Raw genomic sequence first — 41,772 nt, 5'->3', positions numbered from 1 at the left:
TCCCGGACCTGTCGATCAACGGCAAGCTCAACCTCGGCGAGAACATCGCCGACGTGGCCGGGCTGGCGACGGCGCTCGATGCGTATCGCCTGTCGCAGCAGGGCAAGCCGGCGCAGACGCTCGAGGGCTTCACGCCCGAGCAGCGCTTCTTCCTCGGCTTCGCGCAGGCCTGGCGCGGCAAGTACCGTGACGCAGCGATGCGCAACGCGGTGCTCACCGACGTGCATTCGCCGGGCCGCTATCGCGCGATGACGGTGCGCAACATCGACGCCTGGTACGACGCGTTCGCGGTGAAGCCCGAACAGGCGATGTACCTCGCGCCCGACAAGCGGGTGAAGGTGTGGTGATACGGAAAGCCCGGCGAATGCCGGGCTTTTTCGTTGCGGGCGCACATGAACAGCGGCTCACGCGACGACGACGTCGATGAGCCGTGCCTTTACGGTCGGCGCGCATCGAGCGTCCGGCCAATGGTTTTCACGGTGTGCGTCGCTGCGCGTCACTAACCTCGCGCCACCGTAAATGCCGCACCGAGGTCCGCCATGCATCGCATCCTGTTCACCGCCGCCCTGCTGGCCCTCGCGCCCGCATGCGTGCACGCGCAGGCCGTGACCGCGAAGGCCGACCCGGCGGCCGCGCCGGCCAGCCCGCGCAAGTCGCACAGCCCGTTCGGCGACGTGATCCGCGAGCTGACGCGCGCGGCGCAGGCCCAGGCGGCCGCCAGCAAGGCAACGACGAACGCCGCACCGGCATCGCACGATGCGGCCAAGCCGGCCGCACCGCCGCGCACGATCGCCGTGCCGGCGACGGCACCCGTGCTCGCGGACTCGCGTCTCCCGTAATGCCGGCGACCTCCTTCGCCGCCGTCACGATCCCGCACCGCGCCGCGCGGTATCACCCGTGGGCGGATCGTCCGCGATGGAGGCAGGCATGGAACAGAACGACGTAGCGAACGCCGTGGCACAGGCCGTGGGACAGGCTCTGGGCGAGATGTCGGTCGGGGTCGCGGTGGCGGTGCTGGCGACGACCAACGCGATCGCCAAGCAGTCGTCGATCGATCGCGTGCAGCTGTTCCGCGACGTGCTGGAGAACCTGCCCGAGGTCGACGGTGCGGCGAAGAACGTGATCGACGTGGTGCGCGAAGCGCTCGGCGCCGCGCTCGCGGACGCCGAAGCCGCCCGCTGAATCAGCCCGAGTGGCGGAACGCCGGCGCGCCGGCGGCCGGCGCGGGAGGCGGCGGATCGAACGCGTCGACCGTCCCGCCTTCCAGCAGCGCCTGCAATGCGCCGATGTCGACCGGCTTGCTGAGGTGGTGGTCGAAGCCCGCAGCACGCGTGCGCTCGCGATCCTGCGGCTGGCTCCAGCCGGTCAGCGCGATGAGCCGGATCGCATTGCTTCCGTCCGCATCGCGCAGCCGTCGCGCGACCTCGTAGCCGTCCATGCCCGGCATGCCGATGTCGAGGAGCACGACATCGGGCGTGAAGCTCCGCGTGAGGTCGAGCGCGGTGGGGCCGTCGAAGGCGACGCGATGCTCGAGACCGAGCAGCTCCAGCACCATGCCCATCGATTCGGCGGCGTCGGCGTTGTCGTCGACCACCAGCACGCGCACCGCCGCCGCGCCGCGCGGTTCCACGTCATCCAGGCGGGGCGCCTCGACCTGCGGCGCCTGCGAGGCGGCGAGCGGCAGCCGCACGACGAATTCCGAACCGAGGCCACGGCCGTCGCTGTGCGCCTCGACCTGGCCGCCGTGCATGTCGACGATGTTGCGCACCAGCGTGAGGCCGATGCCGAGGCCGTCGTGCGCGCGGTGCGCCTCGCGACGGCCCTGCGTGAACAGCTCGAAGACGTGCGGGAGCATCTCGGGCTCGATGCCGATGCCGCGGTCGCGCACCGTCACCCGCACGCTGCCGTCCTCGCGCGCGACCCCGACCGCGATTTCGCCGCCCGGCTCGGCGTACTTGGCCGCGTTGTTGAGCAGGTTGGCGAAGACCTGCGCCAGCCGCACCGGATCGGCTTCCACGTAGAGCGGCACGTCCGGCGCTTCGAAGCGCAGCCCGTGATGCCCGGCCTCGACCAGCGGCCGGCTCTGGTCGATGGCGTTGCGCAGCACCGTCGTGAGGTCGACGCGTTCGCGCCGCAGCACGATGGTGCCGCGCGAGATGCGGGAGACGTCGATGAGGTCGTCGACCAGGCGCACCATGTGGTCGACCTGGCGCTTCATCATGTCGCAGAGCGCGCGGTCGTCCTCCGGCAGGCGGTCGTCCGAACGCAGCAGGTGCAGCGCATTGCGCACCGGCGCCAGGGGATTGCGCAGCTCGTGGCCGAGCATCGCCAGGAACTGGTCCTTGCGGTGCGCCGCCTCCGCCAATGCATCGCGCGCGCGGGCCAGGTCCTGCAGGTGGCTGCGGATCTGGTACTGGCGCTCGCGCGCCCGCAGGGCGGTGCGGACGTTGCTGGTCAGCGCGGCGAGGCGCAGCGGACGCTCCAGCAACAGCACGTTGCCGAGCTGCGCGAGCGCCTCGGAAACCTGCCGCGAATCGCTGCCTTCGCGTGCGAGCACGAGCACGGGCAGGTCGGACCAGCGCGGCTGGCGGTCGATCGCCCGCGCGAGCACGGCATGCGCGCCCATCGCGAGGATCTCCTCGCACACGAACACCGCGCCGGCGCCCCGCTCGATCTCGGCCTCGAGATCCGCGGGCGAGCTGCAGGCATGCGTGCTGATGCCGTCGCGCGCGAGCACCTCGCCGGTGAGGTCGCAGTCGCGCTGCGTCGGCAGCAGGAGCAGCAGCCGGGCCTCGTCGGCCGGGCCGTCGGCGCGGGCGGCGGTCACCGGGAGACCGGCTTGGCCGGACCCTCGTCGCGGTCGTAGGGCACGCCGGTGAGCACGCCGCGGAACTCCCGCAGCGGCTCGCCGATGACCACGCCTTCGGGCGTGATGGAGAGCGGACGAATGGTGTGTTCGTGCCCGCCGGTGCGCTTCTTGAGGACGGAGATGGCCTGCCGCACTTCGCCGCCGTACTCGAAATAGCGCAGCAGCACCACCGAGTCGGCGAGGTAGCTGATGTCGAGCGGGTTCTGCATCTGCCCGATCAGGCCCTGCTGCGCGCTGATCAGGATCGTCACTACGCCGTGGTGGCCGAGGAAGGCGAGCAGCTCGTGCAGTTGCACCAGCACGAAGCGGTCTTCCTGCATCGCGCTCAGGTAGCCGTTGATGCTGTCGATGACCACCGTCGTGACGTTGCCCTCCTCCACCGCGTGGCGGAGGCGATGGGCGAACTCGCCGGGCGACAGCTCGGCCGGGTCGACCGACTCGACGACGATCGCGCCGCTGTCCAGGTGGCGGTCGATGGGCAGCCCGATGCCGCGCGAGCGCGTGATCAGCGACTTGACCGACTCGTCGAACGAGAAGATCGCGGCACGCTCGCCGCGCTCGGCGGCCGCGATGCAGCAGCTCGTCGCGATCGTCGACTTGCCGGTGCCGGCCGCGCCGATCAGCAGCGTGCTGGTGCCGCGGTGGAGGCCGTTGCCGAGCAGCAGGTCGAGTTCATGCGAGCCGGTCGACACGGGCTGCTGCGGGATATCGCGCCGGTAATTGGCGGCGATCAGGCGCGGGTAGACGCTGAGGCCGCCGGTCTCGATCTGGTAGTCGTGGTAGCCACTGGCGAAGCGGCGCCCGCGGAACTTGCTGATGCGCAGCCGGCGGCGGTCGCCGCCGTATTCGGGATGCAACTGCTGCAGCGAGACGGTGCCGTGCACCAGCGTGTGCACGTGCAGGCCGTGCTCGGTCGTGCCACAGTCGTCGAGCAGCAGCACGGTGCACTGCTGGCCCACGAAATACTGCTTGAGGGCGAGTACCTGGCGCCGGTAGCGCAGCGGCGAACCGGCCAGCAGGCGCAGTTCCGCGAGGGAGTCGAACACCATGCGCCTGGGACGCAGGTTTTCCACCTGGTCGAGGATGCGCTTGGTCGTGTCGCCGAGCTCGACCTCGGACGGATGGAACATCGTGTAGTGCGAGTCGGGGTCGAGGCTGTCGTGCGGCGGCGCGAGCTCGTGGATGTGCACGCCGTCGAGCGACCACCCGTGCGACGCGGCGATCTCGCGCAGCTCGTGCTCCGTTTCCGAGAGAGTCACGTACAGCACCGATTCGCCGTTGCGTACGCCTTCCAGCAGGAACTGCATGGCGAGCGTGGTCTTGCCCGCGCCGGGAACGCCTTCGATCAGGTACAGGCGCTCCGGCGTGAACCCGCCGCCCAGAATTGCATCGAGGCCGGCAATGCCCGTAGACATCTGCGCCGGTCCGACATAGTCACTGCGTGCCATCTAACGTCCGATCCCCCACAACGAAGGGGCCTCGCGAGGCCCCCGATCGCGTCATGGGAGCACGCCGGAGTTAAGACCGTGTCAAGGAATCCGGTCGTGCCCCGGGCTCCCGTTCAGTCGAGCGCGATGTTGCCGAGCCCGCTCGCGCGGGCGGCGTCGAGCGCGGTCGCGAACCCTTGGTATTCGCTGTCGGCGGCGGCGCTGACGTGCAGCACGGCATCGGGCGACCGCCGCGCCGTGTCGGCGAGCACGCCGCGCAGGGCGGTCGCATCGAAGGCGCGACCGTCGAGCACGAATCCGCCGTTCGCGTCGACGCGCAGGTGCATCTGCACGGGCGGCGCCGGCGGCGTCGCGGGATTCGCCTGCGGCAGGTTCATCGGCAACGTGCCGGTCAGGACCGGCGCGGTGATCATGAAGATCACCAGCATCACGAGCATCACGTCAACCAGCGGCGTGACGTTCATGTCGGCCATCGCGGCGGTCTGCAGGCGGGGAGCGTAGGTGGATGCGGCCATCGTCGATCCTCCAGCGGGCGGAATGCCCGACTCGACCGTACGCCTGCGTGCGGTGGGCGGCAAGCCCGGGCGCGGCGACCGTCCTGCGGTAGGCTTCCCGGCCCGCAGGGCACCCCGATGAACGACCCCTCCCCCTCGCCGTCCTCCCTCGCCGCCGCGTTCGAACGCGGCGATTGGCCGACGCTGTACCGGCTCGCGGGCGAGGCCGCGCGGCATGCGCCGGACGATCCGGCGCTGCATTACCTGGCGGGCCTGTCGGCCATCGAACTCGGGCATGCGCCGCTGGCCGTCGCGCACCTGCAGCGCACCCCACCGCTGTGGCCGCGCCGGCCCGACGTGGGCGCGCTGCTCGCGCGTGCGCTGGCCGAGTGCCACCGGATGGACGAGGCCGCGCGGACCGCCGACGCTCTGTTCGCGCGCGACGATCTCGACGCGGCCACGCTGTCCACGCTGGGCACCGTCTACAGCCGCGCCAACCTGCACGAGCCCGCGCTGCGCGCGTTCCAGCGCACGGTGGACATCGCGCCGCAGCGTGCGCAGGACCGCTTCAACCTCGCGACGTCGCTGCTGTTCTTCGGCCGCATCGACGAAGCGGAAGCGCAACTGCGCGCCTGCCTCGACGCCGACCCGGCGTACTGGCGTGCGTATCTCGCGCTCGCGCAATTGCGCCGCCAGTCGGACGGCGCATGGATCGAACGCATGCAGGCGATCGCCGATGCGCATCCGCGCGATCCCGATGCGCAGCTGCACCTGCACCTGGCGATCGCCAAATCGCTGGAGGATGCGGGCCGCTTCTCCGAGGCGTTCGGGCACTACGTGCGCGGCAAGGCGCCGTGGCATGCGCGGCTGGGTTCATCGCGCGCGGCGGATGCAGCGGTCTTCGACAGCGTGCGGCGCGCGTTCGAAGCGATCCCGCCGGACGCCCGCGGCGCTCGTGGCGACGCTCCGATCTTCGTGATCGGCCTGCCGCGCACCGGCACGACGCTGGTCGATCGCATCCTGTCGCGGCATCCGGACGTCGCCTCGGGCGGCGAGCTCGGCCATTTCGGCGCGGCGCTGCAACGCGCGGCGGGCGGCGCCCCGCGCTCGCTGGCGGAATTGATCGACGGCGCGGCGCGCATCGACGACTGGTCGCGCGTCGGCCAGGACTATCTCGATGCCACGCGCGCGCTCGCCGGCGGCCGACCCCGCCTCGTGGACAAATTGCCGCACAACTTCCTGTTCGCCGGCTTCATCGCGCGCGCGCTGCCCGACGCGCGGATCCTCTGCCTGCGGCGCCAGCCGATGGACGCGGCGCTGTCGAATTTCCGCCAGCTGTTCGCGCCGGAATCGCCGTATCACGGGTACTCGTTCGACCTGCTGGACACCGGCGCGCATGTGATCGGCTTCGAACGCCTGATGGCGTTCTGGCACGCCGCACTGCCCGGACGCGTGCTCGACGTGCCGTACGAGCATCTCGTCGCCGATCCGGAGGCGTGGGTGCGGCGCATGCTCGAGTTCTGCGGGCTCGCCTGGCACCCGGACTGCCTCGACTTTTCCTCCGCCGACGGCGCCGTGCCGACCGCGAGCGCCGCACAGGTGCGCGAGCCGCTGAACGACCGGTCGATCGGGCGCTGGCGACGCTATGGCGATGCGCTGCAGCCATTGCGCGACCAGCTCGCTGCCGCCGGCCTCGATACGGAGGCTGGAAATGGATGAGCTGCACACGCACGCCGGCGGCTGCCACTGCGGCCGGGTCCGCTTCGAGGTCGACGCACCGGCCGCGCCGGAGGTCCTCGACTGCAACTGCTCGATCTGCCGCATGACGGGCTTCCTGCACCTCATCGTGCCGGCCGCGCGTTTCCGCCTGCTGCAGGGCGCCGACGCGCTGACCGACTACCGCTTCAACACCGGCACCGCTCACCACCTGTTCTGCCGTCACTGCGGCATCAAGAGCTTCTACGTGCCGCGCAGCCACCCCGACGGCTACAGCGTCAATGCGCGTTGCCTCGACGCGCTGCCGCTCGCATCGCTGCGGGTCATGCCGTTCGACGACGGCGACCGTGAGCGCGCGATGGCATCGCTGGCGTCGCACGGTCTCTGAACGCGTCAGCGAACGCCGTTACGGTCGCCCGGGTTTTCGCGCGGGCGCCACGTGCCGCCGCGCAAGCTCTGCGCGTCGCCCGCCGGGGCGGAACCGATGCAGGAAATGGACGGAATCGAAGGTCTGAAACTTCTGCTGGTGGAGGACGAATACGTGCTCGCGCTGGGCCTGTCCGACGCACTCGCCGACCTCGGCGCCGTGGTCGTCGGCCCGGTGGCCACCGTGGAGGACGCGCTCGCGCTGGTCGAGCGCGTGCCGGAGATCGACGGCGCCGTGCTCGACGTCAACCTCGGTCGCGAAGTCGCCTATCCCGTCGCCGATGCGCTGCTCGCGCGCGGCATCCCGTTCTTCTTCGCGACCGCGAACGAGCGCGCCTGCCTGCCCGAGCGTTTCGCCGCGGTTCCGGTCTGCGGCAAGCCGTTCCGTGTCGATACGTTCCGCGAAGCGGTGGCGGCACTGCGGGGCAACGCGCCGGCGCGCCAGGTGGCCTGAGACCACGCTACTGACACCACGCTGTCAGCAGGGTCCCCCGAGACTGGCGTCGCCAACCCGGCGCCCCACACGGAGGACACCTGCATGTCGCGACGGATCACCTTCTACTACGCCCCGCATTCGCGGGCGTCCTGCGCACTGGCCGTGCTCGAGGCGCTCGGCGCCGAGTACGACATCCACATGCTCGACCTCCCGGCCGGCACGCAGCGCGCGCCGGAGTACCTCGCGGTCAACCCGATGGGCAAGGTGCCGGCGCTCCGCCACGGCGATGCCGTGGTGACCGAGCAGGTCGCGGTGATGCTCTACCTCGCCGACCTGTATCCCGAAGCCGGCCTGACGCCGGCGATCGAGGACCCGTTGCGCGGGCCCTACCTGCGCTGGTCGGTGTTCTACGCGGCGAGTTTCGAGCCGGCGGTGGTGGACCGCTCGCTCAAGCGCGATGCGGCGCCCGCGATGGGCTCGCCGTACGGCGACTACGACACCGTGATCCGCACGCTCGCCGACCAGCTGCGCGAAGGGCCGTACCTGTTCGGCGAACGCTTCACCATCGCCGACGTGCTCTGGGGCGTGGCGCTGCGCTGGACGCTCGCCTTCGGCCTGGTGCCCGACGAGCCGGTGTTCCGCGACTACGTCGAGCGCGTCTGCGCGCATCCGGCCGTACAGCGGGCATCCGCGCTCGATGCCGAGTACGCGGCGGCGCAGGCACGCGAGGCCGAGGCCGGCGTCGCGGCGTGAACCGGCCGCCACGCGGCGGAGCCATGCCGCCGCGTGGCTACAATCGGTGTATGCGCCGCGCCGACCGCCTGTTCCTGCTCGTCAACGCGCTGCGTGGCCGCCGCCGCGCCGTGCTCGCGCGCGACCTCGCCGCCACGCTCGGTGTGTCGCTGCGCACCGTCTACCGCGACGTCGCCGACTTGCAGCGATCGGGCGTGCCGATCGAAGGCGAGGCGGGCGTCGGCTACGTGCTGCGCCATGGCGCGGAGATCCCGCCGCTGATGTTCGATGCCGAGGAGATCGAGGCGGTCGTCGTCGGCATCCGCTTCGCGCGTGCGTTCGCGGGCAATCGCCTCAGCGAGAGCGCGGCGCGCGCGCTGGTGAAGATCGAGGCCGCGGTGCCGGAACGCATCCGCGCACTCGGCGACCGCACCGCGATCCTCGCGCCCGATTGCCGCGGCGAATCCACGCGCGAGTTCGGTGCGCTGCTGGACGCGCTCAACGAGGCGATCGGCGCGCGCCGCGTGCTGCGGCTCGATTACCGCGATGCGGCGGACACGGTGACGACCCGCGACGTCGAGCCGCTGTGCATCGTGTTCTGGGGCGGTTCGTGGACGCTCGGCGGCTGGTGCCGGCTGCGCGCCGCGTTCCGGCAGTTCCGGCTCAACCGCATCGAGGCGATGACGGCCACCGGCGAGGTGGCGGAGGACCGTGTCGAACGCAGTCTCGAAACCCTGCTTCGCGAGGTGCGCCGGCGGCCGGGCTCGGTCGCGCCGGAACCGCGCGCAGCCCCGCCCTTGGCGCTGGCCTGACTACCAGCCCACGCCGGGCGGATAGCTCGCGATCACCGGCGCCATGTCGACCAGCATCCAGTAGCCCTCGCGGGTCTCGAACGACGGCGGCAGCATTTCCGCGCGCAGCGGCTTGCTCAGTGGCGTCACGCAGCTCGCGAGGTGCACGGACACGGCCTGCTGCGCCGCATCGGTGATGCCGGCCAGGCTCGTGGCTTCGGTGACGCAGCCCGGAAAGTCCGGCAGCGTGATCGAGTATCGGCGGTGGGCGTCGCGCTCGACAAAGGCGAAATATTGCATGCGGACAGGCTGCCGCGACCCCTGCTAAGCGGCTGTGACGAAGCGCCCTGGCGCCCCAGCGGGCGACCCCGGAACCGGCTTCGCGGCGCCGCGACAACCGGCGCGCGAGGCTGCGGTTCCGCTGCCGGAGCCGCCGCGATGCGCCGTCGAGCCGTCCTGTCCCTGCTGATCGCCGCCGCCCTGGGCCTGGCGAGGGCGGACGCGTGGGAGGCGGGGGTGGGGCCGTCGCCGACACTGCCGCCGCCCGCGCATCGCCTGATTCCGCGCGTGGACATCGCGCCGGCGGTGCACTGGCCCGCGGGCGCCCAACCACAGCCGGCCGCCGGCCTCACGGTCCGTCCGTTCGCGACCGGGCTCGACCATCCGCGCTGGCTGCACGTACTGCCCAACGGCGACGTACTGGTCGCGGAGAGCAACGCGCCGCCTGGCAAGAGCGGCATCCGCGGGCTCAAGGGCTGGGCGATGAAGGCGGTGATGACGCGCGCCGGCGCCGGCGTACCGAGCCCGGACCGCATCGTGCTGCTGCGCGACGCCGACGGCGACGGGGTCGCCGAGACGCGCAGCGACTTCATGACCGGCCTGCACTCCCCGTTCGGCATGGCGCTCGTCGGCGACACGCTGTACATCGCCGATACCGACCGCCTGCTGCGCGTGCCGTACACCGCCGGTGCAATGCGGATCGACGCGGCGCCGGAGATCGTCGTCGACCTGCCCGGGGCGACCGGCCGGTTCAACCATCACTGGACCAAGAGCCTGCTCGCCTCGCCGGACGGCGGCAGGCTCTATGTCGGCGTGGGTTCCAACAGCAATGCGGGCGAGAACGGGCTCGCCGTCGAGGCCTCGCGCGCGGCGATCCTCGAGATCGACCCCGCGCGCCGCACCATCGCGATCTACGCGGACGGGCTGCGCAATCCGGTCGGCTTGGCCTGGCAGCCCGGCACGTCCACGCTCTGGGCGGTGGTCAACGAGCGCGACGAGCTCGGCGACGACCTGGTGCCCGACTACCTCACCCACGTCGAGCGCGGCGCGTTCTACGGCTGGCCCTTCAGCTACTGGGGCGCGCACGTCGACCCGCGCGTGAAGCCGCAGGATCCTGCGCGCGTGGCGGCCGCGCGGGTGCCCGACTACGGGCTGGGCAACCACGTCGCGCCGCTCGGCCTCGCGTTCAATACGTCGCCGCGGCTGCGCGCGGCGCTCGGCGATGGCGCGTTCGTCGCGCTGCACGGTTCGTGGAACCGCAAGCCGCTCGCGGGCTACCGCGTCGTGCTGGTGCCGTTCGCGGACGGCCGGCCTTCGGCGCCGCCGCGCGAGGTGCTGGCGGGCTTCCTCGATGCGGCAGGAAACGCACGCGGCCGTCCGGTCGGCGTCGAAATCGCGCGCGACGGTGCGCTGCTCGTCGCCGACGACGTCGGCAATACCGTCTGGCGCGTGGCGGCCGCCGCGCCCTGATCGCAGGCCTTCGCTGCACCCGCAGCATCCGACGCGCGCGTCGGCGGGTCGTACCGCCGCCGATCGGGCGAGAGCGGCCGTTGATGCCCGCAAGCGGCCGTCAGGGCGCAATCGGCTCGACGGCGCGCCGACGCGTGGCATACATCCACGCCGTTCGATTCACGCGATGGCAACGGCATCTGCACGACGTTGTCACGGCTTTCGTGCGCCTGGAGCCCCCATGCTGATCTATGACCGTCGACGCTGCCGCCCGCTTCCCGACGCCGAGTTGCGACGACGGCTCACGCTCACGCAGCGCGCCAAGCTCGCCTGGCTCGAGAGCACCGGTTGGCGGCTGCTGTTCCTACGGGGCGAGCCGGCGAGCGCATTCGTGCAGCACGACGACACCGGCTATGCGGCGATCACGCGCGAAGGCCGCGTGCTGAGCCTGCGCAACCTGACGCAGCGGCCCGACGAGGCGACGCTGCCGCCGCTGGGTCCGATCGCCGGCAGCGCCCGCGCCGCCTGACCGCAGCCGGCATCCACGCGTCGACGCACGGCGTCGCGCGTTCCTCTTACGTTTACTTAGACCAGCGTCGCGCCTACTCGGCCGATGCGAAGGCGGGATGGTCGCGCAGGTAGGCGGCGACCTCGCTCCGCCGACGCGCCGCCAGCGCCGCCTGTTCTTCGACGCGACGACGCGCCGCCGATTCCGATCGGTCGGCGGCGGCGCGCGTGGCCCGCGACCGTGTCTCGGGCGCGGCGCGGTGGAACCAGCCGCGCACCACCGCGATCCGCGCATGCATCCAGCCCCGGTGGCCGTGGTGGCCGTGGTGGCCGTGCCCGTGGCGCTTGGCCTCGCCGCTCGCGGGCGACAGCGCGAGCGCGACGGCGAGCAGCAGCGGAGCGGGACGCGGGAAGGCGGGCATGCGCGCAGTGTCGCCCCGCGCGCGAGAAGGCGCCGTCGAGCCGGCCCCCGCGCATCGGGCCACGCGGCCGCGTGACCTGGCCGCGTGCGATTCCGCGATTTCCCCGGGTCGCACCGCCATCGCCGGCCTTCGTCGCATCGCCATGGACGGGCGCGGACGCGTCACTATCGTCGGCGCATCGCCCCGATGGACCCGCCCCGTGTTCAAGAGCCTCGTTTTCCTGCTGCGCATCGCCCTCGCCTGGTTCCTGCTGCTCCTGCTGCTGACCGGGCTGTATTCGGGCATTCCTGTGATCGGGCAGTGGGAAGCGCCCGCCGTCCTGTTCGATCTCACGGTCGCCGCGCTGGTGGTGGCCGGTGCGCTGTCGCACCTGCGGCGCGTGCGCCTGATCGCCGGCCACGTCGACCGCGGCGCGCTCGGCAACCGCCATCGCCGCCAGATCGAGATCCCGTTCGAGGCCGGCGAGGCCTTCGACCTGCTCGACGCCGCGATCCGCGAGTTGCCCGACATCGAATCGGTGCGCAGCGCGCGCGACAGCCTGCAGATCCGCGCGCGGCTGCGCCGGCCGGCCACCTACGGCGAGAACCCGCTGGGCCGCTGGAATCCGCTGTCGGGCTTCGGGCTGCAGCACAACCGGATCCTCGCCACCGTCACGCCGACGCAGGACAGCGGCAGCGTCACGCTGATCTGCGAGCCGGAAGTCGGCGCGTGGAGCGACTGGTTCCTCGTCGACGACGGCACCAACCTCGAGAACGCCGAAGCCGTGGGCCGCGCGATCACCCGTCGCGTCGCGGAGAAGCGTCGCGGCGAGACGCAGGCGGCGGCGCAGACGGCGACCGAGAAGGAGCTCACCGTCGCGCGCCTCAACCTGCTGCACGCGCAGGTGGAGCCGCACTTCCTCTACAACACGCTGGCCAGCGCGCAGTTGCTCACGCGCAGCGATCCGCCGCGCGCCGAGGAGATGCTCGGCCACCTCATCCAGTACCTTCGCCACTCGCTGCCGCGCACGGAGGACGAGTTATCGACGCTCGGCGCCGAACTCGAACGCGCGCTGGCCTACCTCGAGATCATGAAGGTGCGCATGGGCAGCCGCCTCGACGTGCAGGTCGACGTGCCCGAACCGCTGCGCACCACGCCGATGCCGCCGATGATGCTGCAGACGCTGGTCGAGAACGCGATCAAGCACGGGCTGGAGCCGCGCACCGGCGGCGGCACCGTGTGGATCCGCGCACGGCGCAGCGACGACCAGGTCGCGATCACCGTGGCCGACGACGGCGACGGCTTCAACGCCAAGAACAGCGGTACCGGCATCGGGCTGAAGAATGTGCGCGAACGCCTGCGGCTGGTGTACGACGGCGCCGCGGCGCTGGCGGTGGTGGCGAACTTCCCGGCCGGCGTCGCCGCGACCATCAGCGTGCCGGCCGCGATGGAGACTGCCCGCCATGGCTGAGACCGTCGCTACCTGCGTCGTCGCCGAGGACGAGCCGCTGCTGCGCGAGGCCCTAGTCGCCGAGCTCACGCGCGCATGGCCGACGCTGCGGATCGTCGCCGAATGCGAGGATGGCGCCGACGCGCTGGAGGCGCTCGCCGAGCATCGCCCGGACGTCGCCTTCCTCGACATCCGCATGCCGGGCCTGACCGGCCTGGAGGTCGCGCAGGCCGCGGCCGAATCCAGCCCGCGCACGCAGATCGTGTTCGTCACCGCCTACGACCAGTACGCGATCGACGCCTTCGAACGCGGCGCGATCGACTACCTGCTCAAGCCGGTCGCCGGCGACCGCCTGGCGGCCACCGTGCGGCGCGTGCAGTCGCGCCTGGGCGACGGCCGCGACGAGGCGCTGTCGGCGCTGCTCGCGCAGCTCGGCACCGCGCTGCCGCGCGCGGCGTCGGCGCCCGAGCCGCTGACCTGGCTCACCGCCGGCACCGGCCGCGAGACGCGGCTGATCCTCGTCGACGAGGTCGCGTACTTCCGCGCCGACCACAAGTACACGACGGTGGTCACCGCCGACGGCGAGGCGCTGCTGCGCACATCGATCCGCGACCTGCTCGCGCGGCTCGATCCGCAGGCGTTCAAGCAGATCCACCGCTCGACCATCGTCAACCTGCGCGCGATCGCGGGCATCACCCGCGACGACACCGGACGCGGCACGGTGCGCCTGCGCGGTCGCCCCGAAACCCTCACCGTGAGCGCGCCCTTCATGGCGCTGTTCCGGCACATGTGACCGAAGGAGCTTCGCCATGGACAAGCTGATCGTGATCCTTTCCCTGCTCGGCGCGCTTTTCGGCTGCGACGGCGGTCGCGACGAGGTGGTGCATCGCATCGTCGTGTCGGGCCAGGACGTGCTGCTCAGCCGCGCTTCGATGCGCGACGGGCAGGCGCGGCTGGACTGCCTGCGCAGCGACAGCGGCGCCTGCCACTCCAGCCTGCTGCCACGCGGCTGCGAGGTGGACACCGCCTGTGCGGGCCGCGTCGCGCGCTACGACGTCGCGGCCGGCGCGTCGCAGCACATCCGCGGGGCGCGCGGGTTCCGGCTCTGCGTGGTCGCACGCGCGGGCGACGAGCCGCAGTGCTCGACCACCGACCGGCTCGGCGGCTGAGCCAAAAAAAGAAGCCCCGCGATGCGGGGCTCCGATTCGGAACGGTGTGGGATCAGCGGCCGAAGATCTGCGAGATCAGGCCGGTCGCCACCTGCACCAGGTAGAACGTGCGGTCCTGCTCGTACGGGCGGACCCAGACCAGGCCCGGCGGCGGCGCGCCAAGGCCGTAGTCGCGATAGTCCTGCACGTAGTAGCGCTGCACGACGTAGGTCCGCGGCAGGCGCTCACCACGCGCCCAGTGCTTGTACTGGCCCCGGTGCAGGCCATTGTCGTGGCGGCCCTCGGCCTTCCAGTCGCGACGCTCGTAGCGGTCGTAACGGTCGTCATCGCGATCGTGGCGCATCACCACGCGGTCGTGGTCGCCGTGCGACTTGCCGTGGCCCTTGCCGTGCCCATGGCCGTCGGCGAAGGCCGGGCCGGCGAGCATGAGGGCGGCGATGGCGGCGGCGAGATGGATACGCTTCATGGTCGTGTCTCCTCGTGGATGTGGACAACGCTAGCCCGCGCTGGCTGAACAAGCGGTGGAGCGCGCCGGACGGGCCGGCGCGCGAGTCAGCGTGGTGAAGCGATCGTCACGCGGCGGCGTCGGTTAACGGGCCGACCACCCCGCGCTCGCGGGCCTCTTACGCCGCAGGCGCGAGCGTGGAGCCACGTCCACCGCGAGACCGACCATGAACCGCGACCCCCTGTCCTCGAGCTCCGATACCGGCCGCGCCAGCGCGCGCCGCGAACCGCTGTCCGGCCCCGGCGAAGCCCGGTCGATCGACAACGCGCTGCACGACGTCGACCTGCAGTCCGGCGGTGAATTCGTCGGCGACCACCAGCGCGACCGCGACAGCAAGGGCGTCGCGGGCGGCTACGACGATTCGATCGCACGCCGCAAGCACGACGAGGATCGCGACCGCCGCGGCACCTCGCGCGGCGACTGACGCGGATCACTCGCCGCCGCGCACCAGCCGGCCCTGCTTCATCACCAGCACCGGGCGCTCGGTGGCGCGGATGTCGGTGAGCACGTTGCCGGGCACGGCCACCACGTCGGCGGCCTTGCCGGCCTCGAGCGTCCCGGTGTCCTTCTCCACGCCCAGCAGCGTGGCGGCGCCGATGCTGCTGGTCATGAGTGCGGCCGCGGGCGACATGCCGACGTCGACGTAGTCGCCGAACTCGCGGCCGTTGAGGCCGTGCGGGAACACGGCGGCGTCGGTGCCGAGCGCGATCGGCGTGCCGATGCGGATCGCGTTGCGCAGCATCGCCTCGTGCGAGGTGTACGCCGCATGCGCCTTGCCGGCGATCTTGGGCGGGTAGCCCGCAAGCTTGGACTCCGTCCACAGCAGCGTGGTGCGCGTCGGCACGAGGTACACGCCCTTCTTCTTCATCAGCTGCAGCGTTTCCGCGGTGAGAAAGCTGCCGTGCTCGATCGAGTCGACGCCGGCGTCGATCGCCAGCCGCGCGGCGCGGTCGCCATGCGCATGCGCGGCCACCTTGCGGCCCCAGGTATGCGCTTCCGACACGATCGCCTTCAGCTCGTCGGGCGTGAGCTGCGGCACGTCCACGGGATCGGACTCGCTGAGCACGCCGCCGGAGGCGCAGATCTTGATCACGTCCGCGCCGTACTTCATCTGCAGGCGGGTGGCCTCGCGGCATTGCTCGGCCCCGTTGCAGACGCCTTCCATCGGCGTCGACGGGACCACACGCGTGACCGGGTACGGCGCGCTGTCGCAGTGCCCGCCGGTGGAGCCGATCGCGTGCCCGGCGACGATCATGCGCGGCCCCGTCGCGTAGCCGGCATCGATCGCGTTGCGCAGCGCGACGTCGATGAAGTCGCCGGCGCCCAGCACGCGGATCGTGGTGAAGCCGGCGTCCAGCGTCACCTTCGCATTGCGCTGCGCATGGAAGGCCTGCTCGGCGGGAAAGCGCAGCATCGCGTTGTAGATGCCGGCGGCCCAGTCGTCGTCGTGGTCGTCGGCGATGTGCGTATGCGCGTCGATGAAGCCGGGCAGCAGCGTGGCGTCGCCGAGGTCGATCATCCGTGCGCCGTCGGGCACGCGCGCGTTTGCGCCCACCGCCACGATGCGCTCGCCCTGCACCACGACCGTGCCTGGCTCGACCATGCGGCCGCTTCGACCGTCGAACAGGTGCGCGGCCTTGAGGACCACCGGTTGGACCGGGGCTGGCGCCTGCGCATGGCCGGCGAACGTGGCGGCGAGGCCGGTCACCAGCAGGCCGGCGCCGAGCAGCGCGGCGGACAGGGGCGCGAGACAGGGCTTCATGCGGATCACCGGCGGCCGTGGACGGCCGAGTCTAGGGCGCGGCGCAAGCGGCGGTACAGGCCGCAGGTCGGAACGGCCCCTGACCTCGGGCACATCCTGCGTTAATGCGCCCGGCCTATCCTGCGCGCCATGTCGCGCCGCCTCCTGCCCGTGCTGTTGCTCGCCTGCCTGCTGCCCGCCGGGGCGGCCGAGGCGCGCACGGTGTACCGCTGCGTGCGCGACGGGACGGTCAGCCTGTCCACCGCGCCGGAGCCCGGCTCGCGCTGCGAGAAGAAGACGTTCAAGGACGACCCCGGCAAGGTACCCAACCTCTGGGGCGCGCTCGGCGTGGTGAAGGGCAACCTCTACGAGCGCCAGCAGGACGGCGTCACGGTCTACGGCACGCGCAAGCTGCCGGGTGCGACGAAGGTGCTGTCGTTCACGGTGGAGACGCCGCCCGGCGAGCCCGCGCATGTCGGGCTCGGCCAGGTCGGCAAGCCGCGCATCGACCGTTTCGCGAAGCAGTTCAAGGCGGCGTCCAAGAAGACCGGCGTGGACGATGCCTACCTGCGCGCGATCGCGCATGCCGAGAGCGGCTTCGACGCGACCGCGGTGTCGCCCAAGGGCGCGGTCGGCGTGATGCAGCTGATGCCGGCGACCGCGCGCGACATCGGTGTCGGCGATCCGACCTCGCCCGACCAGTCCATCGATGGCGCGGCGCGGCTGATCCGCCAGCTCGCCAAACGCTACCGCGGCGACCTGCGCCTCGTCGCGGCCGCGTACAACGCCGGCGCGGGCGTGGTGGCCCGTTACGGCGGCGTACCGCCCTATCGCGAAACGCAGCAGTACATCGCCAAGGTGGAGGCGCTGTACGCGCGCTACCGCTCGGCGCTCGGGCTGTCGCCCAAATCGCTCGACGGCCGCGAACCGCTGCGCGCGGCCGAATAGCGCCGGGCGTGCGACGCATCGCCGCCTGCGCATACTGGCGGCATGCCCGACTGGATCGATCGCCTGCACACCGCACTCGTCGCCGTGCCGACGCGCGCCTGGCTTGCCGTGCTGGCGGCGCTGGTGCTGCAGCGCCTCGCGCGGCGCCTGGGCATGTGGGCGTACGCGATGCTCGCGCTGCCCGGCACGCTCGCGCACGAACTCGCGCACTACGGTGTCGCGTGGGTCCTGCGCGGCGATCCGCGGCTGCCGACGCTGTGGCCGGAACGCAACGCGCAGGGCTGGCGCCTGGGCTCGGTGGCGTTCCGCGCGCCGTGGTGGCGTGCCGGGCCCATCGCGCTGGCGCCGCTGATGCTGCTGCCCGCGTCGCTCGCCTGGATCGCATGGCTCGTGGCCGATGCGCGCGGCGCGTGGCTCGCGCTGCACGCCTGGATCGCCGGGACGCTGCTGTCGGCGGCGCTGCCGTCGCGGACCGACCTGCGCATCGCGGCGCCCTCGCTGCTGGTCCTCGGCGTGGCGCTCGTCGCGTACGCACTGTGGCGCGTGCACGCGGCCTGAAGCCCGCTTCACGCCGCGTGGCGAGAATGCGTCGATGCCACCGCCTTCCCGCCCCGCGCTCCCGCTGCGCGAACGCCTCGATGCCCTGCGCAACCTGCGCCCGTTCCTGCGCCAGGTGTGGCAGACCAGCCCCAAGCTGGCGATCGCGAGCCTGGTGTTGCGCCTCGTGCAGGCGCTCACGCCGGTCGCGCTGCTCTACGTCGGCAAGCTGATCATCGACGAGGCGGTTCGCCTGATGGGCGGCGCCGGCGCGCAGACCGACCTCGCCGCGCTGTGGGACAGCGGCGCGCTGCATCCGCTGATGCTCCTGGTGCTGATCGAGTTCGGGCTCGCCGTGTTGTCGGACCTGCTGGCGCGCGCGGCGAGTTACGCCGATTCGCTGCTGTCGGAACTGTTCACCAACGCCACCAGCATCCGGCTGATGGAGCATGCGGCGACGCTGGACCTCGAGGACTTCGAGGATCCCGACCTGCAGGACCGCCTCGACCGCGCGCGTCGCCAGACCATGGGCCGCATGAACCTGCTCGGCCAGCTGTTCGGGCAGGCGCAGGACGCGATCACCGTGGTGAGCTTCGCGATCGGCCTCGTCGCATACGCGCCGTGGCTGATGCTGCTGCTCGCGATCGCGCTGGTGCCCGCGTTCATCGGCGAATCTCACTTCAACGCGGTGGGCTACGCGATCAATTTCCAGTGGACGCCCGAGCGCCGCCAGCTCGAATACCTGCGCCAGACCGGCGCCAGCGTGGAGACGGCGAAGGAGATCAAGATCTTCGGGCTGCACCGCTTCCTGATCGACCGGTTCCGCACGCTGGCCGACAGGTTCTATGCGGCCAACCGCGCGCTGGCGCGGCGTCGCGCGGTGTGGGGCACGGTGCTCGCCGCGCTCGGCACGCTCGGCTACTACGTCGCCTACGCCTACATCATCTGGCGCACGGTGAAGGGCGATTTCAGCATCGGCGACCTCACCTTCCTCGCCGGCAGTTTCCGGCGCCTGCGCCAGCTGCTCGAAGGCCTGCTGATCGGGTTCTCGCAGGTGGCCGGCCAGGCGCTCTACCTCGACGACCTGTTCTCGTTCTTCGAGATCGAGCCGGAGATCACTTCGAGGCCGGACGCATCGCCGGTGCCGCGGCCGATCGAGCGCGGCTTCGTGTTCGAGAACGTGGGCTTCCGCTATCCCGATGCCGAGCGCTGGGCGCTGCGCGGCCTCGAGTTCGAACTGCGTGCCGGCGAAGTGCTGGCGCTGGTCGGCGAGAACGGCGCGGGCAAGACCACGCTGGTCAAGCTGCTCGCGCGCCTCTACGACCCCGACGAGGGGCGCATCCTGCTCGACGGCCGCGACCTGCGCGACTACGACCTCGACGACCTGCGCGGGAACGTCGGCGTGATCTTCCAGGACTTCGTGCGCTACCACCTCACCGCGCGCGAGAACATCGGCGTCGGCCGGCTCGAGGCGATGAATGACGAGGCGCGCATCCACGAGGCCGCGCGCCGCGCGCTCGCCGACGAGGTGATCGAGGCGCTGCCGCTGAAGTACGACCAGATGATCGGGCGCCGCTTCAACACCGGCGTCGACCTGTCCGGCGGGCAGTGGCAGAAGATCGCGATCGCGCGTGCCTACATGCGCGACGCGCAAGTGATGATCCTCGACGAGCCCACCGCCGCGCTCGACGCACGCGCGGAGTTCGAGGTGTTCCAGCGCTTCAAGGAGCTGAGCGAGGGCCGCACCGCGGTGCTGATCTCGCATCGCTTCTCCAGCGTGCGCATGGCCGACCGCATCCTGGTGTTGGGAGGCGGCAAGGTGGAGGCCTCGGGGACGCACGACCAGCTGATGGCGCAGCGCGGGCGCTACGCCGAGCTGTTCGAACTGCAGGCCGCCGGTTATCGCTGACGCCCGTATCGCGGGCGCTCACGTCGGCCTGCGTACGATGCCGGCTCTTCCGCTCCACGGCCTTCCGATGCGCCTTTCGTTCCTGCTTGCCTCCGTCCTGTTCGCGGCGTTCGCCGTGCCCGTGGCCGACGCCGCGCCGCCGGCGAAGCCCAAGGCCGCCGCGCCCGGCGTGATGCCCGCGGCGCAGCGCCAGGCCGTCGCGCTGATGGTCGCCGGCCGCGTGGAGAAGCGCCTCAACGCGCTGCCGCAGAACTCGCCGCAGCAGGCGGTCGCCAGCCTGCGCACGGTGGCCAAGGCCTACCAGGGCCTGGCACGCGTCTGCCGCGAGGCCGCGTGGGAGCCCATGGCCGGCTACTACACCGAGACCGCCGCGGTGTTCTCGAAGATGGCCGACGGCAGGCTCAGCCGCGCGCAGGTCGACCAGCAGACCAAGGCGCTGGAGCAGCGCCGCCGCCAGCTGACGAAGGCCGCGATCGCGCGCTTCGGCCCGGCGCACGTCAGCCCGCGCGATCCGCAGCTCAACGCGATCGCCGACCGCCTCGCCACCCGCATCCTGCGCGACGCCGGCGCCTGACGCCGCGCGGCGCTGCATCCGGCGCGCGCGAACGCCCGTAAGAGGAGAGCACGGCCACCCGGCCGACCCTCCACCCCTGCGGAGAACCGCCATGAAGCACACCCTGCTCGCGCTCGCCCTGATGTCCGCCGTCTCGCTCGCGGCCTGCAGCAAGCCCGCCACCGACACCACCGCCGAGACGCCGGCGCCCGCGGCCGAGGCCCCCGCCGATGCGATGCCGCCCGCCGAGCCTGCCGCGGCCGACACCTCGGCCGACGCCGCGATGGCCCCGTCCAACCCGATGGTCGGCGGCGCGCCGATGTACGCGGACAAGGACATCATCGACAACGCGGTCAATTCGAAGGACCACACCACGCTGGTCGCGGCGGTCAAGGCCGCCGGCCTGGTCGACACGCTCAAGGGCGCCGGCCCGTTCACCGTGTTCGCGCCCACCAATGCCGCGTTCGAGAAGCTGCCCAAGGGCACCGTCGACTCGCTGCTCAAGCCCGACATGAAGGCCGACCTGACCAAGGTGCTGACCTACCACGTGGTGCCCGGCAAGGTCGACGGCGCCGCGCTCAAGCAGCAGATCGCCGCCGGCAACGGCAGCGCCACGCTCAAGACGGTGCAGGGCGGGACGCTCACCGCGAAGGACGACGGCAAGGGCGGCATCGTGCTCACCGATGCCAAGGGCGGCATGTCGCACGTCACTACCGCCGACGTCATGCAGAAGAACGGCGTGATCCACGTCGTCGACACCGTGCTGATGCCGTAACGGCATCGCGTTTCGGGTGGCCGGGCTTCGTCGACCGGCGACCGGGGGAAGGGACGGAAGCCTGCTTCCGTCCCTTTTTTTCGAGCTTCATCGGTGGATGCGCGGGCCTGTCGCAGAGGGGGCAGCCGTCGTTGCTTCGCCCTGACATGCTGGCGTTCCCGTCCCGCCGGCCATCGCCATGCGACGCCCCCTCCGGTTCGCCCTGAAATCGCTCGCCGGCCTGGCGGTGGTCGCCGCCGTCGCGGCGGCCCTGCTGCTCGGTCCGTACGTCGCGCGCGTGCGCCACGTTGCCGCCGACCCCGTCGCGGGATTCCACTCCGGCTATTTCCTGTACGTGCCGCCACGGATCGCGCTCGACGCGAAGGGCGTCGGCATGCTGCTCGTGCAGCCCAACAATTCGGGCCGCACGTCGGATGACGTGGCGGTCCACGAACGCGACGCATGGTGGACGGGCTTCGAGCGCCGGCGCATCGCCGACACGCTGGGCACGCCCCTGCTCGTGCCGGCATTTCCGCGCATGGCCAGCCAATGGCGCGTCTACACGCACGCGCTGGACCGGGACAGCCTGACGACGCGCGAGCCCGTGCTCGCCAGGCCGGACCTTCAGATCGTCGCGATGATCGACGATGCGCGCCGCCGCCTGGCGTCGGACGGCATCCGACTCGATGCGCGCGTGCTCGTGCAGGGCTTCTCCGCGAGCGGCATGTTCGCCAACCGCTTCGCCGTGCTGCATCCCGGCCGCGTGCGCGCCGCGACCGTCGGCTCGCCCGGCGGCTGGCCGATCGCGCCGATCGCGCGTGCGGGCGGCGACGTGCTCGCGTATCCGGCCGGCATCGCCGACCTGCCGGCGCTCACCGGCCACCCGTTCGACGCCGCGTCCTTCCGACGGATCCCGCAGCTGATCTACATGGGCGATGCGGACGACAACGACTCGCTCGATTTCGAGGACGGCTGGGACCCGGCGATGGCCGCACGGGTCTCCCGTCGCTATGGCGGGACGCCGCTCGCACGCTGGCCCGCGGCCGAACAGCTGTACCGCAGCGCCGGAAGCCGGGCCCGTTTCGAACGGGTGCCGGGCGTCGGCCACGACCGCCGCGCCCTGCAGGACCGTTCCACGGCGTTCTTCCGGACCGTCATGGCGGCGGACGGCCGCACGAAGCGCCGCTGACGGCCTCGGGTCCGGCGGGGCGCGAGCGCAGCGGCCGATCGCGCGTCCGCGTCGCCGAGCGCAGCAGGCCGCGCCCGCGCGCCCGGCCGCGGGGTGAATCCCGCGTCCACCGCGGCGGCCCCGGGCGGCGAACTGCGGGATAATGACGGGCTCTGCCGACGCGTCGCGCCGGCCCTGGTTCCGATGGGCGGCCTGCGCTTCGCGGCCGCCGGAACGCCCGCTCCGACGGATCCGAACGCCGATGAACACCGCCCACCGCAAGCCCCTGCCCGGCACCCCGCTGCACTGGTTCGACGCCCGCGAGGCCGTCGACGCGCTGAAGCCGGGCGCCTGGGCGACGCTGCCCTACACCTCGCGCGTGCATGCCGAGAACCTCGTGCGCCGCGCCGATCCGTCGATGCTGTCGGCCTATCTCGAGCAGCTGATCGAGCGCCGCCGCGACCTCGACTTCCCGTGGTTCCCGGTGCGCGTGGTCTGCCACGACATCCTCGGCCAGACCGCGCTGGTCGACCTCGCCGGCCTGCGCGATGCGATCGCCGAGCGCGGTGGCGACCCGGCGCAGATCAATCCGGTGGTGCCGACGCAGCTGATCGTCGACCACTCGCTCGCCGTCGAATGCGGCGGCTTCGATCCCGATGCGTTCACCAAGAACCGCGCGATCGAGGAACGCCGCAACGAGGACCGCTTCCACTTCATCGAGTGGACCAAGCACGCGTTCAAGAACGTCGACGTGATCCCGCCGGGCAACGGGATCATGCACCAGATCAACCTGGAGAAGATGTCGCCGGTGGTCTACGTGCAGGACGGCGTCGCGTTCCCGGACACCTGCGTGGGCACCGACTCGCACACGCCGCATGTCGACGCGCTCGGCGTCATCGCGGTGGGCGTGGGCGGCCTCGAAGCCGAGAGCGTGATGCTCGGCCGTGCCTCGTGGATGCGCCTGCCGGAGATCGTCGGCGTCGAGCTGACCGGTCGTCCGCAACCGGGCATCACGGCCACCGACATCGTGCTCGCGCTCACCGAGTTCCTGCGCCAGGCCAAGGTCGTCGGTGCGTATCTCGAGTTCCGCGGCGAAGGCGCGCGTGCGCTGACGCTCGGCGACCGCGCCACGATCTCCAACATGGCGCCGGAATACGGCGCGACCGCCGCGATGTTCTTCATCGACGAGAACACGCTCGACTACCTGCGCCTGACCGGCCGCGAGGAGCAGCAGGTCGCGCTGGTCGAGAACTACGCGAAGACCGCCGGCCTGTGGGCCGATGCGCTGGTCGATGCGCAGTACGAGCGCACGCTCACGTTCGACCTGTCGACGGTGACGCGCAACATGGCCGGCCCGTCGAACCCGCATCGCCGCCTGCCGACGAGCGATCTCGCGGAGCGCGGGATCGCGCAGAACCTCGACGCGGCTCGCGCGCAGGAAGCCGCGGGCCTGATGCCGGACGGCGCGGTGATCATCGCCGCGATCACGAGCTGCACGAACACGTCGAACCCGCGCAACGTGATAGCCGCGGGCCTGCTCGCGAAGAAGGCGCACGAGCTCGGACTGGTGCGCAAGCCGTGGGTCAAGACCTCGCTCGCGCCCGGCTCGAAGGCGGTCGAGCTGTATCTCGAGGAGTCCGGACTGCTGCCGCATCTGGAAGCGCTCGGCTTCGGCATCGTCGGCTTCGCCTGCACCACCTGCAACGGCATGAGCGGCGCGCTCGATCCGACGATCCAGCAGGAAATCATCGAGCGCGACCTCTACGCCGTCGCCGTGCTCAGCGGCAACCGCAACTTCGACGGCCGCATCCATCCCTACGCGAAGCAGGCGTTCCTCGCCTCGCCGCCGCTGGTGGTCGCCTATGCGCTGGCCGGCACGATCCGCTTCGACATCGAGAAGGATGTGCTCGGCACCGATGCGCAGGGCAATGCGATCACGCTGAAGGACCTGTGGCCGTCGGACGCCGAGATCGACGGGATCGTGCGCGAGCACGTGAAGCCCGAGCAGTTCCGCCGCGTCTACGGCCCGATGTTCAACGTGCGCGTCGAGCACGGCGGTGCGGTGAGCCCGCTGTACGACTGGCGCCCGATGTCGACCTACATTCGCCGCCCGCCGTACTGGGAAGGCGCGCTGGCCGGCGAGCGCACGCTCACGGGCATGCGCCCGCTCGCGGTGCTCGGCGACAACATCACCACCGACCACCTGTCGCCGTCGAACGCGATCATGCGCAACAGCGCCGCCGGCGAGTACCTCGCGAAGATGGGCGTGCCGGAAGAGGACTTCAATTCCTACGCGACCCACCGCGGCGACCACCTCACCGCGCAGCGCGCCACATTCGCCAATCCGAAGCTGCTCAACGAGATGGTGCGCAACGAGGACGGCACGGTGCGACAGGGCTCGCTGGCACGGATAGAGCCCGAGGGCACGGTCACGCGCATGTGGGAAGCGATCGAGACCTACATGCAGCGCCGCCAGCCGCTGATCATCATCGCCGGCGCCGACTACGGCCAGGGCAGCTCGCGCGACTGGGCGGCCAAGGGCGTGCGGCTCGCGGGCGTGGAGGCGATCGTCGCCGAGGGCTTCGAGCGCATCCATCGCACCAACCTGATCGGCATGGGCGTGCTGCCGCTGGAATTCCAGGCCGGCACCACGCGCACCACGCTCGGCATCGACGGCACCGAGACGTTCGACGTCACCGGCGAGCGCACGCCCGGCGCGACGCTCACGCTGGCGATCCATCGTCGCGACGGCAACGTCATCGAGGTGCCGGTGACCTGCCGCCTCGATACCGCCGAAGAGGTCTCGATCTACGAGGCCGGCGGCGTGCTGCAGCGGTTCGCCAACGACTTCCTCGAATCCAACCGCGACGCCGCCTGATTCCGTTCCCGCCCCGCACGTGGAGCCCGCCATGACCGATACCGGAACCGTCCGACTCCACCGCGTGCTGCGCGCGCCCGTATCGAAGGTCTACCGCGCGTTCCTCGAGCCCGGCGCGATGGCGAAGTGGCTGCCGCCGCACGGGTTCACCGCGCACGTCGAGCACATGGACGCGCGCGTCGGCGGCACGTTCCGCATGGCGTTCACCAACTTCGGCACCGGCAAGGCGCAGTCGTTCGGCGGCGAATACCTCGAGCTCGAGACCGACCGGCTGATCCGCTACACCGACCGCTTCGACGACCCCGCGCTGCCCGGCACCATCGAGGTCAGCGTCACGCTGCGCGAGGTGATGTGCGGCACCGACCTGACGATCGTGCAGACCGGCATTCCGGCCGCGATCCCGGTCGAGTTCTGCTACCTCGGCTGGCAGGAATCGCTCGAGCAGCTCGCGATGCTGGTCGAGCCGAACATTCCCGACGCCTGAATCGACCTCGACGCCCATGACCGCCAAGCCCCAGCTCCGCATCCCCGCCACCTACATGCGCGGCGGCACGTCGAAGGGCGTGTTCTTCCGCCTCGACGACCTGCCCGATGCCGCGCGCGCGCCGGGCCCCGTGCGCGATGCGCTGCTGATGCGCGTGATCGGCTCGCCCGACCCGTACGGCAAGCACACCGACGGCATGGGCGGCGCGACGTCCAGCACCAGCAAGTGCGTGATCCTCGCGCGCTCGTCGGTGCCGGACCACGACGTCGACTACCTCTACGGCCAGGTGTCCATCGACACGGCCTTCGTCGACTGGAGCGGCAACTGCGGCAACCTGTCGTCGGCGGTCGGCCCGTTCGCGATCGCCAACGGGCTGGTCGACCCGTCCCGCGTGCCGCGCGACGGCCACTGCGTCGTGCGCATCTGGCAGGCGAACATCGGCAAGACCATCGTCGCGCACGTGCCGATGGCCGATGGCGAGGTGCAGGAAACCGGCGACTTCGAACTCGACGGCGTGACCTTCCCGGCGGCGGAGATTCCGCTGGAATTCGTCGACCCCTCCGACGACGGCGACGCGGGCGCGATGTTCCCGACCGGGAACCTCGTCGACACGCTCGACGTGCCCGGCATCGGCACGTTCGAGGTCACGCTGATCACCGCCGGCATCCCGACCATCTTCCTGCGCGCAGCCGACCTCGGCTTCGACGGCAGCGAGCTGCAGCCGGCGGTCAACGACGACCGCGCACTGCTCGCGAAGCTCGAGGCGATCCGCGCGCACGGCGCGGTACGCATGGGCCTGATCGGCGACGTGGCGCAGGCGGCCACGCGGCAGCACACGCCGAAGGTCGCCTGGGTGGCGCCGCCGAAGGACTACGTCGCATCGAGCGGGCGGACGGTCGCCGCGGGCGACGTCGACCTGCTCGCGCGTGCGATGTCGATGGGCAAGCTGCACCACGCGATGATGGGCACGGCGTCGGTCGCGATCGCGACGGCCGCCGCGATCCCCGGCACGCTGGTGAACCAGGCGGCCGGCGGCGGCGAGCGCGGCACGGTGCGCTTCGGCCATCCGTCCGGCACGCTGCGCGCCGGCGCCGAGGTGCGATGCATCGACGGGACCTGGACCGTCACCAAGGCCGTGATGAGCCGCAGCGCGCGCGTGCTGATGGAAGGCCACGTGCGCGTGCCGGCCGACACGCTGGGCTGACGTCCGCGACTACGGCCGCTTGCCCTGCGCCGCCGGCGTGAACGCGGGCGTGACATCGCGACCCGGATGATCGGTCGTCTTCGACCGATCGGATGCCGATGGACGGGCTGACCTCGTCGGGTGCGACGCTCCTGTCCGCCAGCGCGAAGCTCGCGGCGATGGTCGGGGTCGTGTCGGGAATCGGCGGTCGCGCGCGGCGGGTGCGCCTGCTGCTGCGGCGCCTCGCCGGGATGCGCGCCCGCATCGCGCGCCTGCAGAAGGTCGAGCGCATCGCGGGGATCGGCGAATACGTCTGGAGCCCGGACACCGACGCGCTGTGGTGGTCGCCCTGCAGCTACCGCATCTTCGGGCTCGATCCGACGCGCGGCATCGACGTCACGCGGGTGATGGCCGCGATCCATCCGGACGATGCGCCCACCGCGCTGGCGGGTGTCGAGGCGCTGCTGGAGGGCAAGCGCCCGCCCGAGATCGCGCTGCGCGTGCGGCGGCATGACGGTTCGCTGCGACGCATCCTCACCACCGGCGAGCTGATCACCGAGAACGGCGAGCGGCGCGTGCTCGGCTTCATGAAGGACGTCACCGAGCTGGAGTCGATCCGGCTGCAGCTGCGCGCGGTCGAGGCGCAGTACCGTGCGCTGTTCGACGACAACCCGGTGCCGATGTGGATCTTCGACCTCGAGCACTGCCGCGTGATGGCCGCCACCGCGGCCACCGCGCGCCTGTTCGGCTACGAGGTGGGGACGCTGGTCGGGCAGGCGCTCGACTGCTTCCTGCCGGTCGACGAGGCACCGCACGGCGATGCGTCGTGCTGGAGCGGCACGTGGCGCGACGGGGCGGTGGTCACCTGCCACACCCACGACGGCCGCCGCATGCGGCTCTCGCTGGCGGTGCGCGACACCATGTTCCACGGGCAGATCGCGCGCCTGGTCGCCGCGCAGGACGTCACCGAACGCGAGCGCAACGAGGACCGCTTCGCGATGATCGCCCGCGCCACCAGCGACGCCGTCTACGACTTCGACCTCGAGACCGGCACGCTGTGGTGGAGCGATTCGTTCTATGCGATGTTCGGCTATGCACCGGGCAGCATCGAGCTCTCGCACGCCGGCTGGGCGGCGCTGGTGCATCCCGACGACGTCGAGCGCGTGATCGCCTCGCTCGAAGGCGCCCTCGCCGGCGCCGCCGACGAATGGGAGGAGACCTACCGCCTGCTGCGCCGTGACGGCGGTTACGCGCAGGTCGCCGAGCGCGGGCGCATCGCACGCGGCGCGAAAGGCCAGGCGCTGCGCATGGTGGGTGGCCTGGTCGACGAGACCGAGCGGAGACGCCACGAGGCGGGCCTGCGCCTGCTGCGGCGCGCGGTGGAATCCACCGACAACGGCGTGCTGATCGCCGATGCGCGCAGCGCCGACCAGCCGGTGGTGTACGCCAACCCAGCGTTCCTGCGCATGACCGGCTACGACCTCGCCGAGGTACGCGGCCGCAACTGCAGGTTCCTGCAGCGCGACGACCGCGACCAGCCCGGCATCGACATCATCCGCAACGCGCTTCGCGAGTCGCACGAGGTGCGCACGTTGCTGCGCAACTACCGCAAGGACGGCACGCTGTTCTGGAACGAGGTGTACATCGCGCCGGTGCGCGACGACCGCGGCGCGCTGACCCATTTCGTGGGCATCCTCAACGACGTCAGCGAGCGCCACCAGTTCGAGGAGCAGCTCGCGCACCGCGCCACGCACGACGAGCTGACCGGCCTGCCCAACCGCCTGCTGCTCGAGGATCGCCTCGAGCAGGCGCTGCACCAGTCCAACCGCTACGGCACCGGCACCGCGGTGGTGTTCGTGGACCTCGACGACTTCAAGCTCGTCAACGACAGCCTCGGACACGGCATGGGCGACGTGCTGCTGCGCGAGGTCGCGCGGCGACTGCAGGAAGCGGTGCGGGAGACCGATACGGTGAGCCGGTTCGGCGGCGACGAGTTCGTCGCGATCCTGTCGTCGCCGCAGCGCGACGACAAGCCGTCGGAGATCGTCGACCGCATGCGGGCGTCGCTAACCGAGCCGATCATGTTGGGCGACGTGCGGCACACGGTCAGCGCGAGCATCGGCTACTGCTGTTATCCCGCGCACGGCGAGGACACGCAGACGCTGCTGCGGCACGCGGACCTCGCCATGTACCAGGCCAAGCTCGGCGGTCGCAATCGCGCGGTGGAATACCGCAACGAGTTCGACGCCGACGTGGCGCAGCGCCTGCAACTGGTGCGCCGGCTGCGCGAAGCCCTGGCGAAGGACGAGTTCACCGTGCTGTTCCAGCCGCAGTACGGCTGCGACGGGCAGGCGCACGGGCTGGAGGCGCTGGTGCGCTGGCGCGATCCGCAGCGCGGCCTGCTGCCGCCGGCGGACTTCATCGGCGCCTGCGAGGACAGCGGGCTGATCATGGAGCTCGGGCGCCGCGTGCTGGCCGAGGCCGCGCGCCACCACGTGCGCCTTGTCGAGGCGGGCCTGCCGGGCGTGCGCATCTCGGTGAACGTCTCGGCCGCGCAGTTCACCGAGGAGCTGTACGACGACGTCGAGGCCCTCGTGCGCGACCTCCACCTGCCCGACGGCGCACTCGAACTCGAACTCACCGAGAGCGTGGTGATGCAGTCGCCCGAGCGCGCGATCGACCTGATGAAGCGCCTGGCCGACCTCGGCGTGTGCTTCTCGATCGACGATTTCGGCACCGGCTATTCCAGCCTCGCCTACCTCAAGCGGTTCCCGATCCACCGCCTGAAGATCGACCGCTCGTTCGTGCAGGACCTCGACCACAACGCGCTGGACGCGGCGATCTGCCGGTCGATCATCGAGCTGGCGAAGTCGCTCGACATCGGGACCGTGGCGGAAGGCGTGGAAACCGAGCAGCAGGAGCGCTGGCTGCTCGACCACGGCTGCGTCGCGCTGCAGGGTTTCCTGCGTGGGCGGCCGCAGCCCTTCGACACGCTGCTGCCCTCGCTGCTGGCGCGCCAGCGCGCGGCGATGGTCGACTGAGCCCCGGCGCTCGCGTCGCGGGTCGCGACCGGCAGCCGCACTTTCCCCGGGTTTCGGCTTGATCGGGATCAAGGCACCCACGTCCGCCGTCGCGATGATGGCCGCATCCAGGCAGCAGGAGCGAGCGATGGTCCGCGTTACCGCGCGTTATCCGGCGCCCATGCGCGCCCTCCATTGGCTCAGCGCCGCCCTGGTGGTGGTGGCCTACATCACCGCCGAGGGCATGGAGGACGGCGGCGACTGGCACGTGGCATCCGGTCTGCTGCTCCCCGCGCTGTTCCTGCCGCGCCTGCTCGGCCACCTGCTGCGATGCGTCCCGCCGGCGGCGCCGTCGTCGCGCCCGCAGGCGGCGTCCGCCGCGCTCGTGCACGTGGCGCTGCTGCTGTTCGTGGTCGTGCAGCCGCTGCTCGGCATGGCGGCGATCTGGGCCGAGGGCCATGCGGTGCCGGTGCCATTCACCGCCTGGGCGCTCCCCGCGCCGTTTCCGGTGACGGGCTGGGGCGAAGCGGCCGAGGACGCGCACGAGGTCGTCGGCAATGTCTTCTACGCGGTGATCGGCCTGCACGTACTGGCCGCGCTCTGGCACCGCTGGGTGCGCCGCGACGACGTGCTGCAGCGGATGCTGTGACGCACGGGCACGACACCGGTGCGACGTCGCGCGGCCGACAATCCGGCGAGGAGGCTTCCATGACCGACCGCATCCGCAACGCGGCGCTTGCCGCCCGCACCTGCAGCGCCGACGAGGCTGCGGCGTTCATCAATCCCGGCGACACCGTCGCGATGAGCGGCTTCACCGGCGCCGGGTACCCGAAGGCCGTACCCGCCGCGCTCGCCGCGCGCATGGAGGCCGCGCATGCCGCGAACGAGGCCTTCCGCGTGCGCGTGCTCACCGGCGCCTCCACCGCGCCCGAGCTCGACGGCGCGCTGGCGAAGGTCAAGGGCATGGAGCTGCGCCTGCCCTACCAGTCCGATCCGACGGTGCGCGAACGCATCAACGCCGGCGAGCTCGAGTACATCGACATCCACCTCAGCCACGTCGCGCAGTACGCGTGGTTCGGCTATTTCGGACCGATCGACGTCGCGCTGGTCGAGGTCAGCGCGATCCGCGAGGACGGTCTGCTCGTGCCGTCGTCGTCGGTGGGCAACAACAAGACCTGGCTCGACCTCGCCGACAAGGTGATCCTCGAGGTCAACCACTGGCAGCCCGAGTCGCTCGAGGGCATGCACGACATCTATTACGGCACCGCGCTGCCGCCGAACCGGCGCCCGATTCCGCTCACGCGGCCCGACGACCGCATCGGCGAGACCACCCTTCGCGTGGATCCGGCGAAGGTGGTCGCGGTGGTGGAGACGGATGCGCCCGATCGCAACTCGCCGTTCGCCGCGCCGGATGCCGATTCGCAGGCGATCGCCGGCCACCTGCTCGACTTCCTGCGACGGGAGATCGCGCGGGGCCGGCTCACCGAGCGGCTGCTGCCGCTGCAGTCGGGCGTGGGCAACATCGCCAATGCGGTCCTCGCGGGCCTCGGGGCCGGTGGCTTCCGCGATCTCACCGCGTACACGGAGGTGATCCAGGACGGCATGCTGCAACTGCTGCGCGACGGCGTACTGCGCATGGCGTCGGCGACATCGTTCTCGCTGAGCCCCGACGGCATCGCCGAGTTCAACCGGCACGTGGACTTCTACCGCGAGCGCATCGTGCTGCGTCCGCAGGAAATCTCGAACCACCCCGAGCTGATCCGTCGCCTGGGCTGCATCGCCATGAACGGGATGATCGAGGCCGACCTCTACGGCAACGTCAATTCCACGCACATCGCCGGCAGCCGCATCATGAACGGCATCGGCGGCAGCGGCGACTTCGCCCGCAACGGCTACCTGTCGGTGTTCATGTCGCCCAGCAGCGCGAAGAACGGCAACGTGTCGACGATCGTGCCGATGGCCAGCCACGTCGACCACACCGAACACGACGCGATGGTGCTGGTGACCGAGCAGGGCCTCGCTGACCTGCGCGGTCTGTCGCCCAAGCAGCGCGCGCGGCGGATCATCGATTCGTGCGCGCATCCGGACTTCCGCCCGATGCTCGAGGACTACTTCGAGCGCGCCTGCCGCGATTCGTTCGGGCGGCACACGCCGCACCTGCTGGGCGAGGCGCTGTCCTGGCACCAGCGCTTCATCGAGACAGGATCGATGAAGCGCTGAACACGTCAGGCGATCGACGCCACTGCCTGCATAGCGAGTTCGTACGAGCGCAGCCGTGCGGCCGGGTCGTGGATGTTCGCGGTGACGATCAGCTCGTCGGGGCGGTGCCGCGCGACGAAATCGCGGATCCACGCCGCCACGGTCGACGGCGAGCCCACCGCGGCGCATGACAGCGCCTGGTCGATGCCGGCCTTTTCCATGGGGCTGCAGAAGGCGTCGATCGCATCGCCGGATTCCAGCGGCGGCGGCACCAGCCCCGGCCGGCCGCGGCGCAGGTTGACGAAGGCCTGCTGCTGCGTGGTGAACAGGCGACGCGCCTCGTCATCGGTGTCGGCGCAGACGATGTTCACCGCCAGCATCGCGTGCGGCGCCGCCTGTCGCGGCGACGGCTCGAAGCGCGCGCGGTAGAGCGCCAGCGCCTCCTCCATCGCCGCCGGGGCGAAGTGCGAGGCGAACGCGTAGCGCAGGCCGAGCTTCGCGGCGAGCTGCGCGCCGAACAGGCTCGAGCCGAGGATCCACGGCTCGATCTCGACGCCCGCGCCGGGCACCGCCTGCACGGGCTGGCCGGGCCGCACCGGCTCGAAGTAGGCCAGCAGCTCGACGACGTCGGCGGGGAATTCGTCGGCGCCGGCGTAGTAGCGCCGCAGCGCGCGCGTGGCGGGCGCATCGGTGCCCGGCGCACGGCCGAGGCCCAGGTCGATGCGGCCGGGATACAGCGTGCCGAGCGTGCCGAACTGCTCGGCCACCTGCAGCGGCGCGTGGTTGGGCAGCATCACGCCGCCGGCGCCGACGCGGATCGTCGAGGTGGCCCCGGCCACGTGGCCGATCAGCACCGCGGTCGCCGCGCTCGCGATGCCCGGCATGTTGTGGTGTTCGGCCAGCCAGTAGCGGCGATAGCCGAGCCGCTCGGCATGCTGCGCCAGCGCGCGCATGTTGGCGAACGCGGTGCGCGCGTCGCTGCCTTCGGCGATCGGGGCGAGGTCGAGGACGGACAGCGGAATCATGGCGAAGCCCCGGGACGGTAGGCCTGCAGTGTCCGCGTCGCGGCGCGTCGGTGCGGTCAACGCGGCGGAACGGTGCGTCGCCGGCGGCCGCGCGTCCGTCACGCGCGATGGTTACAGTCGCTGGCGACCCGCCACCGGAGCCCTGCCATGCGCCCTGCCCTCGCCTGCGTCCTCGCCCTCGGCCTGCTCGGCGGCTGCGCCGTCACACCCGCCGGCGGCGGCTTCACCGCCGGTCAGCAGGTGGCCTTCGACGGCCGCGTCGCCAGTGTCGATACCGCGCCCTGGGCCTACGACGGCAACGCGGTGGTGGTGGTACGCAGCGATGCCGGTCGCGACATCCGCGTGCAGCTGCCGGCGCGCTGGAACCTGTGCAAGGCGCCGTCGGTGGACGCGCAGGCACTCAAGGCCGGCGACCGCGTGCACGTGGTCGCCAGCGCGGGCGAGCCCGACAGCGTGACCGTCTGCGAACGCGCGGAACACCGGCTGGTCCGCACCGGCGCCTGACTCCGCGTCAGCGCGGCGTGGCGGCCTTGCGCACGCGCGGGCGCAACGCGACGCTGCGCTCGGCGTCCATCAGCTGCAGCTCGCCGTCCTGGATCATCGCCGTCAGGCGCGCGCCGCGCGTGAGCAGCGGCAGCGCGGCGTCGAGCTCGTCGGCATCGAACTCGAGCACGCCGAGGTTCGACAGCCGCCCCAGCGCGGCCGCGTTGCGGTTCCACCAGCTCTCCGCCGCGTTGCCGCCGTATCCGACCACGACGACCTCGTCGGCGCGCCCGGCGGCCTTGCGCAGGCGTGATTCGTCGGGCTGGCCGAGTTCGATCCACTGCTGGATGTCGCCGGTGTAGTCGCGCCGCCAGAGCGCCGGCTCGTCCTCGTCGCTCAGGCCGCGGCCGAATTCCAGGCGCTCGTCGGCGTGAAGCGCGAACGCGAGCAGGCGCACCAGCAGCCGGGTGTCGGTCTCCGACGGATGCTGCGCGAGCGTGAGCGCATGCGAGGCGTAGTAGTGGCGGTCCATGTCGCTGACCTGCAGCTCCACCTTCACCACCGTGGCTTTCGGGGACATCGCGACGCCTGCTGGAAACGGAGCCGCATTCTAGGCGCTGGCGGCGTCGCGTCCCGCGAACCACGCTAGTCGACGACCTGCGCGGCCGCCTTCGCCGCCTCGGCGGCCGCCGCTGCGGCATCGGCCGCGCGGCCGCCGGCCGTGCGCGCGAAGCAGTGGCGACCGGCCGGATGGCGCCAGTCCGGATCGACCCAGCGCCCGCTGCGCGTCGGCGTGGGGCGGGCGAACGCGGCGCAGAGCACGTAATGACGCGCGTCGACGACGCGGTACCCGAACGGCGCACCCGTTTCCGGATCGCGCGCGATCGATGGCGACGCGTTACGCACGCGCGGCACGGCGTCGAGGCGCGCCGGCAGGCGGCCTTCGTCGAGACGGTAGCGGTCGATCGCCGCCTCCAGCTGGCCGAGTGCCGCCACGCGCGCCTCGTCCAGCCGCAGCCGGCGCTGTTCGGCGGGCGTGCCGATCACCGCGATCGCCGCCGCCAGGCTCGCCAGCACCGCGACACCGGCCGCGGCGAGCAGCCAGGTCCCCATCGGGCGCGCGCTCATGCGGCGTCCTCCTCGCGGCGCAGGTCGTGCAGGTAGTAGCCGAAGATGCCACCGGCGATCAGCGCGGCCACCGCCACCTTCAGCAGGAAGCGCGTGGTCGTCTCGCCGCCCAGCACCTTGTAGACCAGCGTGGTCATGTCGCCGATCAGCACCGTGGCGGCGAGGAAGAGCGTGACGTAGGTGAGCCAGCGCCGCACCGGCGAGAGGCGCTTGATCGGATACCGCGCGACGTCGAGCGACACGCGGCGCGCCACGAACGCGAATACCGGGAACGCGATCAGGATCGCCGCGGCCGCCCATCGGATCGAGCTGTCGCTGGACGCGAAGACGTAGTCGTTCGACGCGACGTCGGGCCAGGTGCGGTCGATCAGGTCGAACAGCAGGCTGCCGAGGTTCCACGAGGCGAAGTACAGCGTGGCGAACAGCACGAGGTAGGCGAACGCCTCGCGCGCCGAGGTGGACGCGCGCGGCACCGGCACGGGCACCGGGAACGGCACGTCGGCGTAGCGATCCAGCACGCCGCGCGTCTGCTCGGGCGTCCAGCCGGCGGCGGCGAGCGCTTCGCCGATGGCCTGGCGGCTCTGGCCGCGCGTCAGCGATTCGCGCACGAAGAGGTCGAGGTCCTGCGATCCGGATGCCATGCATGCGCTCCCTGGGCAACGCGCCAAGCCTAGCGCGGCCGGGGCCCCCGATGCCGCTACCCTGCCCGGGTACGCCGCGGCGCGGCCGCCGGAGCTCCCATGCGCATCGCCCTCTTCGTCGCCCTGCTCGCCTTCGCGCTGCCCGTCGCCGCCGCACCCGCCACGCTGCGCGTCGACCTCCAGCATGCGGGCGACGCCACGTCCGAGCGGTTCGCGCTCGACCGCGTCGTGGTCGAGCCGCTGCCCTGGGCCGGCAATCCCGATCGTCCGATCGACGCCAGCGGTCGCGGCGCGCACCGCTTCGACGTGGTCGACGAGGCCAGCGGCCGCGTGCTGTATTCGCGCGGCTACAGCACGGTGTTCGGCGAATGGCGCACCACCGGCGAGGCGCGCGCGCTGCAGCGCAGCTTCCAGGAATCGCTGCGCTTCCCGATGCCCGCAAAGCCCGTCGTGCTGAAGGTGTACTCGCGCGATGCCGCCAACCGCTTCGTCGAGGCCTGGTCGCTGCGCGTCGATCCCGCGTCACCGGACATCGAGCGCGCCGCGCGTCCGGCGCCGGCGGCGCCCATCGCGATCCGCCGCACTGGCGACCCGGCGCACAAGGTCGACCTGCTGATCCTCGGCGACGGCTACGCGGCGAACGAACTCGGCAAGTTCGAAGCCGACGCGCGCCGCTTCGCCGACCACCTGTTCACCGTGTCGCCGTTCCGGGAGCGCGCAGCGGACTTCAACGTCTGGGCGCTCACCGTGCCGGTGCCGCAGTCGGGCGTGAGCCGGCCGTCGACGGGGACGTACCGCGCCGGCGCCACCGGCCTGCGCTACGACATCTTCGGCAGCGAACGCTACGCATTGACGCTCGACAATCGCGCCTTCCGCGAGCTCGCGCAGTACGCGCCCTACGACGTGGTCGAGATCGTGTTCAATGGCGCGACCTACGGCGGCGGCGGCATCTTCGGCCAGTTCAGCACCGTGGCCGCCGACAACGACTGGTCGAACTACGTCTTCGTGCACGAGTTCGGCCACCACTTCGCGGGCCTGGCGGACGAGTACTACACCTCGCCGGTCGCGTACGCGCCGGCGTCGGGCCCGCGCGTGGAGCCGTGGGAGCCGAACGTCACCGCCGATTCCGCGCATCCGAAGTGGGCGACCTCGCACGTGCCGCTGCCCACGCCATGGCCGAAGGCCGAGTTCGAGGCCTACGAGCGCGACGTGCAGGCGCGCCGCGCGAAGCTGCGCGCCGAGCGGCGACCCGAGGCCGAGATGAGCGCGCTGTTCCGCGAGGAGCAGGCGCATGTCGAGGCGATGCTGGCACGCTCGCCCTACCGGCGTGCGACCGGCGCGTTCGAGGGCGCGAACTACGAAGCGACCGGCTATTACCGCCCGCAGATGCAGTGCCTGATGTTCACTCGCGCCGATGCGTTCTGCGATGTCTGCCGCGCGGCGATCGGGTCGGTAATCGACCTGTACACGGCCGCCGCGCCACGGCGCTGAAACTGCGGCGATGAACTGGCTGGCGCACCTCTACCTCGCACGGCACAGCGACGCAGCGCTGCTGGGCGCGCTGCTGGGCGACTTCGCCGCCGGTTCGAACGGGCTAGAACGCTTCGGCCGCGTCGAGCACGCGGAGATCCTGCTGCACCGTCGCATCGATCGCTTCACCGACACGCATCCCGACGTCACCGCACTGCGGGCGCAATTTCCCGAGGGACACCGGCGCTTCGCGGGCGTGGTGCTCGACGTCTACTTCGACCACCTGCTCTCGCGCGACTGGCCCACGCGCGCGCCCGCCGCACCGCCGCTGGACGCGTTCACCGCGCGCGTCTACGACGTGCTGCGCGAACGCCACGCCGACCTGCCGCCGCGGCTGCAGGCGATCGCGCCGCGCATGGCGGCATCGGACTGGCTCGGGAGTTATCGCGAACGCGACAGCGTCGATCGCGCGGTCACGCGCATGGCGGGACGACTGTCGCGCCAGGGCGAGCGCCTCGTCGCCACACTCGATGATCTCCGGCGCGTGGAGCCGCTCGCCGAAGCGACGTTCGACGCGTTCTTCCCGGACCTCGAGCGCTTCGTGACGCGGACGCGCGAAGGCTGATCAGCGCCGCGGCGCGCGCATGCGCCGACGCAGCAGCGCGCCGGCCGCGAGCATCGCCGCGCCGCCCAGCAGCGCCACTCCGAGCAGCAGCGGCGCATTGCGGCGCACCAGACCGTCGCCCAGCAGCACCGTGCCGGCGGCGAAGGGCAGTTCGGCCACCGCGAGTGCCAGCGCGTACGTGCGCAGCGGCACGCCGAGCAGCCCGCACAGGTAGCCCGGCACTTCCGATGGCAGCGCGAGCTGCAGCAGCAGCACCAGCCCGAAGCCCGGGCGCCCCTGCAGGCGCGCGCGATAGGTGTCGACGACCTGCGCGATGCGCCGCCCACGCAGCAGCGGCCGACCGAACAGGTGGCCGATCCCGTAGGCGAGCGTGCCGCCGATCCACCAGCCGGCCCAGAGCAGCAGCGCGCTGACCGCCGGCCCCCACGCGACGATCGCCACCGGCACCAGCGCCGCGCTCGAGAAGAACGCCAGCACCGCCGACAGCGCGGACAGCAGCACGAACACCGCCACGCCCGCCACGGGATGCGCGCGGATCACGGGCCCGGCGCGGTCGAGCAGCGACTGCAGCGCGCCGTACACCGGGTCGGCATACAGCAGCGCCGCCGCAGCGAGCGCCACCAGCGCCAGCCAGGCGTAGCGGTGGCGCGCGGAGGTGGCGACGGGCTCGGGCGCGGAGGCGGTCATCGACGACTCGGTGGCGCACGCGGCGCGAAGGGTCATGCCCCCAGTATCGCAGCGGCGCGCCGGCCGCCCGCCGCCGAACGCCCGGTGCATGCAGACACGGCGCACACGAGCGCCGACCGACGCTCGCGTTTCCCCACTGCCGGTCGCCGCCATGAGCCCCTCCGCCCGCGCCTTCGCCCTCGGCGTCGCCACCACGGTCGCCGTCGCGGCCATCGGCGCCTTCGCCTTCGTCAATGCCGGCGCCTATCCGATGGGCGCGGACGTGCCGCATGCGCCGTTGACGCTCCGACTGGTCGACCGCCTGCGCGATGCGTCCACCGAACGTGCCGCGCGCAGCGTGCAGGTGCCGGGCAACCTCGCCGACCCCGCGCTGATCGCCGAGGGCGCGCGCGAGTACGCGGAGGAATGCACCGGTTGCCACCTCGCGCCGGGACGCGCGTCCAGCGAACTGCGCGCCGGCCTGTATCCGCAGCCGCCGAACCTCGTCGAGGAAGGCATCGACGACGATGCCGAAGCGTTCTGGGTCATCAAGCACGGGATCAAGATGAGCGCGATGCCCGCCTGGGGCCGCACGCACGACGACCGCCGCATCTGGTCGCTGGTGGCCTTCGCCCGCACCCTGCCGAAGCTGTCGCCGGCGCAGTACCGCGCGCTCGTCGGCACGGCTTCGCGCGACGACGACTGATCGCGCCGCCGGGAAGCGTCGCCGCGCAGGCGAAAAAAAGGGGACAGCCGGAGCTGTCCCCCCTCCCGATCATTCGTATCCGAAAAGTCAGCGGTTCTGCTGACGACCTTGGCTGTCGCGCGATGCCTGCGTGCCTGCATTCTCCCGGCCCGCGCCCTGCTGCGATGCGCTACGCGAGCCCTGCTGACCCTGCGTGTCGCCAGCGCTGCGGCCCGATGCCTGCTGCGCCTGCGACTGCGAATCCATGCCCATCCGATGCTGCGGGTGCTTGTCGCCCTGGGGGTTCCGGTTCATCACGTGCTCCTTGGAAGCGGTGGAACGGTCCGATCAGCGGACGATGCCAGGTTAGCCAGGCACGCCATCCGGGCGCGTGACCTCGACATTGGAATTGCGTTACGCGACGCGCGGCGTTCATCGAGTTGACGCCGCGGCTTCACGTCGTGCCCGGCGCGCTGCGTTCACACCGGCGCGTGCCGCCTTCGCTCGGCACGCATCGCCCCTGCGCTAGAACCGCGACACGTCCCGACCGGCCCCGCCGATGGCACAACGTCCCGGCCTGTTCCCCACATTCTTTCTCTCCGGCTTCGAATGCTCGACGTTCGAATGGCGCGGCCGCGGGCGTCGCGACCTCGTCGACGAGACGCAGCACCGCGAACACGCGCACGAGGACTACCAGCACCTGCGCAGGCTCGGCATCGCCGTCGCACGCGAAGGCATTCCCTGGCCCCTCGTCGACCGCGGCGGCGATTACGACTTCCGCCATGTCGACCCGATGATCGAGGCGATGAATGCGGCGCAGGTGCTGCCGGTGTGGGATCTCTGCCACTACGGTTATCCCGACGACGTCGATCCGTTCAAGCCCGGCTTCGTCCAGCGCTTCGCCGACTACTGCCGTGCGGCGGCCGCCTACGTGGTGCCGCGCGTGCGCGGGCCGCATTACTTCACGCCGATCAACGAAATCACCTTCTGGGGCTTCTGCGGCGGCGAGTGGGGCTGGGTCGCGCCGTTCGGCGGGGATCGCGCCACGCGCCTGCGCTTCCGCCACGTGCTCTGCGAAGCGGCGATCGCCGGGGTGCGCGCGGTGCGCGAAGTCGATCCCGATGCCCGCATGATCCATGTCGAACCGGTCATCCAGGTCGTGCCGCCACGCGACCGGCCCGACCTCGCCGACGAGGCGGAGCGCGAGATGGTCGACGACGCGTGCTACGCCTGGGACGTGCTGTCCGGGCGGCTGCATCCCGAACTCGGCGGCTCGCCCGACGTGCTCGATATCGTCGGCGCCAACTGCTACTCGTTCGGGCAGATGGAGTACCGCGAGCACGGCCCGCACATGGCGCTCGGCCCCTGCGACGAACGCATCCAGCCGCTGTGCACGCTCATCGCCCGCGTGTGGGAGCGCTACCGTCGCCCGATGCTGATCTCCGAGACCAGCGGCATGCGCGACGGACGCCCCGCCTGGCTCAAGGACGTGATGGAGGAATCGATGGCCGCCGTGAACCGCGGCATCGACCTGCACGGCATCTGCCTGTTCCCCGCCGTCGACATGCCCGACTGGCACACGGGCGAATGGCTGCACAACGGCATCTGCGACGTCGAGGACGACGGCGGCCGCCTGCGCCGCGTGCCGTACGCGCCTTACGTCGACGAGCTGCGCCGGTGGCAACGCGAACTCAACCGCGTCACCGAGCTCGACGAAGACCCCTTCAGCGACCCCGTCGAACTGCAGGACGTCATCGACGCCGCCAAGCGGTATCGCACGCAGCCGGACCGGAATTGGAGTTGACGGCGATCGTCGGGCGGCACGGCCAGGCACCGTTGTGTCGCGATGCCGGCGGCGTCTCCCTGAAGCCCTGCTCGCAGGACGTCACACGGCTCGCTACAGGATTGTCGAACGCGTCGGACGCGGCGTGGAGGCGGTGCACCTCCACGACGCCCGGTTCGGGACACGCCCGTTCTGCCGTCGACCCCGGGCCTCCGCGCGCGCCGGGCAGGTACGGCGCACGGAAACGCGCGGCTCGGCCCCGGTGCGACACGCCGCGAGGCTCACCAGATCAGATCGTCCGGCACGTCGAAGCGCGCGTAGTACGCGTCGTCGTCGCTCATCGCGGGCGGCGGCGACGGCGCGGCCTCGGCATGGTCGAGCACGATCATCGACGCGTCGCGGGCGCGCACCTTGTCGGCGGCGGCGCGCGGCAGCAGCGCGTAGCCGTCGTCGAGGCGCGCGATGACCAGCGCACCGGTGGCGAGCTGCGCCCGCTGCGCCGCGCCGACCGGCAGCGCACGGATCGCCTTGCCGTCGACGAAGCGGTACTCGATCTCGCCGTCGCCCCGCACGCGCTGCGTGTCGACGATCTGCCGCGCCTGCGCGCGCCGTTCGCGCGCGTGTGCCTGCGCGTTGCGCTCGGCGGCCAGCGCACGGTCGCGCTCCGCGCGCTCCGCACGCGCGCGTTCGGCCTCGCGCTGCTCCTCGCTCGGCGCCGGCGGCGCCTTGCCCTGCCGCTGCTTGGCCTGCTCGCGCGCGACCTGCGCGACCTGGGACTTCTTGACCAGCCCGGCCTTGAGCAGCTGGTCCTGTAGGGGATTTCGCATGCCCGCAGTTTAGCGGGCGGCCGTGCACGGCCGCGCAGGACGGGAAGCTGACCTGCATCAACGTCGCGGCGCGCGCCCGGCGCAAGCTGGACGCCCGCCCTTGGAGACAGGCTCATGCCCACCTTCATCACCCAAGGCCGCTACACGCCCGACGCCGTGCGCGGCATGCTGCAGAACCCCGAAGACCGCGCGCAGGCCATCGCGGAGCTGTTCGAGCAGTCCGGCGGCAAGCTGATCGGCTACTACATGACGTTCGGCGACCACGACTTCGTGGTCATTTCCGAAGGCCCGCTCGAAGGCGTCGCGGTCTCCACGGTCGTCGTGGAGGCGATGGGCGAAGTGACCGACCTGCAGACCTCGCTCGCGATCAGTTCCACCGAAATGAAGGATGCC

Annotated in this window: 46 protein-coding genes; 32 read left to right on the top strand and 14 right to left on the bottom strand. The window is 71.6% G+C overall.

The window, feature by feature from the left end; translation table 11 throughout:
* The 3 genes from E4F61_RS06830 to E4F61_RS06820 all read left to right on the top strand — a co-directional run.
* Positions 1–347, top strand: a 347-nt coding sequence (locus tag E4F61_RS06830; RefSeq protein WP_162301430.1) for a M13-type metalloendopeptidase, incomplete at its 5' end; no start/stop codon positions are given.
* A gap of 192 nt (positions 348–539) precedes the next feature.
* Positions 540–839, top strand: coding sequence for a hypothetical protein (locus tag E4F61_RS06825; RefSeq protein WP_133478925.1), 300 nt, complete (start codon positions 540–542; stop codon positions 837–839).
* An 88-nt stretch (positions 840–927) separates the two neighbouring features.
* A complete protein-coding gene (locus E4F61_RS06820; RefSeq protein WP_133478924.1) occupies positions 928–1,182 on the top strand; it encodes a hypothetical protein in 255 nt (84 codons plus the stop codon).
* A 1-nt stretch (position 1,183) separates the two neighbouring features.
* Here the strand turns inward: E4F61_RS06820 and E4F61_RS06815 are convergent, their stop codons facing one another.
* The 3 genes from E4F61_RS06815 to E4F61_RS14665 form a co-directional block, all read right to left on the bottom strand.
* On the bottom strand, positions 1,184–2,827 hold the full coding sequence (locus E4F61_RS06815; RefSeq protein WP_133478923.1) for a hybrid sensor histidine kinase/response regulator: 1,644 nt from the start codon (positions 2,825–2,827) through the stop codon (positions 1,184–1,186).
* Positions 2,824–4,284: an ATPase domain-containing protein gene (locus tag E4F61_RS06810; protein WP_238382834.1), complete on the bottom strand. Its 1,461-nt coding sequence runs from the start codon at positions 4,282–4,284 to the stop codon at positions 2,824–2,826. The genes E4F61_RS06815 and E4F61_RS06810 overlap by 4 nt, the downstream gene beginning before the upstream one ends.
* Positions 4,285–4,430: 146 nt before the next feature.
* On the bottom strand, positions 4,431–4,832 hold the full coding sequence (locus E4F61_RS14665) for an ExbD/TolR family protein (RefSeq protein WP_162301429.1): 402 nt from the start codon (positions 4,830–4,832) through the stop codon (positions 4,431–4,433).
* A 117-nt stretch (positions 4,833–4,949) separates the two neighbouring features.
* On the opposite strand from E4F61_RS14665, the gene E4F61_RS06800 reads away from it, so the two are divergent.
* The 5 genes from E4F61_RS06800 (at position 4,950) to E4F61_RS06780 (ending at position 8,933) form a co-directional block, all read left to right on the top strand.
* Positions 4,950–6,530, top strand: coding sequence for a tetratricopeptide repeat-containing sulfotransferase family protein (locus E4F61_RS06800; RefSeq protein WP_162301428.1), 1,581 nt, complete (start codon positions 4,950–4,952; stop codon positions 6,528–6,530).
* Positions 6,523–6,915, top strand: a complete 393-nt coding sequence (locus tag E4F61_RS06795; RefSeq protein ID WP_133478919.1) for a GFA family protein — start codon at positions 6,523–6,525, stop codon at positions 6,913–6,915. Before E4F61_RS06800 ends, E4F61_RS06795 begins: the two co-directional genes overlap by 8 nt.
* 105 nt (positions 6,916–7,020) lie before the next feature.
* Complete coding sequence (locus E4F61_RS06790; RefSeq protein ID WP_133478918.1) at positions 7,021–7,407, top strand: response regulator; 387 nt, start codon at positions 7,021–7,023, stop codon at positions 7,405–7,407.
* Between the two features lie 84 nt (positions 7,408–7,491).
* Entirely contained in the window at positions 7,492–8,142 is a 651-nt protein-coding gene (locus E4F61_RS06785) for a glutathione S-transferase family protein (RefSeq protein WP_133478917.1), read from the top strand.
* Positions 8,143–8,192: 50 nt separating this feature from the next.
* Complete coding sequence (locus tag E4F61_RS06780) at positions 8,193–8,933, top strand: helix-turn-helix transcriptional regulator (protein WP_133478916.1); 741 nt, start codon at positions 8,193–8,195, stop codon at positions 8,931–8,933.
* Here the strand turns inward: E4F61_RS06780 and E4F61_RS06775 are convergent, their stop codons facing one another.
* Complete coding sequence (locus tag E4F61_RS06775) at positions 8,934–9,212, bottom strand: type II toxin-antitoxin system HicB family antitoxin (RefSeq protein ID WP_133478915.1); 279 nt, start codon at positions 9,210–9,212, stop codon at positions 8,934–8,936.
* A 138-nt stretch (positions 9,213–9,350) separates the two neighbouring features.
* Between E4F61_RS06775 and E4F61_RS06770 the strand changes: the two genes are divergently transcribed.
* Positions 9,351–10,661 carry a PQQ-dependent sugar dehydrogenase gene (locus E4F61_RS06770; RefSeq protein WP_133478914.1) on the top strand — a complete coding sequence of 437 codons (1,311 nt, stop codon included), beginning with the start codon at positions 9,351–9,353 and terminating at the stop codon, positions 10,659–10,661.
* 220 nt (positions 10,662–10,881) lie between these two features.
* The gene (locus tag E4F61_RS06765; RefSeq protein ID WP_133478913.1) at positions 10,882–11,169 is read left to right on the top strand and encodes a hypothetical protein; all 288 of its coding nucleotides are present in this window, start codon (positions 10,882–10,884) and stop codon (positions 11,167–11,169) included.
* A 73-nt stretch (positions 11,170–11,242) separates the two neighbouring features.
* Here the strand turns inward: E4F61_RS06765 and E4F61_RS06760 are convergent, their stop codons facing one another.
* Positions 11,243–11,569, bottom strand: a complete 327-nt coding sequence (locus E4F61_RS06760; RefSeq protein WP_133478912.1) for a hypothetical protein — start codon at positions 11,567–11,569, stop codon at positions 11,243–11,245.
* 199 nt (positions 11,570–11,768) lie between these two features.
* Here E4F61_RS06760 and E4F61_RS06755 point away from each other — a divergent pair, with 199 nt between their 5' ends.
* The 3 genes from E4F61_RS06755 to E4F61_RS06745 are packed head-to-tail and all read left to right on the top strand — an operon-like array spanning position 11,769 to position 14,167.
* Complete coding sequence (locus E4F61_RS06755; RefSeq protein WP_238382832.1) at positions 11,769–13,019, top strand: histidine kinase; 1,251 nt, start codon at positions 11,769–11,771, stop codon at positions 13,017–13,019.
* A complete protein-coding gene (locus tag E4F61_RS06750) occupies positions 13,012–13,791 on the top strand; it encodes a LytR/AlgR family response regulator transcription factor (protein WP_133478910.1) in 780 nt (259 codons plus the stop codon). The genes E4F61_RS06755 and E4F61_RS06750 overlap by 8 nt, the downstream gene beginning before the upstream one ends.
* Positions 13,792–13,807: 16 nt before the next feature.
* Positions 13,808–14,167, top strand: coding sequence for a hypothetical protein (locus tag E4F61_RS06745; protein ID WP_133478909.1), 360 nt, complete (start codon positions 13,808–13,810; stop codon positions 14,165–14,167).
* Positions 14,168–14,219: 52 nt separating this feature from the next.
* Here the strand turns inward: E4F61_RS06745 and E4F61_RS06740 are convergent, their stop codons facing one another.
* Positions 14,220–14,633 (bottom strand): RcnB family protein, encoded by a 414-nt coding sequence (locus tag E4F61_RS06740; RefSeq protein ID WP_133478908.1) that lies wholly within the window; start codon positions 14,631–14,633, stop codon positions 14,220–14,222.
* Positions 14,634–14,838: 205 nt separating this feature from the next.
* Here E4F61_RS06740 and E4F61_RS06735 point away from each other — a divergent pair, with 205 nt between their 5' ends.
* Positions 14,839–15,096, top strand: a complete 258-nt coding sequence (locus E4F61_RS06735) for a hypothetical protein (RefSeq protein WP_133478907.1) — start codon at positions 14,839–14,841, stop codon at positions 15,094–15,096.
* Between the two features lie 6 nt (positions 15,097–15,102).
* On the opposite strand, the gene E4F61_RS06730 is transcribed toward E4F61_RS06735, so the two are convergent.
* Positions 15,103–16,434 carry a metal-dependent hydrolase family protein gene (locus E4F61_RS06730; protein ID WP_202908965.1) on the bottom strand — a complete coding sequence of 444 codons (1,332 nt, stop codon included), beginning with the start codon at positions 16,432–16,434 and terminating at the stop codon, positions 15,103–15,105.
* 129 nt (positions 16,435–16,563) lie between these two features.
* Here E4F61_RS06730 and E4F61_RS06725 point away from each other — a divergent pair, with 129 nt between their 5' ends.
* From E4F61_RS06725 to scpC, 12 genes are all read left to right on the top strand, one after another.
* Positions 16,564–17,361: a lytic transglycosylase domain-containing protein gene (locus tag E4F61_RS06725; RefSeq protein WP_133478906.1), complete on the top strand. Its 798-nt coding sequence runs from the start codon at positions 16,564–16,566 to the stop codon at positions 17,359–17,361.
* A 42-nt stretch (positions 17,362–17,403) separates the two neighbouring features.
* Positions 17,404–17,919 (top strand): hypothetical protein, encoded by a 516-nt coding sequence (locus tag E4F61_RS06720; RefSeq protein ID WP_133478905.1) that lies wholly within the window; start codon positions 17,404–17,406, stop codon positions 17,917–17,919.
* A gap of 34 nt (positions 17,920–17,953) precedes the next feature.
* Entirely contained in the window at positions 17,954–19,807 is a 1,854-nt protein-coding gene (locus E4F61_RS06715; RefSeq protein ID WP_133478904.1) for an ABC transporter ATP-binding protein, read from the top strand.
* Positions 19,808–19,874: 67 nt separating this feature from the next.
* Positions 19,875–20,381 (top strand): hypothetical protein, encoded by a 507-nt coding sequence (locus tag E4F61_RS06710; RefSeq protein ID WP_133478903.1) that lies wholly within the window; start codon positions 19,875–19,877, stop codon positions 20,379–20,381.
* A 214-nt stretch (positions 20,382–20,595) separates the two neighbouring features.
* Complete coding sequence (locus tag E4F61_RS06705; RefSeq protein ID WP_133478926.1) at positions 20,596–21,135, top strand: fasciclin domain-containing protein; 540 nt, start codon at positions 20,596–20,598, stop codon at positions 21,133–21,135.
* Between the two features lie 178 nt (positions 21,136–21,313).
* Positions 21,314–22,303: an alpha/beta hydrolase family protein gene (locus E4F61_RS06700; RefSeq protein ID WP_133478902.1), complete on the top strand. Its 990-nt coding sequence runs from the start codon at positions 21,314–21,316 to the stop codon at positions 22,301–22,303.
* Positions 22,304–22,544: 241 nt separating this feature from the next.
* Complete coding sequence (acnD, locus tag E4F61_RS06695; protein WP_133478901.1) at positions 22,545–25,160, top strand: Fe/S-dependent 2-methylisocitrate dehydratase AcnD; 2,616 nt, start codon at positions 22,545–22,547, stop codon at positions 25,158–25,160.
* Between the two features lie 31 nt (positions 25,161–25,191).
* Positions 25,192–25,644: an SRPBCC family protein gene (locus E4F61_RS06690; RefSeq protein ID WP_133478900.1), complete on the top strand. Its 453-nt coding sequence runs from the start codon at positions 25,192–25,194 to the stop codon at positions 25,642–25,644.
* A gap of 16 nt (positions 25,645–25,660) precedes the next feature.
* Positions 25,661–26,848 carry a 2-methylaconitate cis-trans isomerase PrpF gene (gene prpF, locus E4F61_RS06685; RefSeq protein ID WP_133478899.1) on the top strand — a complete coding sequence of 396 codons (1,188 nt, stop codon included), beginning with the start codon at positions 25,661–25,663 and terminating at the stop codon, positions 26,846–26,848.
* A gap of 98 nt (positions 26,849–26,946) precedes the next feature.
* A complete protein-coding gene (locus tag E4F61_RS06680) occupies positions 26,947–29,868 on the top strand; it encodes a sensor domain-containing protein (RefSeq protein ID WP_162301427.1) in 2,922 nt (973 codons plus the stop codon).
* 94 nt (positions 29,869–29,962) lie between these two features.
* Positions 29,963–30,496, top strand: coding sequence for a cytochrome b (locus E4F61_RS06675; protein ID WP_338016004.1), 534 nt, complete (start codon positions 29,963–29,965; stop codon positions 30,494–30,496).
* A gap of 59 nt (positions 30,497–30,555) precedes the next feature.
* A complete protein-coding gene (scpC, locus tag E4F61_RS06670; protein WP_133478896.1) occupies positions 30,556–32,067 on the top strand; it encodes a succinyl-CoA:acetate CoA-transferase ScpC in 1,512 nt (503 codons plus the stop codon).
* A gap of 5 nt (positions 32,068–32,072) precedes the next feature.
* On the opposite strand, the gene E4F61_RS06665 is transcribed toward scpC, so the two are convergent.
* Positions 32,073–33,071 carry an LLM class flavin-dependent oxidoreductase gene (locus E4F61_RS06665; protein WP_133478895.1) on the bottom strand — a complete coding sequence of 333 codons (999 nt, stop codon included), beginning with the start codon at positions 33,069–33,071 and terminating at the stop codon, positions 32,073–32,075.
* A 147-nt stretch (positions 33,072–33,218) separates the two neighbouring features.
* On the opposite strand from E4F61_RS06665, the gene E4F61_RS06660 reads away from it, so the two are divergent.
* Positions 33,219–33,575, top strand: a complete 357-nt coding sequence (locus E4F61_RS06660; protein WP_133478894.1) for a hypothetical protein — start codon at positions 33,219–33,221, stop codon at positions 33,573–33,575.
* Between the two features lie 7 nt (positions 33,576–33,582).
* On the opposite strand, the gene E4F61_RS06655 is transcribed toward E4F61_RS06660, so the two are convergent.
* The 3 genes from E4F61_RS06655 to E4F61_RS06645 form a co-directional block, all read right to left on the bottom strand.
* Positions 33,583–34,134, bottom strand: coding sequence for a YaeQ family protein (locus E4F61_RS06655; RefSeq protein WP_133478893.1), 552 nt, complete (start codon positions 34,132–34,134; stop codon positions 33,583–33,585).
* A 65-nt stretch (positions 34,135–34,199) separates the two neighbouring features.
* Positions 34,200–34,682 carry a hypothetical protein gene (locus tag E4F61_RS06650; protein ID WP_133478892.1) on the bottom strand — a complete coding sequence of 161 codons (483 nt, stop codon included), beginning with the start codon at positions 34,680–34,682 and terminating at the stop codon, positions 34,200–34,202.
* Positions 34,679–35,323 (bottom strand): DUF5671 domain-containing protein, encoded by a 645-nt coding sequence (locus E4F61_RS06645; protein WP_133478891.1) that lies wholly within the window; start codon positions 35,321–35,323, stop codon positions 34,679–34,681. Before E4F61_RS06645 ends, E4F61_RS06650 begins: the two co-directional genes overlap by 4 nt.
* A 99-nt stretch (positions 35,324–35,422) precedes the next feature.
* On the opposite strand from E4F61_RS06645, the gene E4F61_RS06640 reads away from it, so the two are divergent.
* Positions 35,423–36,814, top strand: a complete 1,392-nt coding sequence (locus E4F61_RS06640) for a M64 family metallopeptidase (protein ID WP_133478890.1) — start codon at positions 35,423–35,425, stop codon at positions 36,812–36,814.
* Positions 36,815–36,824: 10 nt separating this feature from the next.
* Positions 36,825–37,418, top strand: a complete 594-nt coding sequence (locus E4F61_RS06635; protein WP_133478889.1) for an acyl carrier protein phosphodiesterase — start codon at positions 36,825–36,827, stop codon at positions 37,416–37,418.
* Here E4F61_RS06635 and E4F61_RS06630 read toward each other — a convergent pair whose 3' ends face one another.
* A complete protein-coding gene (locus tag E4F61_RS06630; protein ID WP_162301426.1) occupies positions 37,419–38,141 on the bottom strand; it encodes a TVP38/TMEM64 family protein in 723 nt (240 codons plus the stop codon).
* Between the two features lie 115 nt (positions 38,142–38,256).
* Here E4F61_RS06630 and E4F61_RS06625 point away from each other — a divergent pair, with 115 nt between their 5' ends.
* A complete protein-coding gene (locus E4F61_RS06625; protein WP_133478887.1) occupies positions 38,257–38,790 on the top strand; it encodes a c-type cytochrome in 534 nt (177 codons plus the stop codon).
* 87 nt (positions 38,791–38,877) lie between these two features.
* On the opposite strand, the gene E4F61_RS06620 is transcribed toward E4F61_RS06625, so the two are convergent.
* Positions 38,878–39,084 carry a hypothetical protein gene (locus E4F61_RS06620; protein WP_133478886.1) on the bottom strand — a complete coding sequence of 69 codons (207 nt, stop codon included), beginning with the start codon at positions 39,082–39,084 and terminating at the stop codon, positions 38,878–38,880.
* 244 nt (positions 39,085–39,328) lie between these two features.
* Between E4F61_RS06620 and E4F61_RS06615 the strand changes: the two genes are divergently transcribed.
* Positions 39,329–40,573, top strand: coding sequence for a glycoside hydrolase family 1 protein (locus tag E4F61_RS06615; RefSeq protein ID WP_133478885.1), 1,245 nt, complete (start codon positions 39,329–39,331; stop codon positions 40,571–40,573).
* Positions 40,574–40,833: 260 nt separating this feature from the next.
* Here E4F61_RS06615 and E4F61_RS06610 read toward each other — a convergent pair whose 3' ends face one another.
* Positions 40,834–41,379, bottom strand: coding sequence for a DUF2058 domain-containing protein (locus tag E4F61_RS06610; protein ID WP_133478884.1), 546 nt, complete (start codon positions 41,377–41,379; stop codon positions 40,834–40,836).
* 114 nt (positions 41,380–41,493) lie between these two features.
* On the opposite strand from E4F61_RS06610, the gene E4F61_RS06605 reads away from it, so the two are divergent.
* On the top strand, positions 41,494–41,772 hold a 279-nt coding region (locus E4F61_RS06605), incomplete at its 3' end, for a GYD domain-containing protein (RefSeq protein WP_133478883.1).

Source organism: Cognatilysobacter segetis (genome assembly GCF_004359965.1).
GTDB lineage: Bacteria > Pseudomonadota > Gammaproteobacteria > Xanthomonadales > Xanthomonadaceae > Cognatilysobacter > Cognatilysobacter segetis.
This window is presented reverse-complemented; position numbering and strand designations above follow the sequence as displayed.

Bases quoted from the DNA above. Each gene is read 5' to 3' on its own strand.
- E4F61_RS06825 (WP_133478925.1), top strand. From the start codon at position 540: ATGCATCGCATCCTGTTCACCGCCGCCCTGCTGGCCCTCGCGCCCGCA.
- E4F61_RS06820 (WP_133478924.1), top strand. From the start codon at position 928: ATGGAACAGAACGACGTAGCGAACGCCGTGGCACAGGCCGTGGGACAG.
- E4F61_RS06810 (WP_238382834.1), bottom strand. From the start codon at position 4,284: ATGTCTACGGGCATTGCCGGCCTCGATGCAATTCTGGGCGGCGGGTTC.
- E4F61_RS14665 (WP_162301429.1), bottom strand. From the start codon at position 4,832: ATGGCCGCATCCACCTACGCTCCCCGCCTGCAGACCGCCGCGATGGCC.
- E4F61_RS06800 (WP_162301428.1), top strand. From the start codon at position 4,950: ATGAACGACCCCTCCCCCTCGCCGTCCTCCCTCGCCGCCGCGTTCGAA.
- E4F61_RS06795 (WP_133478919.1), top strand. From the start codon at position 6,523: ATGGATGAGCTGCACACGCACGCCGGCGGCTGCCACTGCGGCCGGGTC.
- E4F61_RS06790 (WP_133478918.1), top strand. From the start codon at position 7,021: ATGGACGGAATCGAAGGTCTGAAACTTCTGCTGGTGGAGGACGAATAC.
- E4F61_RS06785 (WP_133478917.1), top strand. From the start codon at position 7,492: ATGTCGCGACGGATCACCTTCTACTACGCCCCGCATTCGCGGGCGTCC.
- E4F61_RS06780 (WP_133478916.1), top strand. From the start codon at position 8,193: ATGCGCCGCGCCGACCGCCTGTTCCTGCTCGTCAACGCGCTGCGTGGC.
- E4F61_RS06775 (WP_133478915.1), bottom strand. From the start codon at position 9,212: ATGCAATATTTCGCCTTTGTCGAGCGCGACGCCCACCGCCGATACTCG.
- E4F61_RS06770 (WP_133478914.1), top strand. From the start codon at position 9,351: ATGCGCCGTCGAGCCGTCCTGTCCCTGCTGATCGCCGCCGCCCTGGGC.
- E4F61_RS06765 (WP_133478913.1), top strand. From the start codon at position 10,882: ATGCTGATCTATGACCGTCGACGCTGCCGCCCGCTTCCCGACGCCGAG.
- E4F61_RS06760 (WP_133478912.1), bottom strand. From the start codon at position 11,569: ATGCCCGCCTTCCCGCGTCCCGCTCCGCTGCTGCTCGCCGTCGCGCTC.
- E4F61_RS06750 (WP_133478910.1), top strand. From the start codon at position 13,012: ATGGCTGAGACCGTCGCTACCTGCGTCGTCGCCGAGGACGAGCCGCTG.
- E4F61_RS06745 (WP_133478909.1), top strand. From the start codon at position 13,808: ATGGACAAGCTGATCGTGATCCTTTCCCTGCTCGGCGCGCTTTTCGGC.
- E4F61_RS06740 (WP_133478908.1), bottom strand. From the start codon at position 14,633: ATGAAGCGTATCCATCTCGCCGCCGCCATCGCCGCCCTCATGCTCGCC.
- E4F61_RS06735 (WP_133478907.1), top strand. From the start codon at position 14,839: ATGAACCGCGACCCCCTGTCCTCGAGCTCCGATACCGGCCGCGCCAGC.
- E4F61_RS06730 (WP_202908965.1), bottom strand. From the start codon at position 16,434: ATGAAGCCCTGTCTCGCGCCCCTGTCCGCCGCGCTGCTCGGCGCCGGC.
- E4F61_RS06725 (WP_133478906.1), top strand. From the start codon at position 16,564: ATGTCGCGCCGCCTCCTGCCCGTGCTGTTGCTCGCCTGCCTGCTGCCC.
- E4F61_RS06720 (WP_133478905.1), top strand. From the start codon at position 17,404: ATGCCCGACTGGATCGATCGCCTGCACACCGCACTCGTCGCCGTGCCG.
- E4F61_RS06715 (WP_133478904.1), top strand. From the start codon at position 17,954: ATGCCACCGCCTTCCCGCCCCGCGCTCCCGCTGCGCGAACGCCTCGAT.
- E4F61_RS06710 (WP_133478903.1), top strand. From the start codon at position 19,875: ATGCGCCTTTCGTTCCTGCTTGCCTCCGTCCTGTTCGCGGCGTTCGCC.
- E4F61_RS06705 (WP_133478926.1), top strand. From the start codon at position 20,596: ATGCCGCCCGCCGAGCCTGCCGCGGCCGACACCTCGGCCGACGCCGCG.
- E4F61_RS06700 (WP_133478902.1), top strand. From the start codon at position 21,314: ATGCGACGCCCCCTCCGGTTCGCCCTGAAATCGCTCGCCGGCCTGGCG.
- acnD (WP_133478901.1), top strand. From the start codon at position 22,545: ATGAACACCGCCCACCGCAAGCCCCTGCCCGGCACCCCGCTGCACTGG.
- E4F61_RS06690 (WP_133478900.1), top strand. From the start codon at position 25,192: ATGACCGATACCGGAACCGTCCGACTCCACCGCGTGCTGCGCGCGCCC.
- prpF (WP_133478899.1), top strand. From the start codon at position 25,661: ATGACCGCCAAGCCCCAGCTCCGCATCCCCGCCACCTACATGCGCGGC.
- E4F61_RS06680 (WP_162301427.1), top strand. From the start codon at position 26,947: ATGGACGGGCTGACCTCGTCGGGTGCGACGCTCCTGTCCGCCAGCGCG.
- E4F61_RS06675 (WP_338016004.1), top strand. From the start codon at position 29,963: ATGATGGCCGCATCCAGGCAGCAGGAGCGAGCGATGGTCCGCGTTACC.
- scpC (WP_133478896.1), top strand. From the start codon at position 30,556: ATGACCGACCGCATCCGCAACGCGGCGCTTGCCGCCCGCACCTGCAGC.
- E4F61_RS06665 (WP_133478895.1), bottom strand. From the start codon at position 33,071: ATGATTCCGCTGTCCGTCCTCGACCTCGCCCCGATCGCCGAAGGCAGC.
- E4F61_RS06660 (WP_133478894.1), top strand. From the start codon at position 33,219: ATGCGCCCTGCCCTCGCCTGCGTCCTCGCCCTCGGCCTGCTCGGCGGC.
- E4F61_RS06655 (WP_133478893.1), bottom strand. From the start codon at position 34,134: ATGTCCCCGAAAGCCACGGTGGTGAAGGTGGAGCTGCAGGTCAGCGAC.
- E4F61_RS06650 (WP_133478892.1), bottom strand. From the start codon at position 34,682: ATGAGCGCGCGCCCGATGGGGACCTGGCTGCTCGCCGCGGCCGGTGTC.
- E4F61_RS06645 (WP_133478891.1), bottom strand. From the start codon at position 35,323: ATGGCATCCGGATCGCAGGACCTCGACCTCTTCGTGCGCGAATCGCTG.
- E4F61_RS06640 (WP_133478890.1), top strand. From the start codon at position 35,423: ATGCGCATCGCCCTCTTCGTCGCCCTGCTCGCCTTCGCGCTGCCCGTC.
- E4F61_RS06635 (WP_133478889.1), top strand. From the start codon at position 36,825: ATGAACTGGCTGGCGCACCTCTACCTCGCACGGCACAGCGACGCAGCG.
- E4F61_RS06630 (WP_162301426.1), bottom strand. From the start codon at position 38,141: ATGACCCTTCGCGCCGCGTGCGCCACCGAGTCGTCGATGACCGCCTCC.
- E4F61_RS06625 (WP_133478887.1), top strand. From the start codon at position 38,257: ATGAGCCCCTCCGCCCGCGCCTTCGCCCTCGGCGTCGCCACCACGGTC.
- E4F61_RS06620 (WP_133478886.1), bottom strand. From the start codon at position 39,084: ATGAACCGGAACCCCCAGGGCGACAAGCACCCGCAGCATCGGATGGGC.
- E4F61_RS06615 (WP_133478885.1), top strand. From the start codon at position 39,329: ATGGCACAACGTCCCGGCCTGTTCCCCACATTCTTTCTCTCCGGCTTC.
- E4F61_RS06610 (WP_133478884.1), bottom strand. From the start codon at position 41,379: ATGCGAAATCCCCTACAGGACCAGCTGCTCAAGGCCGGGCTGGTCAAG.